Annotated in this window: 43 protein-coding genes, 1 tRNA gene and 1 pseudogene (1 of these 45 running past the window's edge); 25 read left to right on the top strand and 20 right to left on the bottom strand. The window is 71.3% G+C overall.

The genetic code is table 11. From position 1 onward, the window contains the following. A protein-coding gene (locus ACFVIM_RS01835) for a hypothetical protein (protein ID WP_384297293.1) crosses the window boundary here: on the top strand, positions 1-122 show its end. 136 nt of this gene lie to the left of the window's left edge; only the last 122 of its 258 coding nucleotides appear in the window; the start codon falls outside the window, past its left edge; the stop codon is at positions 120-122. On the opposite strand, the gene ACFVIM_RS01830 is transcribed toward ACFVIM_RS01835, so the two are convergent. Genes ACFVIM_RS01830 through ACFVIM_RS01815 form a run of 4 tightly spaced genes read right to left on the bottom strand, consistent with a single transcriptional unit; the run spans position 106 to position 1128 of the window. After that, entirely contained in the window at positions 106-276 is a 171-nt protein-coding gene (locus ACFVIM_RS01830) for a hypothetical protein (protein WP_384297291.1), read from the bottom strand. The genes ACFVIM_RS01835 and ACFVIM_RS01830 overlap by 17 nt on opposite strands. Next, positions 273-503, bottom strand: a complete 231-nt coding sequence (locus ACFVIM_RS01825) for a hypothetical protein (protein ID WP_384297289.1) — start codon at positions 501-503, stop codon at positions 273-275. Before ACFVIM_RS01825 ends, ACFVIM_RS01830 begins: the two co-directional genes overlap by 4 nt. An 11-nt stretch (positions 504-514) precedes the next feature. Next, positions 515-916, bottom strand: coding sequence for a hypothetical protein (locus tag ACFVIM_RS01820; RefSeq protein ID WP_384297287.1), 402 nt, complete (start codon positions 914-916; stop codon positions 515-517). Then, on the bottom strand, positions 913-1128 hold the full coding sequence (locus ACFVIM_RS01815; protein ID WP_384297285.1) for a hypothetical protein: 216 nt from the start codon (positions 1126-1128) through the stop codon (positions 913-915). Before ACFVIM_RS01815 ends, ACFVIM_RS01820 begins: the two co-directional genes overlap by 4 nt. A 135-nt stretch (positions 1129-1263) precedes the next feature. Here ACFVIM_RS01815 and ACFVIM_RS01810 point away from each other — a divergent pair, with 135 nt between their 5' ends. From ACFVIM_RS01810 to ACFVIM_RS01795, 4 genes are all read left to right on the top strand, one after another. Beyond that, positions 1264-2592: a tetratricopeptide repeat protein gene (locus ACFVIM_RS01810; RefSeq protein WP_384297283.1), complete on the top strand. Its 1329-nt coding sequence runs from the start codon at positions 1264-1266 to the stop codon at positions 2590-2592. A gap of 11 nt (positions 2593-2603) precedes the next feature. Then, on the top strand, positions 2604-3614 hold the full coding sequence (locus ACFVIM_RS01805; protein ID WP_384297282.1) for a transcriptional regulator: 1011 nt from the start codon (positions 2604-2606) through the stop codon (positions 3612-3614). Positions 3615-3630: 16 nt separating this feature from the next. Next, entirely contained in the window at positions 3631-4320 is a 690-nt protein-coding gene (locus tag ACFVIM_RS01800; RefSeq protein WP_384297281.1) for an XRE family transcriptional regulator, read from the top strand. Positions 4321-4473: 153 nt separating this feature from the next. Continuing rightward, positions 4474-4914: an NUDIX domain-containing protein gene (locus ACFVIM_RS01795; RefSeq protein ID WP_384297309.1), complete on the top strand. Its 441-nt coding sequence runs from the start codon at positions 4474-4476 to the stop codon at positions 4912-4914. 47 nt (positions 4915-4961) lie between these two features. Here the strand turns inward: ACFVIM_RS01795 and cutA are convergent, their stop codons facing one another. The 3 genes and pseudogenes from cutA to ACFVIM_RS01780 form a co-directional block, all read right to left on the bottom strand. Then, entirely contained in the window at positions 4962-5294 is a 333-nt protein-coding gene (cutA, locus tag ACFVIM_RS01790) for a divalent-cation tolerance protein CutA (protein WP_384297279.1), read from the bottom strand. Between the two features lie 190 nt (positions 5295-5484). Further along, positions 5485-5969, bottom strand: a pseudogene (locus ACFVIM_RS01785) (hypothetical protein). 116 nt (positions 5970-6085) lie between these two features. After that, positions 6086-6934, bottom strand: a complete 849-nt coding sequence (locus tag ACFVIM_RS01780; protein WP_384297278.1) for a helix-turn-helix domain-containing protein — start codon at positions 6932-6934, stop codon at positions 6086-6088. A gap of 392 nt (positions 6935-7326) precedes the next feature. Between ACFVIM_RS01780 and ACFVIM_RS01775 the strand changes: the two genes are divergently transcribed. The 14 genes from ACFVIM_RS01775 (at position 7327) to ACFVIM_RS01710 (ending at position 28180) form a co-directional block, all read left to right on the top strand. Beyond that, on the top strand, positions 7327-9111 hold the full coding sequence (locus ACFVIM_RS01775; protein ID WP_384297276.1) for a D-glucuronyl C5-epimerase family protein: 1785 nt from the start codon (positions 7327-7329) through the stop codon (positions 9109-9111). A 279-nt stretch (positions 9112-9390) separates the two neighbouring features. Continuing rightward, positions 9391-10560 carry an ROK family transcriptional regulator gene (locus ACFVIM_RS01770; protein ID WP_384297307.1) on the top strand — a complete coding sequence of 390 codons (1170 nt, stop codon included), beginning with the start codon at positions 9391-9393 and terminating at the stop codon, positions 10558-10560. Between the two features lie 363 nt (positions 10561-10923). Further along, entirely contained in the window at positions 10924-12267 is a 1344-nt protein-coding gene (locus tag ACFVIM_RS01765) for an ABC transporter substrate-binding protein (protein ID WP_384297275.1), read from the top strand. A gap of 10 nt (positions 12268-12277) precedes the next feature. Then, entirely contained in the window at positions 12278-13219 is a 942-nt protein-coding gene (locus ACFVIM_RS01760) for a carbohydrate ABC transporter permease (RefSeq protein WP_384297274.1), read from the top strand. A gap of 4 nt (positions 13220-13223) precedes the next feature. Further along, positions 13224-14123: a carbohydrate ABC transporter permease gene (locus ACFVIM_RS01755; protein WP_384297273.1), complete on the top strand. Its 900-nt coding sequence runs from the start codon at positions 13224-13226 to the stop codon at positions 14121-14123. Between the two features lie 5 nt (positions 14124-14128). Beyond that, complete coding sequence (locus ACFVIM_RS01750; protein WP_384297272.1) at positions 14129-15394, top strand: 6-phospho-beta-glucosidase; 1266 nt, start codon at positions 14129-14131, stop codon at positions 15392-15394. Beyond that, positions 15385-16395 carry an N-acetylglucosamine kinase gene (locus tag ACFVIM_RS01745; protein ID WP_384297271.1) on the top strand — a complete coding sequence of 337 codons (1011 nt, stop codon included), beginning with the start codon at positions 15385-15387 and terminating at the stop codon, positions 16393-16395. The genes ACFVIM_RS01750 and ACFVIM_RS01745 overlap by 10 nt, the downstream gene beginning before the upstream one ends. Positions 16396-16666: 271 nt before the next feature. Further along, on the top strand, positions 16667-18172 hold the full coding sequence (locus ACFVIM_RS01740; RefSeq protein ID WP_384297269.1) for a hypothetical protein: 1506 nt from the start codon (positions 16667-16669) through the stop codon (positions 18170-18172). A 136-nt stretch (positions 18173-18308) separates the two neighbouring features. Then, positions 18309-19379 (top strand): glutamate ABC transporter substrate-binding protein, encoded by a 1071-nt coding sequence (locus tag ACFVIM_RS01735; protein ID WP_384297268.1) that lies wholly within the window; start codon positions 18309-18311, stop codon positions 19377-19379. 87 nt (positions 19380-19466) lie between these two features. Next, a complete protein-coding gene (locus tag ACFVIM_RS01730) occupies positions 19467-20798 on the top strand; it encodes a hypothetical protein (RefSeq protein ID WP_384297267.1) in 1332 nt (443 codons plus the stop codon). 2 nt (positions 20799-20800) lie between these two features. Beyond that, the gene (locus ACFVIM_RS01725; protein ID WP_384297265.1) at positions 20801-23431 is read left to right on the top strand and encodes a tetratricopeptide repeat protein; all 2631 of its coding nucleotides are present in this window, start codon (positions 20801-20803) and stop codon (positions 23429-23431) included. Between the two features lie 3 nt (positions 23432-23434). After that, a complete protein-coding gene (locus ACFVIM_RS01720; RefSeq protein ID WP_384297263.1) occupies positions 23435-24931 on the top strand; it encodes a protein phosphatase 2C domain-containing protein in 1497 nt (498 codons plus the stop codon). Positions 24932-25406: 475 nt separating this feature from the next. Continuing rightward, positions 25407-26777, top strand: a complete 1371-nt coding sequence (locus ACFVIM_RS01715; RefSeq protein WP_384297261.1) for a VWA domain-containing protein — start codon at positions 25407-25409, stop codon at positions 26775-26777. Between the two features lie 68 nt (positions 26778-26845). Further along, entirely contained in the window at positions 26846-28180 is a 1335-nt protein-coding gene (locus tag ACFVIM_RS01710) for an FHA domain-containing protein (protein WP_384297259.1), read from the top strand. Between the two features lie 89 nt (positions 28181-28269). On the opposite strand, the gene ACFVIM_RS01705 is transcribed toward ACFVIM_RS01710, so the two are convergent. Further along, positions 28270-29268 (bottom strand): methyltransferase domain-containing protein, encoded by a 999-nt coding sequence (locus ACFVIM_RS01705; RefSeq protein WP_384297257.1) that lies wholly within the window; start codon positions 29266-29268, stop codon positions 28270-28272. A 219-nt stretch (positions 29269-29487) separates the two neighbouring features. On the opposite strand from ACFVIM_RS01705, the gene ACFVIM_RS01700 reads away from it, so the two are divergent. Further along, the gene (locus ACFVIM_RS01700) at positions 29488-29892 is read left to right on the top strand and encodes a globin (protein WP_384297256.1); all 405 of its coding nucleotides are present in this window, start codon (positions 29488-29490) and stop codon (positions 29890-29892) included. Here the strand turns inward: ACFVIM_RS01700 and ACFVIM_RS01695 are convergent. From ACFVIM_RS01695 to ACFVIM_RS01650, 10 genes are all read right to left on the bottom strand, one after another. Beyond that, positions 29889-31037, bottom strand: a complete 1149-nt coding sequence (locus ACFVIM_RS01695; protein WP_384297254.1) for an aromatic ring-hydroxylating dioxygenase subunit alpha — start codon at positions 31035-31037, stop codon at positions 29889-29891. The genes ACFVIM_RS01700 and ACFVIM_RS01695 overlap by 4 nt on opposite strands. After that, positions 31034-32227 (bottom strand): N-methyl-L-tryptophan oxidase, encoded by a 1194-nt coding sequence (gene solA / locus ACFVIM_RS01690; RefSeq protein ID WP_384297253.1) that lies wholly within the window; start codon positions 32225-32227, stop codon positions 31034-31036. The genes ACFVIM_RS01695 and solA overlap by 4 nt, the downstream gene beginning before the upstream one ends. 54 nt (positions 32228-32281) lie before the next feature. Then, the gene (locus ACFVIM_RS01685; protein WP_384297251.1) at positions 32282-34726 is read right to left on the bottom strand and encodes an FAD-dependent oxidoreductase; all 2445 of its coding nucleotides are present in this window, start codon (positions 34724-34726) and stop codon (positions 32282-32284) included. 244 nt (positions 34727-34970) lie between these two features. Then, on the bottom strand, positions 34971-35651 hold the full coding sequence (locus ACFVIM_RS01680; RefSeq protein ID WP_384297250.1) for a hypothetical protein: 681 nt from the start codon (positions 35649-35651) through the stop codon (positions 34971-34973). Continuing rightward, positions 35648-36109, bottom strand: coding sequence for an acyl-CoA thioesterase (locus ACFVIM_RS01675; protein WP_384297248.1), 462 nt, complete (start codon positions 36107-36109; stop codon positions 35648-35650). Before ACFVIM_RS01675 ends, ACFVIM_RS01680 begins: the two co-directional genes overlap by 4 nt. 19 nt (positions 36110-36128) lie before the next feature. Then, on the bottom strand, positions 36129-37793 hold the full coding sequence (gene ettA, locus ACFVIM_RS01670; RefSeq protein WP_384297246.1) for an energy-dependent translational throttle protein EttA: 1665 nt from the start codon (positions 37791-37793) through the stop codon (positions 36129-36131). Positions 37794-38425: 632 nt separating this feature from the next. Next, positions 38426-39925: a TQXA domain-containing protein gene (locus ACFVIM_RS01665; RefSeq protein WP_384297245.1), complete on the bottom strand. Its 1500-nt coding sequence runs from the start codon at positions 39923-39925 to the stop codon at positions 38426-38428. A gap of 479 nt (positions 39926-40404) precedes the next feature. Beyond that, positions 40405-41208, bottom strand: a complete 804-nt coding sequence (locus ACFVIM_RS01660) for a single-stranded DNA-binding protein (RefSeq protein WP_384297244.1) — start codon at positions 41206-41208, stop codon at positions 40405-40407. 323 nt (positions 41209-41531) lie between these two features. Next, positions 41532-43313, bottom strand: a complete 1782-nt coding sequence (locus tag ACFVIM_RS01655; RefSeq protein ID WP_384297306.1) for a GTPase — start codon at positions 43311-43313, stop codon at positions 41532-41534. 521 nt (positions 43314-43834) lie between these two features. Next, positions 43835-45418, bottom strand: coding sequence for a dynamin family protein (locus ACFVIM_RS01650; RefSeq protein ID WP_384297243.1), 1584 nt, complete (start codon positions 45416-45418; stop codon positions 43835-43837). 308 nt (positions 45419-45726) lie between these two features. Between ACFVIM_RS01650 and ACFVIM_RS01645 the strand changes: the two genes are divergently transcribed. The 5 genes from ACFVIM_RS01645 (at position 45727) to ACFVIM_RS01625 (ending at position 50253) form a co-directional block, all read left to right on the top strand. After that, positions 45727-45799, top strand: a tRNA-Arg gene (locus tag ACFVIM_RS01645). Positions 45800-46577: 778 nt separating this feature from the next. Continuing rightward, complete coding sequence (locus ACFVIM_RS01640; protein WP_384297241.1) at positions 46578-47513, top strand: ABC transporter ATP-binding protein; 936 nt, start codon at positions 46578-46580, stop codon at positions 47511-47513. After that, on the top strand, positions 47513-48277 hold the full coding sequence (locus ACFVIM_RS01635) for an ABC transporter permease (RefSeq protein ID WP_384297239.1): 765 nt from the start codon (positions 47513-47515) through the stop codon (positions 48275-48277). Before ACFVIM_RS01640 ends, ACFVIM_RS01635 begins: the two co-directional genes overlap by 1 nt. A 99-nt stretch (positions 48278-48376) precedes the next feature. Beyond that, positions 48377-49636, top strand: a complete 1260-nt coding sequence (locus ACFVIM_RS01630) for a sensor histidine kinase (RefSeq protein WP_384297237.1) — start codon at positions 48377-48379, stop codon at positions 49634-49636. After that, on the top strand, positions 49633-50253 hold the full coding sequence (locus ACFVIM_RS01625; protein ID WP_384297235.1) for a response regulator: 621 nt from the start codon (positions 49633-49635) through the stop codon (positions 50251-50253). Before ACFVIM_RS01630 ends, ACFVIM_RS01625 begins: the two co-directional genes overlap by 4 nt. A 241-nt stretch (positions 50254-50494) precedes the next feature. Here the strand turns inward: ACFVIM_RS01625 and ACFVIM_RS01620 are convergent, their stop codons facing one another. Continuing rightward, on the bottom strand, positions 50495-56599 hold the full coding sequence (locus tag ACFVIM_RS01620; protein ID WP_384297304.1) for a DNRLRE domain-containing protein: 6105 nt from the start codon (positions 56597-56599) through the stop codon (positions 50495-50497). A gap of 487 nt (positions 56600-57086) precedes the next feature. Next, complete coding sequence (locus ACFVIM_RS01615; RefSeq protein WP_384297233.1) at positions 57087-57512, bottom strand: helix-turn-helix domain-containing protein; 426 nt, start codon at positions 57510-57512, stop codon at positions 57087-57089. Positions 57513-57671: the final 159 nt, after the last annotated feature.

Below are 57671 nucleotides of genomic sequence, written 5' to 3'. Positions count from 1 at the left end.
CCGAGCACCCCCAGGAGCAGGACCGACGGCTCGCCACGGTCGCCGACGACTTCGTCCGCTACTACGTCTCCGAGCCGCCCGTCCTCGTGGTCACGGCCGTCAACATCACGCACCTGGGCTGACCTGGTACCGGGTGTCCTGGGCCTGAGGGTCGGGGTGTTGGGCTTGGTGGCGGGTGCGCAGGACGCGGCAGTCGGTGGCGCGGGAGTGGTCGTGGGCGCGTTCGGCTTCGCGTTCGGCGGTGGTGAGGTCGTCGCAGGTCGGGCAGTCGCTCATCGTGTGTGCTCCTGGCGGAGGGCGAGGTGGGCGGCGCGGGCGGCCCGGGGGCCCCGGATCTCGATGCCCCAGCCGACGAGGACGGCGCGGAACCACTTGGATTCCACGCTGTAGTCGGCGGCGATACGGGTGAGGGAGACGCCCTGGGCGTAGCGGGTGGTGATCTGTTCCTGGTTGCGCAGGACGCGGTCGCGGCGGCGGCGGGATTCCTCGCTGATACGGGGCATGGGCGGGCCTTTCACGGGGGTGGGGGTGGTTCGAGGTAGGGGCGGGTGCGGGCGGGGGTGAGTTCGGGGCTGACCTCGAACCGGTAGTGGTTCAGCCCGTCGGGGAAGATGAGGGAGACGCAGCGGCCGTCGATCAGGCGTGCCCAGGCGGCCTGGCGGTGGGCCGGGTCCTGACACCAGGCCCGCAGCAGTGACGGCCCGTCGACCTCGGGGCCGATGACGAGGGTCATGCCGGTGTCCGGGGCGGGGTCGAGCCGGTCGGCGAGCCGCCCGACCTGACCCACCAGCCACCGCAGCGCGGTCTCCGCCGACTCGGTGCGCAGCATCGCGACGACACAGGTGACGTTCCGCCCGGAGCCGTAGACGGGCCCGATGCCCCGGACACAGCAGAAGTACCGGATCACGCGGGTCACGGGGTGCCGTCCCCGGACGCCTCCTGGAGGAGGCGCTCCAGCTCGGCATCGATGCGGCGCTGCTGGGCCTCCGCCGCGAGTAACCAGGACCAGTCATCGAACGCCTCGGCGTCCAGCCGCAGCCGGGCCAGTTCCAGCCCGAGACCGATCCGGGACTCGGCGGCCCCGAGGGCCAGCATCAGCCACCACCACAGGCGGATCGCCAAGGCCACCGCCGTCTCCTCTCACCCGGTATCGCACCTCATTCGCGCTCGCTCTAGGCAACGGGTTGGTCACGCACAGCGGTACCGTGGTGGGGCGCCTCGGGGATAAGAGACATAAGGCACGACACGAGGAGTTGACCGCCCATGGGGACCCGAGAACCGAACGAAAACCTGGCGGCCCTGTTCGAGGAGACAGGCTGGACCGAGCGCCAGCTCGCACAAGCCGTGAACCGCCTCGGAACCGAACGAGGCACTCCCACCAGGTACCAGCAGCCCTCCGTCAGCCAGTGGCTCGGAGGCGGCATCCCCAAGAAGTCCGCTCGGGGACTCATTGTCGAAGCCTTCGCCCGAAAGTTAGGGCGTCCCCTGACCCATGAACAACTCGGCTTTCCCGCGCCACCCGAAAAGTCCGACAGCTACTCGCTGACAGAGAGCCTCATCGATCTGGGGAGTCGGGACATGGAACGCCGCTACTTCATTGGGTCAGCCCTCTTCAGCGTTGCCTTGAAGATCCCCGAGTGGCGGGAGATCTCTGAAAGAGCCGAGGCAGTTCAGTCGGGGCAGGCACAAGAGATGGGCATGCGGGATGTCGAACTGGTCACCAAGATAACTGACCATCTTTGGATGACCTTCGAACAGTTCGGCGGCCACCACACCCGACCCATGGCCGCACAGTTCCTGGTCCACACGGTAGTTCCGTATTTACGCACCCACGCACTCGAAGCCCCACGGAAAGCGATGCTCTCCGCCGCCTCTTTCCTCTGCTACCTCACAGGGTGGATGGCTGAAGATGAGGGGCGGCATGGCCTCGCCCAGCGCTACTACACAAAGAGTTTGGAACTCGCCAGGGAAAGCGGTGATCGCCTAGCTTACTGCCGCACGATCCGGGGCCTTTCAGTTCAAGCGGCCGACCTCGGTCATGGTCCAGATGCCAAACGCTTCGCTGACGCTGCTGCCACTGCCGCGCCAGACGCGGGACCACGTAACCGCGCCTTCTTCGCCGCACAGCAGGGTTACGCATCCGCAGTAGCTGGCGAAAGTCGCGCAGCCTTGGCAAGCATCCGAGAAGCGGAAAAGTTTCTCGATATCTCCGACAGCGGGCCAGGGACTTTGGGTGGCTTCAACCCATCCATCCTGGCGTACGCGACCTCGAACGTCCGCTACCACTCTGGCGACATCAAAGGAAGCATGGACTCACTGCATCTCCACTTTCGACTGAGAGGCACAGGTGATACACCACGATCTGCGGCACGCTTCGGCTCCCTTCTTGCCGAGCGACAACTGGAACTCGGCCACCTGGAAGAAGCCTGCGGCACCTGGAGCAAGGTCCTCGACGCCTACCCCAACATCTACTCGGGGCGGGTTGACCAGCATGTCGCGAACATCGAATCCCTACTCCGCCCGTACCTCGCCAACAGCACCGCACGCGACACCTTCGAAAGGTCACGCTTAGCTTCACGCGCACGGCAGTAAGGAGGCAGCAGATGGAGCGTCGCCACTTCATCGAGTCGGCGGCCTTGAGTGTCGCCCCAGTCTTTCCCGACTGGCAGAGCACCATGGGCCGAATGGACGCAGCGAACTCCGGCGAGGCCCGCCGCCTCGGCATGCCGGACGTTGATCTTGTGGTCAGGATGTCCGATCGACTGTCAGCCACCTATGACGATCTCGGCGGCCGTCACACCCGCCCCCTCGCGGCAACTTTCCTGGTGAACGTCGTGGCACCGTATCTCCGCATGGACGGACCGCCCCAGGTCCGCAAGGCGATGCTGTCAGCGGCTGCGTTCCTCTGCTATCTCACCGGCTGGATGGCGGTGGACGAGACCCAGCACGGCCTTGCCCAGAAGTGGTATCTCAAGGCCCTTCAACTCTCCGGGGCGGGTGGCGATCATCTGACGTACTGCCGCGTGCTGCGCGGAATGTCGGTGCAAGCGGCCGACCTGGGCCACGGCCCCGACGCCATGCGCTTCGCCGAAACCGCCGCGTCAGCCGCCCCGGACGGCGAGCCGGACAACCGCGCCTTCTTCGCGGCACAACGGGGCTACGCGTCCGCAGTAGGAGGCGAGCGCCGCGCCGCCTTGGCCAGGGTTCGCGACACGGAGAAGTTCCTCGACATCGCCGACAGCCGCACCGGAACGCTGGGCGGCTTCAACGCATCCACCCTGGCCTATATGACCTCCAACGTCCGCTATCACTCAGGGGACATCAAGGGCAGCGTCCATTCGCTCCAACAACACTTCCACCTGAGAGACGAAACGGATTCACGTCAATCCGGAGTGCGCTTCAGCTCCCTTCTGGCCGAGCGCCAACTGGAAATCGGCCACCTGGAAGAAGCATGCACCACCTGGATCAAGGTCTTGGAGGAGTACCCCGCCACTCATTCAGGACGCATTGACCAACACGTCGCGAACATCGGCCCCCTTCTCCGCCCCTACCTCGCCAACAGCACCGCACGCGACACCTTCGACAGAGCACGGCTAGCCGCGCGAGCGAAGTAGAAGCGGCAAGCTCTGGGTGAAGCAAGTGGAGCGGTGGCTGGGCGATGCTGGCCTGACACCGCACGCACAGAACCGACTAGGCGTTTGCCGTGAGCTGGGAGTAAGCGAAGAGATGTTGTGGCCCAAAGTCGTGCAGAACCGCGTGAAGACGGGTGCCGACCGGGAAATCATGCACAGCTATCCATATCGATCCGCATGCCCCTCCACCGTCTGGAGGGAGCTCATCGAGGGAGCAGGGAAGGAGATCTTTCTCGCTGGCTACACCAACTACTTCTTCTGGACGCAGGTGCCGCATTTCGCGGACACCGTTCAACGCAAGGTCGCAGCGGGATGCCGTGTGCGCTTCCTGGTAGGAGACCCGGACAGCGAGGTGACCCGGCAGCGGGAAGCCATTGAGGATGTCGCGCTGTCGGTCTCTTCCCGGATCCGCATGACGCTCGACTGCCTTGACCGCCTCGGCGCACGGGAGGGTGTGGAGACGCGATTCTCGGCGCCTATGGATGCCATGAGCCACGTCAGCCTCTCGGTGTTCCGCTTCGACGGCGATGCGCTGGTCACACCACATCTGGCAACGGCCGTTGGCCACGACTCGCCGCTTCTTCATCTGCGCCGTCACGGCGACGACGGTATGTTCGACCGCTTCATAGGACATGGTGAGGAATTGTGGGAACGGGCAAGTCCCAGAGCCGTCTATATCCGGAAGTGACCGACCACACCGCCCACACCATCTCGACCACGTGCGATGTCAGCAGTGCATCGCATGCTCTGGAAGAGAGAGGGAGTCCCTGTCCACCCGCACGGCCTATACCGGGCGTTTGGAGTCCATACAGTGAGCGAGGCGAAGACGGCCCACCCTCTGATGGCGGCCGGTGCCCTCTTCTTCGACGAAGCTGATCGCGTCCTCCTCATCGAACCTTCTTACAAGGACTATCGCGATGTTCCGGGCGGATACGTCGAAGAGGGAGAATCACCTCTCCAGGCATGTGTGCGCGAGGTCCAGGAGGAGTTGGGCATCGCACCCCGCATCGGTTGCCTGCTCGTCGTGGACTGGGCACCGAATCCGGGCGAGGGAGACAAGGTTCTCTACCTCTTCAACGGCGGCCGCCTCAGCACGGACAGTCGCCAGCGGATCACCCTGCAAGCCAACGAAGTCCGTGGCTACGACTTCCACCCGGCCGAACGGCTGCCGGAACTCACCATCCCCCGCCTCGTGCGCCGCATCACCGCTGGTATCCAGGCCCGCGCGAACGGCGTGACCGCCTATCTGGAGCACGGAAACTCGCCGGAAACGGTGGGTTGACCAGGGCATAGGGCACCGCACGCGACACATTCGACGAGCCTGACCCGCTACTGGCCGAGGCCTGGATCAGTGGTCGCCGCCACCCATCGAAGGTACGCGTCCGACCCGAACATGATCGGCAGGGCGCAGATCTCCGGGTTCCCCCATGGATGACGCTCCCGAAGGTGCGACTCCACTTCGGCATACCGGTCAGCCCGGGTCTTCAAGAGGAGTTGCCACTCCTCACCCGTCCCGAACTCCCCCTCATGCCAGAAGGCTGAAACCACCGGCCCGACGATCTGCGCTCCCGCCGCCAGGCGCCCCATCACCACGGACCGAGCCAGTTCCACTGCTTGCTCGCGGGTCTCCGTCGCCGTTGACACCTGAAGAAAGTCAGTCATGCGCCGAGCCTAGTCATCGGTGCCCACCTCAGCCGCTACCGCGCCAACAGCACCACACGCGACACCTTCGACCGAGCGCGGCTCACCTCACGGGCAGCGTCACTGGCAAGCCCGGGGGTGCAGCCACCCCCGCCCCGACCATCTGCACGACGCACAGGTGTAAGTGGTCGTAGGCGGGGCCTGTGCACAGTCACCTCGCCGGGCACGGGGCATCCGGTGACGCACGGTTAGGGGAGCACGTCACCAGGGCCACAGACAGGAACGAGGGGCGCTCCAGATAGAAGCCGTGCGACACATCCCCGCCCCAGCCGAGTTGTTCGGCGGCGGAGTTGACCAGGCTCGCCAGCCACGTACTGTCACGGTCCGCCCTGGACGCGAACCGGGGCGCGTACTCGGTGAGCTGTTCCCCCAGCCATGCCGCCGCCTCCTGCGGCTCCTGCCAGGTGCCACGGACGAGACGCCCGGGTTTCATCAGCCAGAGGGCCGTTTCCATCGGGGGGAGATCTCGCCCGCGCGGAACTCCGCGACGGCTTCCTTGTGCCTCTGGTGGAGCCTGTGGCCCTCTGCGTCGTCGTCCCCTGTCGGCGGGGAGGGTGGAGCGCCAGGAGGCCGTCTGTGGCACTCCTTGTCGAACCGCTTCTTCTCACCCGTCCAGAGGTAGCCGTGGTAGTGCAACTGGCGTTCCGTTCCGCGCGGGGCCATTCGCCAACCCTGCGGTGCCTTCGGCCTGTGGCTCTTCGGTTCGATCGGCATGAACACATCCTCGGCCTATCGCCGAGGGACCTCTAGCGTTATTCGCGTTGTCGGGTAAAGATCCCGGACCAGTTGCTGAGGAGGGCCCGGCAATCATCTCCGAACACAGCTATTTCTTCACACCTGTCGAATTGTTCTCGGATTTCCGCGATGTCGCGATAGTCGCGCAGCAAGACTCCACCCGTGGGCGTTTCTACGGTGACGAGCCGACGATCGTAAATCGTGAACACACTGAGTGGGTTTACCCCTACCGGACCGGCCAGTCCATTCGGGATGATTCCGATACGCACTGTGGGGATACGGGAAAGTGATACCAGGTGGTCTAGCTGCATGGACATGCCGCCTGGAGAGACGATAGGCCACTTCACGGCCTGTTCCGTGAGAAGGAACGTGAACCGCTTAGCCGAATCCTTGAGGACTCGTTGCCGCTCCAGCTTCTTAGCGATGGTCTTGCTCATGTCTCCCGCATTGCGGGAGAGGCTAGCCCGCACGTACTCGGGCGTGGCCAAAAGACCTGTAATCATGGTGGGCAGGAAGAACCGGAACTCGGTGGTGACCACCTCAAGCCGCGATAGCTCGTTCTGCTTCTTATCGAGCCCCCGCCGCTGCGAGGACCAGTCGTCTTGCCACTCGGTGTTGGCCGTCCGGGCAAGCGACAAAATGTCCCTTGCTAGCGCTCTATCGACGTGAAGGGCTTCAAGGATGAGTTCTACGTCAACAATGTCAGGTGTGAGCTTGCGGCTTTCAATGTTGCTGATTTTGGTTTGGGACATATTGCAGCGCCTGGCGAGCGCAGCCTGACTGATACCGGCCCGCCGCCGCTCCGCGCGGAGTGCTTCGGCCAGGTCAGATCTGGGCTGACCTGGCCTTTCAGGCTCAAGCGTCAAGTGTCTTCACGCACTCCTCGAAAGGTAAGGCCCCTCGTTCCGGCCCCGCGCGGGCCGGTCGAGACGACGCTACGAGCCTGGGCAGTTGGACGTCTACGCGGGAACGACAATATTCGCGTTGTCGAATAAATCGCTACGGGTCGAAGGAGGCCGAGCCTCCCGTCGGCGCCGAGTCGGCACGCGGCACCGCGATCCGCGCCCCGCAGCCCCCAGGGCCCGTCTCCCTCCGTACGGACGCCCGCCCGCACGGAATCCACCCCCGCGCATCAGCCAGACCCCGGCCAGAACCATTCCCGCTCCCCCGGCGTCAAGATCCACACAGGTGCGCGTGGATCACCCACGTAGGATCACCTCACTTCTCCGATCTTCGCGACCCGTGGGGGGACATCCGCATGCCCGAAAACACCACCAGCCACATAGGCCGCAGACGTTTTATGGCGGTCACCGGGGGTGTGGCCGCCGCCACCGTCGCCGGGGGGACCTTCGCAGGGGCGGCGCAGGCGGCTCCCGCGACGCTGGCGAGCGCGCCCGCCGACCTCGCGGAGATCGTGCCGGGCATGCCGCGTTCGCTCGCGCTGAGCCTGCCCGCGACTCCGGCCGGGATCGATCCCTATCCGCTGCCGGAGCTGCCGACGCAGCTGGAGGGCGGGATCGTCAGTGAGCCGTCCATCCCCCGGTCGGCGATGCCGTACACCCGGGGGCCGGTGGATGAGGCCAAGGCGCTGGCGGCGGTCCCCAATGAGCTGCCGTTCTCGTTCAAGACCAGCGGGTACACGCTCCAGACGGACATCCCGGAGCCGATGCGGCCCTGGCGGGACCGTCCCACCCGGTGGACGAACGTGACGCCGAACACCAACCAGACCTATCTGGACCGCGACGGGGTGATCCAGTTCCGGATGACCAAGACCGCGCCGGGCTATGACCACCCCGTCGCGCAGGCCCAGTTCGGTCTCGGCTGTCTGGCCAGCTACCGCGTCGAGACGATCGCCTCCCGCAAGAAGCTCTTCCTCACCCGGGCCAAGGCGCAGGCCAAGCGGCTGATCGACCGGCGGATGGAGCTGCGGGGGGCCTGGTTCTTCCCGTATCCCTTCGACTACAAGCACACCAAGCACAGCGGGATCGACTACAAGGCCCCCTGGTTCTCGGGCATGGCCCAGGGCGAGGTGCTCAGCCTCTTCGTCCAGCTGGCGCAGTGCGACGGGGTCACCAGCGCGGAGCGCAAGCGTTATCTGGCGGCGGCGCACGGCGCCTTCGCCTCGCTGCTGCTGGATGACTCCCGCAAGCCGTGGGCCGTGAACAAGGACAAGAACGGCTACCTCTGGATCCAGGAGTACCCGGGCGCCAAGGCCGGGACCGGCGATTACACCTTCAACGGGATGATCTTCGCCATGTTCGGCCTCTGGGACTACTACGAGGCCACCGGGAACGAGCTGGCGGCGAAGCTCTACGACGGCTCGGTCACCACCATGCGGGACCACTTCTCCCGGCTGCGCAACACCCGCTGGCTCTCGTACTACTGCCACACCCACCGCATCCCGGGCAGCACCGCCTACCACCAGCACCACATCAACCAGTGGCGCCAGATGCACTGGCACACGGGCAGTGCCCAGCTCGCCCACCAGCATGACCAGCTGGTGGACGACTACCCGATCTATCCCCTGCGCAAGGGCTCGGTGGCGGCCATCGCGGCGGGCAGCCACACCCTCTACCAGCTGGACACCAAGGACAAGAACTACAACTACGACTGGGATCCGGCCAAGCAGGACAAGCAGCTCGCCACCAAGAAGGTCACCTTCCGCAACGCCACCCAGGCCCCGGTGAGCACCCGCCGCCGGATCCAGGGCCGGGGGATCTACTACCGCATCGACGCGGGTGCCTACGCGGGCTGGTGGATCGGCGAGTCGTACCCGAAGGTCTTCCTGCGCGGTGAGCATGTCACCGCCGTCTACCGGCCGCAGCGCACCGCCTCCTTCCCCGCGAACGAGGACATCACGTGCGTGAAGTACGGGCCCGACGGCACCACCGGCGCCACCAAGACGGTGAGCTTCCCGAAGCCGTCCAACGCGCCCTTCGACCGGCGGGCGATCGTCAACGGACGTCCGATGATCCGGATCACGGCGGGCGGGCTCAACGGCTACTGGGCCCCGACCCCCCAGGTCCGTACCGACGGCCGCTGACCCGCTCCCCCTCACCCGGCCGACCGGCCGCACCACCCGCCACCTGGCCATCACGGCGCCCCCGAAGCAGGCGAATTACCGCTTCGGGGGCGCCGAGCCATTGACGCCCGCCCAAGATCGGCCTACGTTCAGAACGAACCGGTGTTAGGAAACTTTCCTAACAGTCAAGCTCCAGGACATCAGGCAGGCGATCCGAAGGGCAGGTGCCCCACCGTGGCCGGAACCGATCCGGACGCCACACCCGCCACCACCCCGGGCACGCCCCGTGTCCTGCGCGCCATGAACGACCGCGCCGCGCTGGATCTGCTGCTGGCGCACGGGCCGCTCTCGCGCACCAAGATAGGCGTGCTGACCGGCCTCTCCAAGCCCACGGCGTCTCAGCTGCTGGGACGGCTGGAAGCCGCCGGTCTCGTCGTCGCCACCGGCACCACCGAGGGCCGCCCCGGACCCAACGCCCAGCTCTACGCGGTGAACGGGCGCGCCGGACACGCCGCCGCCCTCGACATCAATCCCCAGCGGGCCCTCGCCGCCGTCGCCGATCTGAACGGCGTCATCGTCGGCGAGTTCTCCGTGCCCACCCGCGTGGGCGAGCACCGGTCCGCGCTCAGCGCCGTACGCCAGGTCACCGACGCCCTCACCGGCGCCGCCACGGCCGCCGGGCTGACCCTCGCCGACATCCGGCGGCTGGTCATCGGCACCCCCGGCGCCTTCGACCCCTCCACCGGCAAGCTGCGCTACGCCTCCCATCTGCCGGGCTGGCACTCCCCCGCGCTCCTGGACCAGCTGGGCGAGGCGCTGCCGATGCCGGTCGAGTACGAGAACGACGTCAACCTCGTCGCGGTCGCCGAACAGCGGGTCGGGGTCGCCCGGGGCCACAAGGACTTCGTCCTCCTGTGGAACGAGGAGGGGCTGGGCGCCGCCCTCGTCATCGGCGGCTCACTGCACCGGGGCTTCACCGGGGGCGCCGGGGAGGTCGGTTTTCTGCCGGTGCCCGGCACGCCCCTGATGCGGCAGGTCACCAAGGCCAACGGCGGCGGCTTCCAGGAACTGGCCGGGGCCCAGGTGCTGCCGCGCCTCGCCCGCAGCCTCGGAGTGCGGGACATCGGCCAGGGCCACTACACCGAGGTCGCCGCCCGGCTGGTGGCGCGGGCCGCCGAGGCCCCCTCCGGCCCCGACCAGCAGCTGCTCGAGGTCTACGCGACCGGGCTCGCCATCGGACTCGCCTCCCTGATCGCCGTGCTCGATCCCGAGCTGGTGGTCCTCTCCGGGGAGGCGATCGTCGCGGGCGGCGAACCGCTGCGCGCCCGGGTGCAGGCCGAGCTGACGGAGCTGGCCGCGCCCCGGCCCCGGCTGGTGCTGGGGTCGGTCCGGGACCGCCCGGTGCTGCGCGGGGCGCTGGAGAGCGCCCTCGCCGCGACGCGCGAGGAGGTCTTCGACACCAGCCGCTGAGCGGCCCCTTCCGGGAACCGTGCGCACCACCCGCCGCGCCGGACCCCATCCGCTCCCCAGGACCGTACGACCGTACGCGTCCGCACGACCGAAGTCCGCACGACCGTATCTGTCCGTATGACCGGCGTCCGTACGACCGAGGTCCGTACGGACGCCCGCGCCCGGCGCGGCGGAGAACCCGCCGCACCGACCGTACGGACCGTACGTATCGCGCCACCCGTCCCACCGGCCGGTCGCCGCACGCTCGCCCGGCCGGTCCCGCACCACCGTACGACCGCACCGCCGTTCCATCCCGCACCAGACAAGGCACAGCGCACACCAGACACGCACCACACACACCGCCAGCGACTGGGAGACACCGCCATGTCCATACGCGCACGCAAGTCAGCCACCGCCTTCGCCGCCACGGCGGCGCTCTCCCTCCTGCTGGGCGCCTGTACGGGGTCCAGTGACGGCGGCGCGACGGACGATCCCAAGGCGGAGACCACCCTCACCTTCTGGCACGGCTGGTCCGCGCCGAGCGAGGTCAAGGCGATCCAGAGCAACATCGCCCGGTTCATGGCCAAGCACCCCAACATCAAGGTCAAGATCGTCAGCAATATGACCGACGACAAGATCAACCAGGCGCTGCGGGCGGGCGGTTCGCAGGCGCCGGACGTGGTGTCGTCGTTCACCACCAACAGCGTGGGCAAGTTCTGCAACTCCGGGGCACTGGTCGACCTGAACCCGTTCCTGAAGAAGGCGAACATCGACCCGAAGAAGGTCTTCAACAAGCCGGTGCTCGACTACACCGCCTTCGACGGGAACCAGTGCTCACTGCCGCTGCTCGGCGACGCCTACGGCCTCTACTACAACAAGGACGCCTTCGCGGCGGCCGGGATCACCGCTCCGCCCAAGACCTGGAGCGAGCTGAAGCAGGTCGCGCTGAAGCTCACCAAGCCCAAGGGTGACAGCTTCACCCAGCTGGGCTTCATGCCGAACTACCACGGCTACGAGACCACCATCTCGCACTACGTACCGCAGTGGTCGCCGACGTACTTCGACGGCGAGGGCAAGTCCACCGTCGCCACGGACCCCGCCTTCGCCAAGATGATCACGACGCAGAAGGACCTGGTCGACTCCCTCGGCGGCCACGCCAAGCTCTCCCGCTACCGCAACACCTTCGGTGACGAGTGGGGCGCCAAGCACCCCTTCCACACCGGCCAGGTGGCGATGCAGCTCGATGGCGAGTGGCGGCTGGGGATGGCCAAGGACGCGGGGGTGGACTTCGAGATCGGCACCGCGCCGCTGCCCGTGCCCGACGACCAGATCGCCGACTACGGCAAGGGCTATCTCTCCGGCACGATCGTCGGTATCGCCGCCACCAGCAAGAAGCAGAACGCCGCGTGGGAGCTGATCAAGTACATGACCACGGACACCGAGGCCGTGGTCGCCTTCTCCAACGACATCCGCAATGTGCCCTCCACCATCGAGGCGCTGAAGTCGCCCGACCTCAAGCACGACCCGGCGTTCAAGACCTTCCTGGAGATCGCCCAGCACCCCAAGTCCAACTCCAGCCCCGCCATGATCGACGGCGGCACCTACCACATCACCCTCCAGGACGTCGGCCACCGCTACGAGTCGGGCAAGCTCACCGATCTCAAGGCCGGTCTGGAGAAGGCCGCCCAGCAGATCGACACCGACATCGCCAAGCTGAAGAAGCAGTGAGCGGCGTCCGATGACCACCTACACCCTGAGAGCCAAACGGCGGCGGGCGGCGCTGCGCACGCTGGCCTTCCTGTCGCCGTGGCTCATCGGATTCAGCGTCTTCTTCGCCTATCCGCTGCTGTCGACCGTCTACTTCTCCTTCACCCAGTACGACGGTTTCCGGCCACCGGTCTTCAACGGCGTGGACAACTGGGTCTATATCTTCAGCGACTACCCCTGGTTCTGGCCCGCGCTGCGCAACACGCTCTGGCTGGTCGTGGTGATGGTCAGCCTCCGGGTCCTCTTCGGGCTCGGGATCGGGCTGCTGATCACCAAGATCAAGACGGGTACGGGGGTCTTCCGCACCCTCTTCTACCTGCCCTATCTCGCCCCGCCGGTGGCCGCGACGCTCGCCTTCGTCTTTCTGCTCAACCCGGGGACCGGGCCCGCCAACACCGTGCTGGAGGCCCTCGGGCTGCCCGCCCCGGCCTGGTTCACCGACCCCCAGTGGTCCAAGCCCGCGCTCACCCTGCTGGCCCTGTGGGGTGTGGGCGATCTGATGGTGATCTTCATGGCGGCGCTGCTGGACGTGCCCAAGGAGCAGTACGAGGCCGCCGAACTCGATGGCGCCTCCGCCTGGCAGCGGTTCCGCTTCGTCACCCTGCCGAATATCTCGCCCATCGTGCTCTTCGCGGTGGTCACCGGGGTGATCGCGACCATGCAGTACTACACCCAGCCCATGGTGGCCGGAAAGGTCGCCTCGGGAGTGATGGGCGGCAGCGGGCAGATGTTCGAGCCCGGCTTCCCCGAGAAGTCCACCCTGACCCTGCCGCAGATCATCTTCAACGCCGGTTTCCAGCGCTTCGACTACGGCGCGGCGGCCGTGGTGTCACTGGTGCTGTTCGCGCTCGCCATGGCCTTCACCGCCATCCTGATGCGGCGGCGCGGCGGACTGATCCGGATGGAGGACTGATCCGATGGCCCAGGTACTGGAGCGCAAGCCCGCGCCCGCCAAGACCCCGCCGCCGACCCCGGCGGCCCGCGCCGCCCGCCGCCGCGCGGTCCTCCACTGGATCGGGGTGCACTCGCTCGGCATCGCCGCCGCCCTCTTCTTCGTCCTCCCGTTCGTCTTCGTGGTGCTCACCTCGCTGATGAGCAACCAGCAGACCCTCACCCGCGATCTGATCCCCCACACCTGGGAGTGGAGCAACTACCGGGAGGTCTTCGACACCCCCGGCTTCCTCACCTGGTGGAAGAACACCCTGATCTACGCGGGCCTGGGGACCGTCCTGGTCGTCGTCTCCTCGGTGCCCGTCGCCTACGCGCTGGCCAAGTTCCGCTTTAAGGGGCAGCGGCTGGCGATGATGCTGGTCATCTCGATGATGATGCTGCCGCCGCAGGTCATCATCATCCCGATGTATCTGTTCTGGGCGAAGCAGTGGGACCTCACCGGCTCCCTCTGGCCGCTGATCATCCCCATGGCCTTCGGGGACGCGTTCGCGATCTTCCTGCTGCGGCAGTTCCTGCTCACCATTCCCCAGGAGTACCTGGACTCCGCCCGCGTGGACGGCTGCGGCGAACTCCGCACCCTGCTCACCGTGGTGGTGCCGATGGCCAAACCGGGCATCGCGGCGGTCGCGCTGTTCCAGTTCTTCTACGCCTGGAACGACTACTTCGGACCCCAGATCTACACGTCGGAGAACCCGGCGGCGTGGACCCTCAGCTACGGCCTGGAGTCCTTCAAGGGCGCGCACCACACCGACTGGAACCTGACCATGGCCGCGACCGTCCTGGTCATGGCCCCTGTGATCATCGTCTTCTTCTTCGCCCAGAAGGCGTTCGTCGAAGGCGTGACACTGACCGGAGTGAAAGGCTGAGAGAGATGAAACTGGCAGTGGTGGGTGGGGGATCCACCTACACCCCAGAACTGATCGACGGGTTCGCCCGGCTGAGGGAGACCCTCCCGATCAGCGAGCTGGTGCTCATCGACCCCGCGCGGGAGCGGCTGGAGCTGATCGGCGGGCTGGCCCGGCGGATCTTCGCCCGGCAGGGCCACGGCGGGACCATCACCACCACAGCGGAGCTCGACGCGGGTGTCGCCGACGCCGACGCGGTGCTCCTCCAGCTCCGCGTCGGCGGCCAGGCCGCCCGGCTCCAGGACGAGACCTGGCCGCTGGAGTGCGGCTGCGTCGGCCAGGAGACCACCGGGGCGGGCGGGCTCGCCAAGGCGCTGCGGACCGTGCCGGTCGTCCTCGATATCGCCGAACGCGTACGGCGCGCCAACCCCGACGCCTGGATCATCGACTTCACCAACCCGGTCGGCATCGTCACCCGGGCCCTGCTGGAGGCCGGACACAAGGCCGTCGGCCTGTGCAATGTCGCCATCGGCTTCCAGCGCCGCTTCGCCGCCCTGCTGGAGACCGACCCGTCCCAGATCCATCTCGACCACGTCGGACTGAACCATCTGACCTGGGAGACCGGCGTACGGATCGGAGGACCCGACGGCGCGGACGTCCTCCCCAAGCTGCTGGCCGAACACGGCGAGGCCATCGCCGGCTCGCTGAGCCTGCCGCGCGCCCTCCTCGACCGGCTCGGCGTCGTCCCCTCCTACTATCTGCGCTACTTCTACGCCCATGACGAGGTCGTGCGCGAACTGGCGACCAAGCCGTCCCGGGCCGCCGAGGTCGCGGCCATGGAGAAGCAGCTCCTGGAGCTGTACGGGGACCCGGCGCTCGACACCAAGCCGGAGCTGCTCGCCAAGCGGGGCGGCGCCTACTACTCGGAGGCGGCGGTGGACCTGGCCGCCTCACTGCTCGGCGGGGGCGGCTCACCCCACCAGGTGGTGAACACCCGCAACAACGGCACCCTGCCGTTCCTGCCCGACGACGCCGTCATCGAGGTCCAGGCGCGGGTGGACGCGACCGGCACCACCCCGCTGCCGGTGCCCCCGCTCGACCCGCTCTTCACCGGGCTGATCGCCCATGTGACGGCCTATGAACACCTCGCCCTCGACGCGGCGCTGCGCGGCGGGCGCGACCGGGTCCACAAGGCCCTGCTCGCCCATCCGCTGATCGGCCAGAACGACCGGGCCGAGGCCCTGACGGACAAGCTGGTCGCGCACAACCGGGAGCACCTGGCGTGGGCGTGACCGCTTCCGTACTCGCCATCGACGCGGGCAACAGCAAGACCGACGTCGCCGTCGTCGGCGAGGACGGATCCGTCCTCGCCTCGGCGCGCGGCCGGGGGTTCCACCCGCCGAAGGTGGGCATCGAGCCCGCGATCGACGCGTTCGCGTCGGCGGTGGGGGCGGCGCTGGCCGAGGCCGGGGCGAGCGGTGTGACGGGGGAGACGGGGGAGAACGGTCCCGCGGTCGCCCATGTCTCCGCCTGCCTGGCCAACGCCGACCTGCCGGTGGAGGAGGAGGAACTCACCGCGGCCCTCCAGGCCCGGGGCTGGGGCGCGACCACCGAGGTACGCAACGACACCTTCGCGCTGCTGCGGGCCGGGGTCGGCGAACCCCGGGGCGTGGCCGTCGTCTGCGGCGCCGGGATCAACTGCGTCGGCATGCTCCCCGACGGGCGCACCGCCCGCTTCCCCGCCATCGGCAAGATCGCCGGGGACTGGGGCGGCGGCATGGGGATGGCCGAGGAATCCCTCTGGACCGCCGCCCGCGCCGAGGATGGACGCGGTGCGCCCACCGCCCTCGCCACCACCCTGCCCGGCCACTTCGGCCTCGGCACGATGTACGAACTCATCGAGGCGCTGCACCGGGGCCATATCCCCTACACCCGGGTGCACGAGGTGACCCCGGTGCTCTTCGCCACCAGCGCCGAGGGGGATCCGCTCGCCCGCGACCTGGTGCGGCGGCTCGCCGAGGAGGTCGTGGTCATGGCGACCGTCGCGCTGGAACGGCTCGGCCTGCTGGACGAGGAGGTCCCGGTGGTCCTCGGCGGCAGCGTGCTGGCCGCGCGCCACCCGGAACTGGAGGACCAGATCGTCGCGCTCCTGGGCGCGCGGGCGCCCAAGGCGTACACCACGGTCGTGACGGCGCCGCCGGTGCTGGGGGCGGGGCTGCTGGGTCTGGACCGGGTCGGGGCGGGGGCGGGGGCGCGGGAGCGGCTGCACCGGCACTACGCGTCCCGTCCCTGAGCCCTCTCCCCCCTGACGACGAGCCGGGTCCCCCGCACAGGGGTCGGGGGACCCGGCCGCCCCCCGCCCCCTCGCGGGCCCGGGGCCGGCCCGCGGCGGAGGAACCGGGTGCGGTGGGGGAGCGTGTTCAGGGGGAGGGGCGGGGGCGGCACCACAAGATCCAGTCAAGACAGCTGTCTTCGCCGGCCATCACGGCCATACTGCTGACCCAGGGGCACGCCCCACCGCCGCCCGCACCGCGGCGCGCCGTCAGCGAGCGAGGGGGAGGCACGTGACACGAGCACCGCATGTGCGCACCACGCCGACCGGGCGGCCCGCGCCGCCCGGCGCTCCGGGCGAGCGGGCCGCGCCGAACACCCCGTACGCCCCGGTCGGCACCGGCGACCCGAACCGGCCGTCCGGCGGGGGCCCGCACGGCGGCGGCGCCTCCGCCGACCCCTCCCGCACCTTCCGTCTCTCCCCTCGCGGCCCTCTCGCCGAGTTCTCCGAGCGCCTCCGTACCGCCGCCACCACGGAGCCCGGCCGCCTTCAGATCATCGGTGCCGTACTGGCCGCGCTCGTGGTCGCGTTCGGCGGGGTGGCGGCGTACGAGGTCAGCGACCGTTCCTCCGCGGCCGAGGCCGTGATCTCCCGCAGCCAGCCGCTGAGCGCGGACGCCGCCGCGATCTACCGGCTGCTCGCGGACGCGGACACGGCGGCCTCCAGCGGCTTCCTCGCCGGGGCGTTCACCGAGTCCGATCCGATGAGCAAGCGCTACCGGGCGGATCTGGCCCGCGCCTCCGAGCTGCTGACGAAGGCCGCCACGAACACCGCCGAGGGCAGTGAGTCCTTCCGTCAGATCGCGGTGATCAACGCCCAGTTGCCGGAGTACGTGGCCAATGTGAAGGCGGCCCGCGCCCACAACCGGCTGGGGCTGCCGCTCGGCGGCGCCTATCTGCGGTACGCGAACGAGCGGATGACCACGGTCATGCTGCCCGCCGCGCAGCGCCTCTACGAGGAGGAGACCGCCCGGCTCGACCGGGACGACCGGGAGGCCCGGTTCTGGCCGGTGGTGTCGGTGGTGGTCGGGCTGGCCGCCCTGGCCGCCCTGGTGTGGGCACAGCGCCGCAGCTATCTGCGGACGCACCGGATCGTCAACCACGGCCTGCTCGCCGCGACGGCCGCCGCCGTGGTGGTGCTGCTGTGGCTGGTCGTGGCCCACTCGGTGGCCCGTACGGGGCTCAGTGAGGCCCGCTCCGACGGCCAGCGCTCGCTGAAGGTCCTCAACGACGCCCGGATCAGCGCGCTGAAGGCACGTGCCAACGAGAACCTGGTACTGGTGGCCCGGGGCGCGGTGCTCACCGAGGACGGCAGGAGCGACCGCTACGAGACGGAGTTCCAGGCGGGCGTCCTCTCCCTGCGGAAGGCGCTGAGCAAGGCCACGGCCTACGCCGACGACACGCCGGGCAGCGCTCCGCTGACGGTCGCGGCCCGTGCGATGGACCTCTGGATCGTCCGCCACTCGCTGGCCAGCGTCATGGACAAGGACGGCGACTACGAGGGCGCCCTGGCGAAGGTCATCGGCGGCACGAGACACGAGCCCACCGAGGAGGCGTTCGAACGCGTGGACAAGGCCCTGGGGGAGGCCCTCGCGCATGAGCAGAAGGAGTTCACCCGGGCCGCCGAGGACGCGCGGGGCACCCTGACCGGGCTGGCGACCGGAGCCGCCGCGCTCGGGCTGCTCGGCGCGGTGGGGGCCGTCTCCGGGATCAACCGCAGGCTGTCGGAGTACCGATGACACGCGGGGGACGATCCCGGGCCGCCGGAGTCACGGCGCCGCGAGTGGCACGACCGCGTGAAGCCGGAGTCTTGAGGACCCGAGAGGCACGGCCACGGACAGCCGACGTCACGACGACGCGAGGGGAGACGGCGCGATGACCGACGACGACCGGACCCGTGCCCTGGACACCCGGCACCCCGCGACCAGCGCGATCAGCGCGCCCCGCCCACGCGGCCCACGCGGCTGGGGCGGGGTGATCGCCATGGCCGCCGTCTGCGGCCTCACCGCCGCCAGCACCGTCCTGCCGCTCTCCCGGGGCGCGGCCACCGACACGTTCGGGGCCGGCAGCGCCCCCGCCTCCCGGGCCGAGGCGCCGCCGGAGCCACGGGCCTGCACGGCGCCGGAGACCTCGCTGCGCCCCTCCCCCGCCGACGGGCCGACCATCAAGGAGATCAAGGCCCGCACCAAGCTGATCGTCGGCGTCGACCAGAACAGCTACCGCTGGGGCTACCGCGACCCCTCCACCCGTGAGCTGAAGGGCTTCGACATCGATCTCGCCCGCGCCATCGCGGAGGACATCCTCGGCAGCCGGGACGACGTCATCTTCCGGGCCATCCCCACCAACCAGCGCATCCCCGCCCTCAACAGCGGCACGGTCGACATCGTCGTCCGGACCATGACGATCAACTGCGACCGGATCAAGCTGGTCGACTTCTCGACCGCGTACTTCCAGTCGGGCCAGCAGGTGCTGGCCCCCAAGTCGGCGAGGATCACCGGGTACGACCCCTCGCTGAAGGGCAAGCGGGTCTGCTCGGCGGAGGGCTCGACGGCCTATGACGCCCTGGAGCGCAACTCGTTCGGCGCGGTCTTCCGGGACACCCACGACGACACCCCCCGGGACGAGGACATCCTCACCGTGCCCAACCAGCTCGACTGTCTGGTGCGGCTCCAGAACGGCCTGGTGGACGCCGTCGTCACCGACAGCGCCCTCGCGGCGGGCCAGGCCGCCCAGGACCCCTCGGTCGAGCTGAAGGGCGAGCGGCCGTTCACCACCGAGTTCTACGGGGTGGCGGTCAAACAGGGCAAGGACGACCTGGTGCGGCGGATCAACCATGTGCTGGAGCGGTACCGGGCGGGTCCGTGGCTCGCCGCCTACCGCACCTGGCTGAAGGCCGACATGCCCGGGATATCCGGCCCGCCCAAGCCCAAGTACCACAAGGGCTGACGGTCACGAGAGACCCGGCGGAAGAGAACGTCACAGAACACGAGAGAGCGCAAGGGAACACGGGAGAACGGAAGAGAGAGGTGATCGATGGGCGTCGCGGGACCGTTCCCCGGCTCCGGCGGTAGGGCACCGGGTCCGGCGATGGACCGGGACGAGGTCGACCGGGCGCTGGCACGGCTGGGCGCCGAGCACGAGGCGATCGAGTCGTCCCTGCTCGCCCTCCAGGACCACGCCGGACGCAGACTCCTGGAGGGTGCCGAGCTGACCGGGGTCACCCGGGACCGCTGGGCCTCGACCGAGCAGGCGATCTCGCTGCTCTGGGCCTACTTCGACGCGTACACGGGCGCGCTGCGGGAGATCCGCGAGCTGCGTTCGCGCCGCCGCTGGTCGAGCCGGGAGGATCTGGTGGAGCTCACCGACCGGCTGCGGGGCCCCAGCGTGACCGTCGCCAACGGCGCCCCCCAGCTGATGTCACCGGCCACCGGCCCCGCCCGGCTCTCCGAGCGCTTCACCCTGGAGGCGCTGGTCGAGCGGATGAACGGGCTGTACGCGGCCTCGCTGGACATGGTGGTGACGGCGGACGCGGTCTGGTCGGCGCTGCCCGCGCGGATAGACCTGCTCTCGGCCGAGCTCCAGCGCACCCGTCAGCTCGCCCACTCGGTGGGGGTCAGGCCCGGTGAGCACCCGGCCGGGGACGAACTGGCCTCGATCACCGCGGAACTGCTGACGCTCCGGGCGCAGGTGGTCTCCGACCCGCTGGCGTTCTGGCGTCCCGCGCCGGGCAGTTCGGCGCCCGGCGGGGGCCGTCCCGACACCGACCGCTATGACCGGGCGGCGCGGGCGCTGGAGGACATCCGGCGGGAGATCGAGGCGGTGCTCCGGGTCCGCCAGGACTCCGAGGAGCGGCTGGTCAAGCTGCGGGACCTGCTCTCCCGCGCCGACCGCACCCTCACCGAGGCCCGGTCCGCGCGGGGCGAGGTGCTGGCGAAGATCGCCGCGACCGAGGTGCCCGCCGTCAGCGGGCCGCCGCTCGCCCTCCAGGAGCGGCTGGCCACGGCCGCCGAGTACCGCAGGCACTCCCAGTGGCACCGCCTCTCACCGCTGCTGGAGGCGCTGGAGCGGGAGGCGGAGGAGGAGTTGCTGCGGGCGCGGGAGTCGCTGACCGCCGTCACGGCGCCGCTCGCGGTCCGCGCCGAACTGCGCGGACGGCTCGACGCGTACAAGGCGAAGGTCGCCCGGCTCGGACTGGCCGGGGACCCGCTGCTGAGCGAGCGGTACGACCTGGCCCGGCGGATGCTGTGGAGCGCGCCCTGCGATCTGCGCGTGGCCGAGCAGGCGGTGCTGCGCTATCAGCACGCGGCGGCGGAGGCCCTGGCCCACCAGGGCGGACCACCCGGACCCACCGACCCCAGGGGGTAGGCGTGAGCGATCGAACCGGCTGCCAGCGGCCCACATGCGAGGGCTCGTACGAGGACATGGGTGACGGCGGGCTGTACTGCGACACCTGCGGTCTGGCCCCCGTCGTCGCGGTGAACGGCACGGGCGGCGGCCCCGGGCCCGGACCGGCCGCGCCGGGCGGCGCGGGGCCCGCGCACGGTTCGTCGCGTCACTCCGGGAACTCGTCAGGGGGCGCGGGCGGCTCGGGCGGCGCGGGCTCGTCAGGAGGCGCGGGCCCGGCGAGTGGATCCGGGGGATCCGGAGGCGGCACCGCCCGTTCCTCCACCTCCCGCCGCTCGGTGTCGGGACGGCTCTCCCGGGCCCGTCCCGGCGCCACCGCCCGTGCCGTGGCGGTCCGCGCCACCGGCTCCACCGGCGGCGGCCCGGCCCGCAAGCGGCTGGGCTCGGGGCTGGTGACGGTTCCCGAGGTGCCGCGCCCCAATCCGCGTGCGGCCGTGATGCGCTCCCCCGAGGTGCCCGAGCGCAAGCGGTTCTGCTCCCGTTCCGACTGCGCGGCCCCGGTGGGCCGGGCCCGGGGGGAGCGCCCGGGGCGTACGGAGGGGTTCTGCACCTCCTGCGGCCATCCGTACTCCTTCGTACCGAAACTGGTGGAAGGCGACATCGTCCGGGGGCAGTACCAGGTCATCGGGTGTCTGGCCCATGGCGGCCTCGGCTGGATCTATCTGGCGGTGGACCGGGCCGTCGCCGACCGCTGGGTGGTGCTGAAGGGCCTGCTCGACACCGGGGACCAGGACGCGATGGCCGCCGCCATCGCCGAGCGGCGCTTCCTCGCCGAGATCGAGCACTCCAACATCGTCCGCATCTACAACTTCGTGGAACACCTCGACCAGCGCACGGGCTCCCTCGACGGCTACATCGTGATGGAGTACGTCGGCGGCAAGTCGCTCAAACAGCTGGCCGGCGAGCGCCGGGGCCCGGACGGCAGGCGGATACCCCTGCCGGTGGAACAGGCGTGCGCGTACGGCATCGAGGCGCTGGAGGCGCTGGGCCATCTGCACAGCAGAAACCTGCTGTACTGCGACTTCAAGGTCGACAACGCGATACAGCAGGAGAACCAGCTCAAGCTCATCGACATGGGCGCGGTCCGGCGGGCCGACGACACCGAGTCCGCCATCTTCGGCACCGTGGGCTACCAGGCCCCCGAGGTGGCCGAGGTCGGGCCGTCGGTCGCCTCCGACCTCTACACGGTGGCGCGCACCCTGGCCGTGCTGACCTTCGACTTCCAGGGCTACACCAATGTGTTCGCCGAGTCGCTGCCCGATCCGGAGCATATCGAGGTGTTCCGTACCTACGAGTCGTTCTACCGGCTGCTGGTCCGGGCGACGGACCCGCATCCGGAGCGCCGGTTCGCCTCGGCCGAGGAGATGTCGGAGCAGCTGACGGGTGTGCTGCGGGAGGTGGTGGCGCTCCAGACGGGACGTCCGCGCCCGTCGCTGTCCTCTCTCTTCTGGCCGGAACTGCGCGTGACGGACACCGAGTTGTTCACGGAACTGAACGGCGAGGTGTCGGCGCTGGGCACCCGCCCCGCGCGCGGCTGGTGGCGGGCGCGCGGCGGCGGGACGACGGCCGTCCCCACGGCGGGCACGGAAAGCGCGGCCCGTCTCACCCCTCATCTGGTGGAACTGGACCCGCCCTCCGTCGCGCTGGCGCTGCCGCTGCCCCGGGTCGACCCGCATGACCCCAACTCCGGCTTCCTGGCGTCCCTGCTGGCCACCGCCCCCTCCGAACTGATCACCGCCCTGGCCACCGGCCCCACGCCCACGATCGAGACCCGGCTGCGCGAACTCCGTGCCCGCCTGGAACTACGGGAGGTCGCGGCGGCCACGCGGGCGCTGGAGACCCTGGAGGAGCGGCACCCCGACGACTGGCGGGTGATCTGGCACCGGGGTCTGGCCTCGCTGGTCCACCGGGACTTCGAGACGGCCGCGCTCTCCTTCGAGGCGGTCTACGACGCCTTCCCCGGCGAACCGGCGCCCAAGCTGGCGCTCGGTGTCTGCGCCGAGGTGCTGGGCCAGCTGGACAACGCGGCCGAGTACTACCGGCTGGTATGGGCGACCGATCCCGGTTTCGTCAGCGCGGCGTTCGGGCTGGCGCGGGTGCGGCTCGCGGCGGGCGACCGTGCCGGGGCCGTGCGGGCGCTGGAGTCGGTGCCGGAGTCGTCGATCCACTTCACGGCGGCGCGGGTGGCCGCGGTCCGGGCGCGGCTGCGGCGGCGCGCGGCGCGCGAGGCCCTGATCACCGATCTGGCCGCCGCCGCGGCCCAGGTGGACGCGTTGGAGGGGGTCGGTCTCGACGCCCAGCGCCGGGAGCTGCTGTCGACCGAGGTGCTCGGCGCCGCGCTGGACTGGGTACTCTCCGGTAGTCCCGGAGACACCTCGATCGTTCCGGACCCGTCGGGCGCGGCACATCCCGGCGCGGCGCCCGCCACGGCGCCCGTTCCGGCCGTGCTGCTCGGCAGCGAACTGGACGAGCGGGGGCTGCGCTTCGGGCTGGAACGCTCCTTCCGGGTACTCGCCCGGCTCGCCCAGCGGGGCGAGGAGCGGATGGACCTGGTGGAGCGCGCCAACCGCTTCCGCCCCCGGACGTGGGTGTGATTGATGTCCTCGCAGACGCACCAGCCTGCCGCCTGGCCGTTGTGCCCGAGCTGCTCCGAGCCGTTGGAGGAGGGGGACCGCTACTGCGGCGCGTGCGGACACGATCTGTCGACCGTGCCCCCACCGCCGGGCGGTGACCGGCCGACCCTCCCCATCGGCCATCCCCTCGGGCCGCCGCCCGGGAACCCGCTGACCGACCGGGCGCCGGAGTACGCCTCCGGCTGGCCGGGTACCGCCCCGGCCGAACCGGCTCCGGTTCCGCAGGCGCCCGGTGCCCCCTTCCCGGGCACCGTGGCCACACCGCACCCGGCCCCGGTCTACGCGCGGGAGACACCTCCGGGCGGGTACGCGGTCCATGACCACCCGCCGGGCCCGTTCCCCCCGTCCGGGCCGCCGGGTGACCCGCGTGGCCTGCCGTACCCGCCGCCCCCGGCCGCCGACTCCGGGACCGGGGCGTACGGCCCCGGGGCCTACGGATCCGGGGACGCCGATGCGCCGCCGCTGCCTCCCCGTACCGACCCCCGCGCCGCGGAACCGGCGTACGCGGGGTACGGGTGGAAGGTGTGCGTGGCGTGCCGCACGGGACGCGTGGACACCGACGGGTACTGCGAGAACTGCGGCCACGCCCAGCCCCGCGAACGGGACCACATGGAACAGGAACTGGGCGCCGTCGCCGCCGTCAGCGACCGCGGGCTGCGCCACCACCGCAACGAGGACGCGTTCGCCGTGTCGAACACCTCCCTGCCCGACGGGTCCCCCGCCGTCATCGCCGTCGTCAGCGACGGGGTCTCCTCGGCGACCCGGCCCGACGAGGCGTCACAGGCCGCCGTCCGGGCCGCCAACGAGGTGCTGCTGGACGCGCTGCCGCGCGGGGTCCACCCCCAGCGGGCGATGCGGGAGGCGATCGTGGCGGCCGGGACAGCGGTGAACGCGCTGGCGGGCCGTGACCCGCTCGACGACTCCCTGGACAGCTCCCCGCGCCAGCTCAACGCGCCCGCCTGCACCATCGTCGGCGCGGTCTCGGCGGGCGGCCTGCTGACGGTCGGCTGGGTCGGTGACAGCCGGGTGTACTGGGTGCCCGAGGACCGGACCGTGGGCGCGGCGCGGCTGACGGAGGACGACTCGTGGGCGGCGCAGATGGTGGCCGCCGGGCTGATGGGCGAGGCCGAGGCGTACGCGGACGAGCGGGCGCACGCCATCACCGGCTGGCTCGGCGCCGACGCGTACGAACTCGACCCGCACACGGCCGTGTTCCAGCCCGACCACCCCGGGGTGGTCGTGGTCTGCACCGACGGGCTGTGGAACTACGCGGAGGGCGCCGAGGAGATGGCGCGGGCCATCCCCGCGGACGCCGCCGACCGTCCCCTGCACTGTGCGCAGGTCCTCGTCGGCCACGCGCTGGACGGCGGTGGCCACGACAACGTAACGGTGGCCGTGGTGCCGTTCGCCGTGGCGCGGCAGGGGGCAGGATCGGCCTACGACGCCCAGCACCGGGTGTGAGTCCGTGGTCCCGCGTCCGTCCGTCGCCCGTGCGGGCCGCCGACCCGCGCGGGCGTCCCGGCCGGGGCGGGCGTACCCGTCGTACAGATCGCGCCGGTGGTCCTGGTCACGCCGACCGGTCCGGTCCCACGGGCCGGTCGCGTTCCCACCCCCGTACAGGCCACGCGGACCACGCAGTCCGTACGGACCGCAACGGTCAGCCCGTCCCTACGCGTCGTACCGGTCGTACGCGTCCTATCGGCCGTACGGGCCCCACCGGCCGGCGCGGCCGTCCGGGCCGTACCGGCCGGGTCCCCCGTCCCCCAGGTCGCGCCGGTCGGTCGGGTCGTACCGATCGGCGGGGCCACCGAGACCACCCAGGTCGAAGAGAGCGACCAGACCGGCGCGATCGGCCCGATCGCCCGGCCGCCCGGTCGCCTGACCTCCCGAGCGGAGCGCCCAGTCCCCGGCGCTGAGCACTCAAGGAGCCGAAGCGATGGCCAATTTCTCCAAGTCCCACGTGCCCCAGTTCTCCGTCGAGGTGTACCAGAACGAGTTCCTGCCGGAGGGCGGCCGTGAGGTGAGCGCCATCGTGACCGTCTCCGCCACCGGCGGCGGCACCACCGGCGGACTGCCGCTGGGCGGCCGCGCGGGCGCGCCCTCGGACCTGCCCCACCCGCCCCCGGGCGCGGGCGCGGCCGTGGTGGTCATGGTCGACTGTTCGGGGTCGATGGAGTACCCGCCGACCAAGATGCGCCACGCCCGGGACGCCACCGCCGCCGCCATCGCGACCCTGCGCGACGGGACCGAGTTCGCCGTGGTGTCCGGGACCCATCTGGCCGGGGAGGTCTATCCCGGCGGCGGGCGGCTCGCCATCGCCGACGAGAGCACCCGGGCCCAGGCGAGAGCCGCGCTGGACCGGCTCTCCGCGGGCGGCGGCACCGCCATCGGGACCTGGCTGCGGCTGGCCGACCGGCTGCTGGCCCGCTCCCAGGGCGCCATCCGCCACGGCATCCTGCTCACCGACGGGCGCAACGAGCACGAGAGCCCGGAGGACCTGCGGTCCACCCTGGCCTCCGTCGAGGGCCTGTTCACCTGTGACGCGCGGGGGGTGGGCACCGACTGGGAGGTCAAGGAGGTCAACGCCATCGCCTCCGCGCTGCTGGGCAGCGCCGACATCGTCGCCGATCCGGCCGGGCTCACCGCGGACTTCACGGCCATGATGGAGAAGGTGATGGGCAAGGGCGTCGCGGACGTGGCCCTGCGGCTGTGGACACCGGTCGGCGTGGAGGTCCAGTTCGTCAAGCAGGTCGCGCCGACCGTCGAGGAGCTGACCCACCGGCGGACGGAGACCGCTCCCCGGGCCGGGGACTATCCGACCGGCTCCTGGGGCGACGAGTCCCGCGACTACCACATCAGCGTCCGGGTGCCCTCGGCGGAGATCGGGCAGGAGATGCTCGCCGCCCGTGCCTCGCTGGTGCTGCCGGGCGACGACGGCGGCGGCTCCTCCGGGGGCCTGGCCCAGGGACTGATCCGCGCGGTGTGGACGGATGACATGGCCGCGTCCACCGCCCTCAATCCCCAGGTCGCCCACTACACCGGGCAGGCCGAACTGGCGGACGCCATTCAACAGGGCCTGAATGCCCGCAAGTCAGGCGATTTCGATGGCGCGACGGCCAAACTCGGGCGCGCCGTCCAGCTCGCGGAAGCCTCCGGAAACGAGGACACGGCGAAACTCCTTTCGAAGGTGGTGGACGTCGTCGACGCGGCGACAGGTACTGTGCGACTGAAAGCGACGGTCGCGGACGCCGATGAGATGACACTCGAAACGCGGTCGACCAAGACCGTTCGCGTGAAGAAGCAGTGAAAATAGCGAGAAGACCAGAGAATGAGACGGCCCTGCGGGCCGACTTGAGGAGAGGGGGAAGCGCCGACATGCCGACCTGCCCGAACGGACACCAGTCGGGTTCCGACGACTGGTGCGAGATCTGTGGTCACCGCATGGCCGGCCCCGGCGCCCCCACGGGGTCCGTACCGCCGCCGCCGCGCTCCGGCTACGGCTACGGCTACCCGGGGCCGGGTGACGCGACCGCCGTCGCCGAGCTCTGCCCGCAGTGCCGGACCCCGCGCGAGCAGCTGGCCCCCTTCTGCGAGGAGTGCCGCTACAACTTCCTGACGCAGACGGCCACGTCGTACACGCCGATCGCGCCCGCGCCCCAGCCGCCGTCCCCCGGACCGCACCGACCGCAGGGGTTCGACCCCCAGCCGCCGGCCGGGCCCCGGGGCGGACACCAGCCGCCGCCGCTCGACCCGTACGAGTACCAGGGCTCGCGGCCCTCCCAGCTCAACCGTCCCGCGGAACCGCTGAGCGAGTCCCCGGTAGCGCCGCTGTTCCCGACCGGTCCGGGCGGGCCGGGCGGTGTCGGCGGCCCCGGGGGTCACGGCGGGCTCGGCGATCCGAACGGCCCCGGCGGTCACGGGGGACTCAGCGGACCGGGCGGGCCCGGCGGACACAGCGGACTCGGTGCGGCCGACCCCATCGGCGGCCCTCCCGGCTTCCCGCAGGGACCGGGACGGCCCGGCGCGCAGCCGCCCTCGTTCCCGCAGGGCCCCTCCGCGCCCGCCGGCCCCCAGGGCGGTGGCACGGACGACTGGACGCTCCCCCCGCCCGCCGGACCGCAGGGCGGACCGGGCACCGGGCAGGCACTGGGCGGCTTCCCGCCGCCCCCGGGCGCGGGTGGTCAGCCGTCGTACGGAGGTGCCGCGGGCGCCGGTCAGCAGCCGGGCCCCGGCCTGACCGACCCGAGGTCCACCCCGGGTCAGCTCCAGTCGGGGCCCTCGTCGTTCCAGCAGCCGCGACAGACCGGCTGGGCGGCGGTGATCGCGCCCGACCGCGAGTACTTCATGGCGATGATGCAGCGCAGCGGCCCCGACGCCTCCGGGCTCAACCTGCCCGCGTACTCCCCCGAACAGCGTCTGGTGCTCACCGGCAACCAGGTCACGATCGGCCGCCGCCGCCAGTCCACGGGCGAGGCGCCGGACATCGACCTCTCGGTGCCGCCGGAGGACCCGGGCGTCTCGCACCAGCACGCCGTGCTGGTGCAGCAGCCGGACGGCTCCTGGTCGGTGGTGGACCAGAACTCCACCAACGGCACCACGATCAACGGCTCCGAGGAGCCCATCCAGCCGTATGTGCCGGTGCCGCTGAACGACGGCGACCGCGTCCACGTCGGCGCGTGGACGACCATCACGGTCCGCCGCAACCCCTGACCGATCGGCTCCGGCGGGCCACGGTCCGCCGGAGTCCCGCCCGGCGCACGGTCATGGCCCGCCGGCCACCGCCACGGCGGGACCGCGCGTCACGGCGACTCCCCGGGGGCAGCGCGGCCGAGCGGCCAGACATAGGGCCCCTCGGGATCGTCCAGCCAGGCCCACTGACGGCGCCCGCGCACCGTGACCCCGAACCGGTCACGGGACGGGCGCCGCTCGCGTTCCCACAGCGAGCGGGCCTCCTGCGGATCGAGCCCGCCCGCGCTCAGTGTCAGCAAGAAGCGGAAGAGATCGTTCTCCAGCAGTCGGCGGGGCAGGTGTCCCCGGCGGCGCGCGGGCGGCGCCCCGCCGCCCCGCAGCGGCACGAAGTAGGCCGAGGTCCGCAGGAAGCGCCCCTCCGCGACCCGCTCCCGGCCCTCGTCCCGTACCCGCAGCCGGATCAGCCCGGTGGAGAGCGGGGCGAGGATCACCGCCCCGGGAGCGCACTGGGACAGCCAGTCATACGGAACCGAGGCGAGCGTGCACGTCACGATGATCCGGTCGAAGGGGGCACGCTCCGGGCAGCCGCGCGCGCCGTCGCCGGTGACCACGGTGGGGCGGTAGCCCGCGGCGGCGAGATGGGCGCGGGCGGAGTCGGTGATCTCGGGGTCGAGGTCGACCGTGGTCACCCGGGCGTCACCGAGCCGGTGGCACAGGAGCGCGGCGTTGTAGCCGGTGCCCGCGCCGATCTCCAGCACGGAGTCGCCGTAGCGGATCTCCAGCTCCTGAAGCATCAGCGCCATGAGGGAGGGCTGGCTGCTGGAGGAGATCAGCTCCCCGTCCCGCACCCGGGTGGCGAGCGGCCCGTCGTCGTAGGCACCGCGCAGCCAGCGTTCACGCCGGACGGGGTCGGGGTCCTCGCACCACAGGCGCTCGTATCCGCCCGTGCCGCTGACGAAGTAGTACGGGACGAACAGATGGCGGGGCACCTCCTCGAACGCCTGCCGCCAGGCGAGATCGCCCAGTCCGCCCTCGGCGACGATCCTGTGGACCATCGCCCCGCGGGCCTCGGTGGCGGGCTCGGCATACCGTTCCGGGAACGTACCCATGCCTCCACTCTCCTGCTCCCCGCGCCCCGGCGCGAGCATCCCCGCTCCCCGCGCCCCCGGACCCGGGTGCCCGCGCGTGTGCCGGGAGACACATGTGGGCCCGGACACACCTCGCGCGTGAGGCGGGGAGCGTACGGAAGGGTCCGAGCATGCGCACCGGCCCGGGGCGGTGGGTCCTAGGCCCCAGGTCCTCGGTCAGGCATCTGAGACGATGGACAGGTGAACGAGATCCCGCGCGGCACACTCCAGGAGCAGACCTTCTACGAGCAGGTCGGCGGCGAGCCCACCTTCCGCCGCCTCGTCCACCGCTTCTACCAGGGTGTGGCCGAGGACCCGCTGCTCCGGCCGATGTACCCGGAGGAGGACCTGGGCCCGGCCGAGGAGCGCTTCGCGCTCTTCCTGATGCAGTACTGGGGCGGCCCCCGCACCTACAGCGAGAACCGGGGCCACCCCCGGCTGCGGATGCGCCACGCGCCGTTCCCGGTGGACCGCGCCGCCCATGACGCCTGGCTGCGCCATATGCGCGACGCGGTCGACGAACTGGGGCTCGCCCCCGAGCTGGAACAGCAGTTGTGGAACTACCTCACCTACGCGGCCGCCTCGATGATCAACGCCGAGGGCTAGGGAGTGTCCGACTCGCTCCCCGGCGGCGCCGCCTCCGCGCCCACCCGCTCCCGCACCCAGCCGTGGAAGGCCCCGATGTGGTGCTCGCTGGGGACCAGCACCCCGCCCGCCCGGTAGGCGCGGGAGCCCATTCCGGGCTGGGTCATCTCGCAGGCGGCGAAGTCCTGGACGTTGACCCGGTGGAAGAGCTCCACCGAGCGTGACAGATCCACTCCGGACTCGATCACCTCCGGGGAGTACAACCAGTCACATTCCACCACCGTACGGTCATGGGCGGTCGGGAACATACGGTGCACGATCACATGGTCGGGCACCAGATTGATGAAGACCTGCGGCCTCACGGTGATCGCGTAATAGCGCCGGTCCTGCTCCGCCGCCAGCTCCGGCAGCCGCCCGAAGCCCGCGCCCCCGTCGACCGTGAAACCCCGCGCCCCCTCGGCGAAGGCGGCGCCGTGGCCGACGGAGGACTGCGCCGCGTAGCCACGGGCGAACTCCGGCAGTACGGCGGTCAGTTCCGGGTGGATGGTCGGGCAGTGGTAGCACTCCATAAAGTTCTCGACGATCAGCTTCCAGTTGGCCCGCACGTCATAGCGGATCCGGCGGCCGACCGCGAGGTCCTCCGCGCGGTACCGGTCGATCGCGGCGGCCTCGCCGAGCCGCTCGGCGGCCGCGCCCGGGACCGACTCCTCGAACGGGGGCGGCTCATCCGCGAGACAGAGCCAGGCGTAGCCGAGCCACTCCCGCAGCGCGACCGGCCGCAGCCCGTACCCGGCCCGGTCGAGGTCCGGCATCCGCGCCAGATGGGGCGCGGCGACCAGCGCCCCGTCCAGGTCGTAACTCCAGGCGTGGTACGGACAGCGCAGGGTGCGCCGGACCTCCCCCGCCTCCTCCGTACAGAGCCGGGCGCCCCGGTGGCGGCAGACATTGAGGAAGGCGCGCAGTCCGCCGTCCCCATGCCGGACGATCAGAATGTTCTCTCTTCCGATCATCACCGTACGGAAAGCACCTGGAGACGCCAGCTCCGAACAGCGGACGGCGCAGAACCAGAGCGATTCGAAGATCGCCTCCTGCTCCCTCGCGAAGAACTCCGGGCTGGTGTAGAGGCGGCCCGGGAGGGTGGGGATCAGACGGGGCGTGGTGGTCATGGGCGGGGCTCCCTCCCGGCGGACGTGGCCGTGGGCTCACTCCCGGCGGCCGCGGCCCTGAGGCGGCGGGGGTCGAAGAACGCGATCGGATGGCGGGTGGTGCCGTCCAGCGCCAGATCGGCGAGGATCTCGCCGACCACGGGCGTGAACTTGAAGCCATGCCCGGAGAACCCACAGGCCACGGTGGCGGCCCCGGGGTGCGCCGGATGGCCGGCGATGATGAAGTGCTCATCGGCGGTGTTGGTGTACATGCAGGTCACGGCGGTGAGATGGGTACCGGGCAGCCGGGGCAGCCGGGCGCGGACATGGTCGGCCAGCGCCCGCACCTCCGCGTCCCGGACCGTACGGTCGATGGTCTCGGGGGTGCACTCACGGCCCGCGCGGAAGAAGGCGGCCTTCACCCCGCCGCCGGGCCCGTCGATGGCGGGGAAGCCATAGGACTGGACGCCGTCGGCGTCCTCCCAGATATGGATGGGATGGCGCTCGGGCAGAAAGGGACCCACCCCTCCGTCCGGCTGGAACCAGTGCGTCACCTGGCGCTCGACCAGGAAGGCGACCCCCAGGTCCGCCAGCAGCTGCGGCGCCCACGCCCCCGGGCAGATCACCAGGTGCCCGGCGGTGTACGCGCCCCGGGCCGTGGTGACCCGTACCCCGTCGGCGGCCGCCTCCCAGCCCATGGCGGGCTCCTGGAAGCGCAGCTCGGCGCCGTGCCGGGCGGCCAGTCGCAGATGGGCGGTGACGGTGTTCTCCGGCCGCAGCAGCCCGGCGCGCGCCTCGTACAGCCCGACCTCGTCATCGGCCGGGGTCATGGTCGGGAAGCGGCGGCGGATCTCCCGCGCGTCGAGCAGCTCGTGCGGCAGGTCCCAGCGCTCGGCGGAGCGCAGCGATCCGGCGACCGTACGGGAGTCGGGCCGCCCCGCCATCAACCCCCCGCAGAGCGTGGCGATCTCCAGCCCGGTCTCCCGCTCCAGCACCTCGTACAGCTCGTAGGCGCGCAGCAGGAGCGGCACATAGGCGGGGTCCTCGAAGTACGACTGCCGGGTGATCCGGGAGCCGCCGTGGCTCGACCCCCGGTCATGCGCGGGCCCGAACCGCTCCAGCCCCAGCACCCGCGCGCCCCGCCGCGCCAGATGCGCCGCCGCGGCACTGCCCATACCGCCCAGACCGAGCACGATGACGTCATGGGGCATGAGCGGGCCTCCGGGGTCGGTGCGGGACGGGAGTACGGACGGGATGGGGCGCGCTCAGCGCCGTATGCGGTCCATGGCCGGGTCGACCAGCGGCTCCACGGCGACGGTCGCGGCCACCTTCTCGCCGAACCACTCCACCTGGACCGGGGTGCCCGGGGCGAGCGGGGGCAGCCAGGCGTAGACGACACAGCGGCCGATCGTGTACCCGTAGGCGGCGCTGGTGACATGGCCCGCGACCGTCCCTCCCACATACACGGGCTCCTTGCCGAGCACGACGGCCGACGGGTCGTCGAGGGTGAGACAGGTCAGGGAACGGGAGACGCTCCCGGGGTCGAGCGCGTCCCGGCCGGTGAACTCCCCCTTCCCCAGGCGGACGGCGAAGCCGAGCCCCGCCTCATAGGGTGAGTCCTCCGTGGTCATGTCCTGCCCCCAGGCGCGGTACCCCTTCTCCAGCCGGAGCGAGGCGAAGGCGCCCCGGCCCGCGGCGATCAGACCGAGCGGCCGGCCGGCCGCCCAGAGGGTGTCCCAGAGCCTCAGCCCCAGGTCGGCCGTGGTGTACAGCTCCCAGCCCAGCTCGCCGACATAACTGAGCCGCAGCGCGGTGACGGGCACCGCGCCGATATGGGCGCGCCGTGCGGTGAAGTAGCGGAAGGAGTGGTGGGAGAAGTCGTCCTGGGTGAGCGGCTGCACCAGATCGCGGGCGAGCGGACCCCACACCCCGATACCGCAGGTGCCGGAGGTGATGTCCACGACCCGGACCGTCCCCGGCGCCCGCCCGAGGAGCCAGTGGACGTCCGACGGCGCGTTGACGCCCAGCTGGAAGCGCTCCTCGCCGAGCCGGGTCACGGTGACATCGGAGCGGATCCCGCCGCCGTGGTCGAGCAGCAGCGCGTACGTCACCGAACCCACCGGCTTGGCCAGCTGGTTGCTGGTCACGCCCTGGAGGAAGGCCAGCGAGCCGGGCCCGCTCACCGCCACCCTGCGCAGGGGTGTCATGTCGTAGAGGGCGACCCGTTCCCGGGTGGCGCGGGCCTCGGCGCCGACGATGGGCGACCAGTGGCGGGCCGCCCAGGCGTCCCGCCGCTCGGCGCCGCCGCCCGTGACCGGACCTCCCGCCAGCAGGCCCGCGTTCGCCTCGTACCACTGCGGACGCTCCCACGCCCCGCCCTCCAGGAAGTGCGCCCCCAGCTCGCACTGGCGGACATGGAACGGGCTGACGCGCAGCGGCCGGGGCCGCCCCGGCGGCTGGAGGGGGTGGATGACGTCATAGACCTCGGTGAAGGCGCGCGCCCCGCGTTCGGCGATATAGCCGGGGGAACGCTGGGCCTCCTCGAACCGGGCGATGTCGCACTCGTGCAGATCGAGGTCGGCCCGGCCGTCGGTCATCCACTGCGCCACGGCCCGGGCGGCCCCGGCCGCATGGGTGACCCAGAGGGCCTCGGCCAGCCAGAAGCCGTCCAGTTCGGGGGCCTCCCCCAGCAGGGGGAAGCCGTCGGGGGTGAAGGAGAAGACACCGTTGAACCCGTCGGCGATCTCCACCTCCGCCAGCGCGGGCAGCAGCCGCACGGCGTCGTCCCAGCTCGCGGCGTAGTCCTCGGCGGTGAAGGCGAGGGAGGAGGGCATGACGGGGGCGTCGTCGTAGGAGGGGAGGGAGCGGGGGTCCACGGGCAGCACCCGGTGGGCGTAGGAGCCGATGCCGATCCGGTCACCGTGCTGCCGGGCGTAGAGGTCACGGTCCTGATGGCGCAGGACCGGCAGCCCGGGGCGCGGCGGCCGGGGCAGCGGGGTGGTGGTGGCGTACTGGTGGGCCAGGGGCAGCAGAGGGACGGTCACCCCGGCCATCGCCCCGATCACGGGACCCCAGAACCCGGCCGCCGAGACGACCCGTTCGGCCGGGAAGACACCCCGGTCGGTGACCACGGCGGTGACCCGGTCCCGGGTGCCGTGGTGGGGCGGTCCGGCGCCGCCCGGGGAGCTGGCGCGCTCCACACCGGTCACGGTGTGCCGGTCCAGGAAACGGGCGCCCCGCGCGAGGGCGCGCTCCCGCTGGCGGCGGGCGGCCTCCACGGCGTGCGCGATGCCGTCGTCCGGGGTGTGGAGCCCGCCGAGCACACGGTCGCGGTCGAGCGGCGGCCAGAGTTCGGCGCAGCGGCCGGGGCCGACGACCTCGGCGCGGATGCCCCAGGAGGCCGCGAGTCCCGCCTTGCGGCGCAGATCGGCCAGCCGTTCCGGGGTGGTGGCCACCTCCAGCCCGCCGACGGCGTCGAACGCGCCGAGCGCGGTGAGGGTCTCGACGGTACGGATGGCCAGCCGGCTCATCGTCCGGGACGGGTTGGTCCGGAAGACCAGCCCCGGCGCGTGCGAGGTGGACCCGCCCGGCATCGGCGATTCGCCCTGCTCCAGAACGGTGACATCGCTCCATCCCCGCGCGGTGAGTTCGGCGGCGAGCGAGCATCCGACGATGCCCGCGCCGATGATGACCACGGATGTCCTGGGCATGCCTCAACCCCCAGCGGTCGCGCTGTACACGATGGGTCGCGCGATGAGAGACAGACACATAGTGGGAACGGCCCCGGCCCACCGTCAAGGGCACGACGGGGCAGCGGTACGCAGCGGGAGGCGCCGGTTCCAGAGGCCGCGCGCGGACGCGGGAGGGACGCGGCCGCAGGGCCGTCGGCGGGTAGGGCACCCGCTCCCGGACGGCGGCCTGGGCTGGGCGAGCGGCGCCCTGGGGCATGGCGGGTCAGTGCGCTGTCACGGGGGTGACGCTGAGCCCGCCGAGGCCGTTCGTCCGCAGGGCCACGGACCCGAAGGGCGTCCTCAGCCGGAGCCAGGATCCCGCGCCCAGCAGCGCCAGCGGTACGCCGGGCCGCAGAAATCCGAGCGAGTGCGCCGCGTGCGCGGCGCGCAGCGGCAGCGCCGTACCGGCGAGGTCACGCGACCAGATCTCGCGCCCGATCCGGTCCCGTTCGGCGCGGGTGCGCCGCTCCGGCGACAGGGCCGCGTCCCGGTCGCGGAACTCGGCGACCGCCGCGGCCACCACCCCGCGCACCACGTCCACCGGGGGCAGCCCGGGCAGCTCCCGCCAGCCACCGCGCGGGGGCAGCACCCCCGCCCACGGCGGACCGGTGACCGGCTCGGGGACGGTGAAACCCGTCCCCGTCACACACTCGAGCAGCTCGCCCGCCGAGACCGTGACGTCCAGGTCGACGGGGTCGCCGAGCCGCGCCGTACGGATCGCGATGACCTCGAAGGAGGGCGGACGGCCGAAGACGGCGAGATGGGGACCCGGGCCCTCGGGGCCGCCCGCCTGGAGGCGGACGGCAGCGGCCCGGTCGTAGTGGATCAGCCGCGCGAGGAAGGCGGAGAGATCCTCCGCCTCCCTCGCGTCGGCGAGGTGCAGGCTCCGCACGGGGACGCTCATGCGACGAGGGCGTCCTCTTCCGCGCCCGTCCGCCGGGGCTCGGCCCCCTCCAGATACTCCTGGAGGTAGTGCCGCTCCTCCGCGGTGATCCGGCGCGGGCGGCCCGCCTCCAGGTCATACGGCACCACGACGGTGGAGGCCCGGACATAGACCCGCTGGGGGTCGTCCGCCTCCTTGATCTCGTACGCGATGGTGAGCGACGCGGCGCCGATCTTGGTGACCCAGGACTCGATGATCACCGGTTCATGCCGGTGGACCAGGGGGAGCTTGTAGTCGATCTCATGCCGGGCCACCACCGACCCGCCCGAGAACGACGGCGAGCCGTCCCGGGGCCTGAGCCGGAACATGAAGTCGATCCGCGCCTCCTCCAGATACCGCAGGAAGACGACGTTGTTGACATGCCCGAAGGCGTCCATGTCCGACCAGCGGAGGGGACAGTGATAGAGGTGCCGGGCCATCGCGTGCGTCTCGCTCCCCTCAGCCCCGGGTGAGCTTCTTGTACGTGGCGCGGTGCGGACGGGCCGCGTCCGGGCCGAGACGCTCGATCTTGTTCTTCTCGTAGGACTCGAAGTTGCCCTCGAACCAGAACCACTTCGAGTCGCCCTCGTACGCCAGGATGTGCGTGGCGACCCGGTCCAGGAACCAGCGGTCGTGGGAGACGACCACCGCGGCACCGGGGAACTCCAGCAGCGCGTTCTCCAGCGAGGAGAGGGTCTCGACGTCGAGGTCGTTGGTGGGCTCGTCGAGGAGCAGGAGGTTTCCGCCCTGCTTCAGCGTGAGCGCCAGGTTCAGCCGGTTGCGCTCACCGCCGGAGAGCACGCCCGCGGGCTTCTGCTGGTCCGGGCCCTTGAAACCGAAGGCGGAGACATAGGCGCGGGACGGCATCTCGACCTGGCCGACGTTGATGTAGTCCAGCTCGTCGGAGACCACGGCCCACAGCGACTTCTTCGGGTCGATGTTGGCGCGGGACTGGTCGACATAGGAGATCTTGACGGTCTCGCCGACCTTGATGGAGCCGGAGTCCGGCTGCTCCAGGCCCTGGATCATCTTGAACAGCGTGGTCTTGCCCGCGCCGTTGGGTCCGATGACACCGACGATGCCGTTACGCGGCAGGGTGAAGCTGAGGTCGTCGATGAGCAGCTTGTCGCCGAAGCCCTTGGAGAGGTTCTCGACCTCGACGACGATGCTGCCCAGCCGGGGGCCCGGCGGGATCTGGATCTCCTCGAAGTCCAGCTTCCGCATCTTGTCGGCCTCGGCGGCCATCTCCTCATAGCGCTGGAGACGGGCCTTGGACTTGGCCTGACGGCCCTTGGCGTTGGAGCGGACCCACTCCAGCTCCTCCTTGAGCCGCTTGGCGCGCTTGGCGTCCTTCTGGCCCTCGACCTTGAGACGGGTCTGCTTGGTCTCCAGGTAGGTGGAGTAGTTGCCCTCGTAACCGATGGCGCGGCCACGGTCGAGTTCGAGGATCCAGCCCGCGACGTTGTCCAGGAAGTACCGGTCGTGGGTGATCGCGACGACGGTGCCCGCGTACTTGGCGAGGTGGGCCTCCAGCCACTGGACCGACTCGGCGTCCAGGTGGTTGGTGGGCTCGTCCAGCAGCAGCAGGTCGGGGGCCTCGAGCAGCAGCTTGCAGAGCGCGACACGGCGCTTCTCGCCACCGGAGAGGTTGGTGACCTCCCAGTCGCCGGGCGGGCAGCCCAGCGCGTCCATGGCCTGCTCCAGCTGGGCGTCGAGGTCCCAGGCGTTGGCGTGGTCCAGCTCCTCCTGGAGCTTGCCCATCTCGTCGAGCAGCTCGTCGGAGTAGTCGGTCGCCATCTGCTCGGCGATCTGGTTGAAGCGGTCGAGCTTGCCCTTGATCTCCGCCACACCGTCCTGGACGTTCTCCAGCACGGTCTTGGACTCGTCCAGCGGGGGCTCCTGGAGCAGGATGCCCACGGTGTAGCCGGGCGACAGGAAGGCGTCACCGTTGGAGGGCTGCTCCAGACCGGCCATGATCTTCAGGACGGTGGACTTACCGGCGCCGTTCGGGCCGACCACACCGATCTTCGCGCCGGGCAGGAAGCTCAGCGTCACGTCATCGAGGATGACCTTGTCGCCGTGCGCCTTGCGCGTCTTGCGCATCGTGTAGATGTACTCAGCCAAGAGAAACCGTCCGGCAAGAAAGTGGGTGGGCAGAGATACACCCCATCTTGCCGTACGTCCATCCCCCGATGGAAACCGGTAAGCCCGCGCCACCCCGCTGTCTCCGCCCGGCGGCCCCACCTGCCCCCTGCCAAGACCCCGGCCCCACCGGGCCTCCCCGGGCCCTCCCCGTCCTCGCGTCGGACGCCCCCGGGCCTGGTGGGGCGGTCGACGGATGCCGGGAATGGGCGGCCCGGACGGACCGGGGCGGTCCGGGGCGGCCCCAGGGCGGAGCCGGGACGCGGAAGGGGAACGGTCGGACGGGGGCGGTCGGACGGGAACGGTCGGACGCGGCGGGGGTGCCCCGGACGGATCCTGGGGGAGTGCCCCAGCACCGGATGCGGCGGGCACACGGCGCACCTTTCCCGTCACAGCACGAGTTTCCCGTCACGGCACGAGCCGCGGCCGTCCGCGTCAGGCTGACCAGGCCACCACCTCGCCTCGCCTCACCTCGCCCCACCCTCGCCCCACGGCCAGCTGCCTTAGCCGCCCCAGCCGCCCCAGCCGCCCCAGCCACCAGCGGACGAAGGCCACTACGGCGGGAAGGCCATGAGGTCCCGAGACCCGGGTGGATCACGGCCCGATGGGCGGGATCACCGCGGGGAAGGCTTCCGGTCCCGCAGAAGGAGGACCGCCCCACCGCCGATCACCACGAGGGTGACCGCTATCCCGGCGATCATGGGCGTGGCGCGGGAGCCACCGGTCGCGGCCAGATCGGTCTCCAGGCCGACCGGGGGCCGACCGGCCGACCCGGGTATCGGCGTGGCACCGCCCGTCTGGGTACCCACGGCCGATGCCGGGGCGGCCGGGCCGGTGATCTGGCAGTCCAGCACCCCAGGGAAGGTCCGGTTCAGCCCTCCGGCACCGGAGACGGTGAGGCTGTACGTCTGATCCTCGGCGACCGGCACGGTGACCGTGGTGGACCGTCCCGCCGCCACCGTGTGCTCCGCGCCCGCCAGCTCGAAGGTGACGGGGGCCTGTCCCCGGTTCTCGGCCCGGATCTCGACGGCGCGCCGGACACAGTTCTCCCGTGCCGACAGCGCCGGGAGCGCCCCGCCCTCCGCCCAGGTCACGCTGGCGGTCGCGGAGACCGTGGCCTCGCTGGAGACCGCGAGTATCTGGGTCTGGCTGGTGCTGTCGGCGGCGGCGAAGGCCCGGCCCACCGGGACGGGTGTGGTCGCGTGCGCGGTGACCTCCGCCATGCCGTCGGGAGTCCCGGCGGGCACGGCGAGATGGACCCGGCCGCCGTCGGCCGCGGTGTCCAGGGCCTTGCCGTCGGCGTCGGTGACGCTCATCCCGCCAGCGGTGGTGGCGTCGACGGGTGGGGCGAGGGTGACCACGTCGGCGTCCGTCCGTATGGTCACCGGACCGATCCGGCCCCCAGCCCGCCCCGCGACCGCGCCCGGCTCCAGGGCGAGGGAGGCCTGCGGCTCGGGGAGGTTCACGGCCTCACGCTCCAGCCAGTCGGCGAGCTTCTCGGCCGCCGGGTCGAGCGCGTCGACGTCGGCGTTGTCCGAGTAGCGCCAGATGGCGACCTGGGTGCCCGCGGCGGCGGTGCGCTGGGTCAGCGGGCCGCTGCCCGCCCGCTTCGCCAGCGCCACCAGATCATCGACCTGGGGGTAGGAGTTCTGCAGGATCCAGCGGATCCGGCCCGCGTTCGGGTTGGTCGCCAGGGAGGTCTCCCGCCAGCCCGTCTCCTGGTAGCGGGCCTGATCCTGGGCGGGGTTGTGCATATCGACCCCGTAGGTCTTCAGACGGCCGCCACCATCCACGGTCATCTCGAAGAGCCCAGCCGATATCCCTTGGCTCTTGCCGCCCGCCCGCACGACCGCGCGGTCGAACGCGGCCATCCCGCCGAGCGTGGCCACGGCGCCACCCTGATGCCGCCCTGCCTCACCGCCGCCGCCCAGAGCGGCGGCACCGGTGGCACCGGCGAGAGAACCGCCCAGCGTGAGCCCCGACACCAGCGCCGCGGCCACGCCCCGCCGCACGGCCGAGAGCGATCGGAGCGCGGAGAGCGCAGAAGCCACAGGAGACACAGAGAACGCAGAAAACGCAGAGAACGCAGCAAACACGGACAACGCAGAGGTCATGGAGGTCGCTGGAGGCTCGGACGGCACCACGGACACCGCGGACCTCGCAGGCACCGCAGACCTCGCGGAGTCGGCGCGTTCGGCGGAGGAGGAGGGTCCAGGGAAACCAGAGAAGGAAGTGAACATTGAGAACACGGAGAACTTCACAACACAAATGTCCTCTCCGGACGAGCACGGTTCGTCGATCCCTCAGGGCCACGAGCGAGCTCCGCGTGTCGCGCGTGGCGCGTGGGGAAACTGCCTCGCCAGCAGCCTCAAGTGCCCCATGGGTATGGGGAATCCTATGGACGCCGCGCCGCGCGCTGCCCCGTCAAGCCGCCGGTTAAGCATTCCGAATCGGAATCGTTATCAGCTCAGGTGCGACCCGCACCCCTGACGCACTTCCGAATCGACAAATCTCTACAAGTGGGAGGCGGAGAGGGGGCGGTGAGCGGCGCGGAGTCCTGGCCGTGAGGCCGATGACGCGGGAACTCCCCTGTTCAGAAGGCCGGTTCGGGAACCGCTTCCGCGCCCCGCCCACCGCGTGGACCGGAGGGCTCCGCCGCCCGGCTGGATGCGCTGGCCTGACGCCGCCCTCTGCTCATACCTCCTTCCTTGCTCGCGCCTCCTCCCCTGCGCGCGCTCCCTTCCTCACCCGCACTCCCCCGGCCCCGGCCGCCACGCGGATCAGCCGGGGCCACCGGATCCGACCGGTCCAGCGGGGCTGACGGAGCCGACGGGGCCGGCGCTTCGGCCCGCGCGAGGGCAGGGAACGGACCCAGATGCGGATGCGGCCAGGCGGGCTCGGGACCGGCCGCCACGGGGTCGGGGCCCTCGAGGTCAGGGCCGCCGACGGCCGGGCCCGGCGCGTCCGGCGGAGGCGGTCCGTATCCCCAGGCCGGAGCGGGCGGGGCGGCCGCCAGGCTGGGCACCGGCCTGACCCCGCGACGGAAGGATCCCGTCCCACGGGTCAGGTCATGCCCCACCGCCACCGCCTCGATGTCCACATACGTACGGCGCTGACCGTCCCCGCCGTGCTCCCCCTGCTGTTCCCTGACCCGCAGCTTCCCGTGAACCACCAGCGGGTCCCCCATCACCACCGACGCCATCACATTCACCGCGAGGGCGCGCCAGGCCACCACCGTGTAGAAACTGGTGGGCCCATTGGCCCAGCCCTCCTGCTGGCGGTCCCAGCGCCGGGGTGTCGTGGCGATACGGAAACGCACCATCCCGCCCGAACCCGTCTCGCGGTACTCCACATCCGTGGCGACATTGCCCACCACGGTCACCATCGTCTCGGTCATGACGACCACCTCCCCCTCGGCCACACGGCCGGTCGGTCACGGGCCGATCCCCGCCGACCCGTTCCCCATGCTGCCCCCGTCCGCCAGCCCCCGCTGAGCCCTGTGGACACCGCCTGGCCTGGGGAAAATGCCGTCACCCTGGCGAGTGAAAACCCACCCCGCGACCACCGTCCGCCCCGCACCCTCCCGCCCTGTGCTCTCCCTCCTCACCCGCCCGGGTCTCTCAGCTCCGCCCTGGACGGTCACGCCTCGACGGTCACACCCCGGTGGCCTGCCACGCCCCTCCCCCTGGCCTCCGCCGCCGCCGGGGGCGGCACCGCCCCTCACCTCCGGCCCCCACCTCGCTCCCGACCCCCCACCACCTGCCCGGGCCCCGCCCCGGCCCGCATGCCCGCCCCTGCCCCCACCCCCGCCACCGTCGCGTACTGCTCCCTCACCTCGCGGTAGCGCATCAGCTCACCCGCGATCGGATCGAGCACCCTCGCCCGGCCGCACCCGGCGGCGGCCGCCTGAAGCCTGCGGCGGGCGTCCTGCCCATACCGCCGGGCGGGCCCCCGTACCGCTCCCGCGCACGCCCACTCGACCAGGGGACCGCCGACGACACCGGCGGCCATCAGCAGCGCGGGCACCACCAGCCCGGGGGGCAGGACACCGGCGATCTGGCCGACCAGCCAGAGCCCGCCATAGATCTGGAGCAGGGTCATCGACACCTGGGCCAGCACGGCGGCGGGCCACCACGCGGGCCGCAGTGGACGCTGGGCGGTGGTGGCGGCCTCGTGGGCGGCCAGTTCGTCCAACGCCTCGGGCAGCCCCTCCGCACCACGCACAGCGGCCTCGCGCACCGCCTGCGCGAAGGGCGCCGGAAGCCCGGAGGCCGCCTCGTCGGCGACCGTCCGCACAGCCTGTTCGACCCGCTGGCGGGCCGTCGGTTCCTCCTCCACGGGAGTGACGGGCGCGGGCAGGGCGCTTCCCGGGGTGCGTTTGCGCTCGTACCAGCGCCACAGCCGCAGCCAGGGCGTGCCGCAGGCGCGGCCCGCGTGCCGTCGCCACTCGCGCTCGGCGGCCTCGCCGACCGCCGTGGCGCCGACGGCCTCGGCGAGCCGGGCCGCGAACTCGTCACGCACCTGTTCGTCCAGACCAGTGCGGCCGCCGGCGACACAGCACGCGCGCAGTCCCTCAGCGGCGGCGTCCAGGTCGGCGGCGAGTCGGCGCGCGGGCGCGGCGCGCTCCTGGACGAACGCCCCCAGCAGTTCGCGGAGTTCGTCCACACCCTCACCACGGAGCGCGGAGAGCGCGAGGACCGTGGCGCCCGGTTCGCCGTGCTCCCCCAGCGCCATGCCGTCCTCGTCCAGCAGCCGCCGCAGATCGTCCAGGACCTGGTCGGCGGCGTCGCCGGGCAGCCGGTCGACCTGGTTGAGGACGACGAAGGTGACCTCCGCGTGACCGGCGAGGGGGCGCAGATAGCGCTCATGGAGGGGCGCGTCGGCGTACTTCTCCGGATCCACCACCCAGATGACCGCGTCGACCAGGGCCAGCACCCGGTCGACCTGCTCCCGATGGCGGACCATGGCCGAGTCGTGGTCGGGCAGATCGACCAGGACGAGCCCGGACAGTTCCTCCGCGCCACCCGCGAGCGGTCTGCGCCGCAGCCGGGGCGGGATCGCCAGCCGGTCCAGCAGCCCGGCCGCGCCCTCGGACCAGCTACAGGCGATCGGCGCCGACGTGGTGGGTCTGCGCAGCCCGGTCTCGGAGAGCGGTACCTGCGCGAGCGCGTTGAAGAGCGTGGACTTGCCGCTGCCGGTGGCCCCCGCGATGGCGACCACGGTGTGGTGCGCGGAGAGCCGCTGCCGTGCGGCGGCCTCGTCGAGCACCCGTCCGGCCTCGGCGAGCGCCCCGCCCTCCAGCCGGGTACGGGAGAGTCCGAGCAGCTCGCGCAGGGCCTCCAGGCGTACCCGGAGCGATCCCCCGTACGTACCTCCGATGGGAACGTGTTCGTCGTCTCCGCCGAGGAGATCGTCCCCACGCGCGTCCCTGGTGGCGGACGGCGAGGCCCGGCGGGCGATCAGGCCGTCGTCCCAGCGCTGCGTCTCGGTGGCGCCAGGCAGGTGTACGGGCGGTGTGACGTCGGCACCGGCGCTCGGCGCGTCTCCTTGGTCGCCGGTGGAGTCCTCCTCGTGTGTCTCCCTCGGGTACGCGCCTCCTGGAAGAGCCGTGCTCCCTGCCTCCGTACGAGAGGGCCGGGGCTCCTCCGTACGCGACGTCTGTTCCCCGTCGCTGCGGAACGGCGGCTCCGCATCCCTACGGAACGGCTGCTCCCGGTCCGTACCAGGGTGGCGCCCGGTCTCCGTACCGGCTCGGTGACCCGCCTCCGTACGGCCTCCCTCGCCGCCGCACCCACGGGCCGCGTCACGAGCCGTCCCCGCGGCTCCCCCATCGCCCCGCCCACGGCGCTCCTCGCCGCCTCCCCCACCGACCCCCTGTTCATCCGCTCCGCGCCGCACCGCGCGCGCGGCGTCGTGCCGCCCTGGGGCGGAACCGTCGCGTACGAGGCGGTCGGCGGGTGGGCCCGCCGTCTCCTCACGCTCACCGGCCCGGTCTGTGTCGTCCGTGATGGCGGCCACCGCCGTCACCTCACCTTCTGGAGTACGGACAGCGCGGCGATCAGTTCGGCCTGGGGCTCGGGGGAGACATCGAGCGCGTCCAGGGGGGCGAGACGGCGGTCGCGCTCGGTATGCAGGACCGTGTCGATGTAGGCGGCCATCAGCGCGCCTCCCCCGTCGCGCAGCCGGAGCGCGCCCTGGACCCCGACACTCTCCGCGAGTTGCTCCCCCGCGCCCCTGGCACGACGCCCGCCGAGCAGGGAGGTGGCGACGAGCGCGGCGACGGTCTCCGCGTCGGGCGCGGCGGCGATCTCCAGGGCGCCCACCTCTTCCTCGGCGAGTTCCTCCAGCTCCCGCCGCCAGCGCCGGATCACCAGAGCGATGCGTTCCGGGGCCTCCTGGTCCACGCGCTCCTGAGCGACGACGGCGCTGGCGCCGGGTTCGCGCCGCCAGGCGTCACGTACCCGTTCGTCGGCGGCGGCGACGGCGCACTGGACGAGCGCGGCGAGACTGCCGACCAGGGAGTCGAGCAGTTCCCCCGCCGAGCTGTCCCGGGGGAATCCACGCCACCGGGTCCGAGCGTCCCCGGCGAGCACCGCACCGGCCTTGAGCTGCCGGTTCACCCGCTCCCGCTCCTGGTCGTACGCCTCCTCGACCACCCCGACCAGCCGTACGGCGGCGGCGTGCTGACCCGCGACGGCGGCCGCCAGCTCCGGCATCCGGCTGCCGAGCGACCCGATGACACCACTGGCCGTGCGTCCGATGGCCTGCTGGCGTGCCGCGGGATCCTGCGCCCGGTGCGCCAGCCAGGCGTACAGCGGCGCGATGGCGGTGGTCGGCAGCAGCCCGGAGCCACCGCCCGCGGACTCGGGCAGCTCGGGGATCGTGAACCGGGGCACCTCGCCGAGCCCCGCCTTGGTCAGCAGCGCCGCGTACTGCCGTGAGACATCGGTGATCACCTGGTGCGGCACCCGGTCGAGCACCGTGACGAGCATCGCGTCGTACTCCTTCGCGGTGCGCAGCAGATGCCAGGGCACCGCGTCGGCGTACCGGGAGGCGGTGGTGACCATCACCCAGATATCGGCGGCGCAGATCAACTCGGCGGCGAGCAGGCGGTTCCCGACGGCGAGCGAGTCGATATCGGGAGCGTCGAGGAGCGCGATCCCCCGGGGCAGCGAGGACGCCTGCTCCATCCGCAGATACCGCCCCACCCCGCCCTCCTCGCCGTCGTCATCGCGCTGCGGCAGCCAGACCCGGGTGAGCCTCGGCAGCACCCGGTCCCCGGCGAACCAGTGGTGATCATCCGGATGGCATACGAGCACGGGGGTGCGCGTGGTGGGCCTGAGTACCCCCGCCTCACTGACCCGCCGCCCGACCAGCGAGTTGACGAGCGTCGACTTCCCCGCCCCGGTGGAGCCGCCGACGACGGCGAGCAGAGGCGCGTCGGGCTCTCTCAGCCGGGGCACCAGATAGTCATCGAGCTGGGCGAGCAGTTCGACCCGCGTCTGCCGGGCGCGGGGCGCGCCGGGCAGTGAGAGGGGCAGACGCACGGCGGCGACACGGTCGCGCAGGGCGGTAAGTGCGTCGATGAGCTGAGGCCGTGCATCCAAGGTCACCACATGCGAAGAATGCCTAATTTTGGAGTCTTTTTGAAGCGTATGGCGCTGTCTGCGCGCCGGTCGGACACTTGGTACAGAGGGGAGGAGTGGGGCGCAGGCATAACGAGTGCACAACACCCGGCGCCACAGCGGGGAAAAGCGGTGCAGGAATCGCACTCGCCTGCGATTATCGGTTCGCTTCACCGAACCTCCACATCGTGCCACGCAGGTGAAGCAACCGGGTCGAGGTGATCGGAGCCCTATCCTTGACCCCGGCCAGTCGCGGACCCCGGGCTCCGGAAGCCGCGGCCACGCGTCCGGCCCCCGTAGCTCAGTGGATAGAGCAGGTGCCTTCTAAGCACTTGGCCGCAGGTTCGAGTCCTGCCGGGGGCGCACCCGTCACCCTCCCTTCGGGGAGGGTGTTTTTGCTGGTCAGAGCGAGGACGGCGGCGAGGGTCCAGCGCCGGACCTGCCGTGGGTGACCACGGTCGCGGTCCGGCACCGTCCAGGCGTCACCGGGTCTCCGCGGGTGGTCGCGGTGAATCCGCGGCGAAGTTCCGGGCGGTGTTACTCCAGCTCCGGGAGATCCCCCTGAGCCTCCCTGCGCCTGGTGAGATCCGGGAGCTGACCACCGACGCATCCGGCGTACGTCGACAGCGGCACCGCCACGCCGTTGCCCGCCCAGCAGGGACCTGGAGCGGGCGGAATCCCGTCGTTGAGCCACTTGGTCAACCGGCTGTGGCGGACGTCCTCCACACGCCTCCCCATCGCGGACTCGCACTCCTGTTCCGTCCATTCCTCCGCGCGGGCGGTCCGCCACGCGCCGACGGACAACGGACGACGGACCGGACACGGAAGACGGACCGGACAACGAACCGGATAACGGACAACGGACGACAGACCGGGCGAGGACGACGGACCGGGCGAGGATCCCCCCGTTCTCCCCAGGACATCCGGCTCACCAGGGTTGAGCCCCTCCGCCAGCGGGTCGGTTCCGCCTCCGTGCCCCCGGTCGCCAGCGTGCCGCGGCCACGAATGGCACGACAGCCACCGGGGCTTCGGACGCTCCGCGAGGTGCTGGGCCTCCACCGAACGGTGGAGGCGTAAATCCACCCACGCGCAGACCCTACGGTCGATGTGGCGAGGTGCGGTCCACCCGTAACTTCGTGGTATGACCGCATTGGAAGTGCGCCATCTGCACAAGCGTTACGGGCGGCACGTTGCCGTCGACGACGTCTCCTTCACCGTTGCGGAGGGGGAGATCTTCGGCATCATCGGGCCCAACGGCGCCGGCAAGACGACAACCGTCGAGAGCATCGCCGGCCTGCGGACACCCGACTCGGGCTCGGTCTCCGTGCTGGGATTCGATCCGGTCAAGGATCGGGCGGAGGTGCGTGAGCGGCTCGGCGTGCAGCCGCAGGAGAGCGGTTTCCCGGACGCGATCAAGGTTGCCGAAGCCCTGGAGCTCTACAGCTCCTTCTACCGGAACCCCGCCGACTGGCGCGAGCTCATCGAGCTCCTTGGTCTCACCGACACGTGGAACACGCGGTACAAGGCTCTCTCAGGCGGGCAGAAGCAGCGGCTCTCGATCGCGCTCGCGTTGGTCGGCGGTCCGAGGATCGCGATTCTCGACGAGCTCACGACAGGACTGGACCCACAGGCGAGGCGCGACACCTGGTGCCTCATGGAGCGGGTGCGTGACAGGGGCGTCACGATCCTCCTGGTCACGCATTTCATGGATGAGGCGGAGCGCCTCAGCGACCGGATCGCCGTCATCGACGGCGGCCGGGTTGCCGCGGTGGATACGCCCGCGGGGCTGATCGCGCGGTCGAGCGCGGTGCGGCAGGTCCGGTTCCGTGTGAGTCAACCGCTGGACAGGAGTGTCCTGACCGGGCTTCCCGACGTGTCCCGGGTCGAGATCGCCGAGGGCCGCTGGCTGGTCACGGGCAGGGGACAGCTTCTGAGCAGCGTCGCGGGGGCTCTCGCCAGGGCGCGGGTCGTGGCGGAGGATCTCCGCGTCGACCAGCTCAACCTCGACGACGCGTTCGTGGCTTTGACAGGACGCGCCCCGGAGTCCCCGGAACCCTCCGAGGGGAGGGGTGACTGATGCGGGCCCTCCGGACGATGGTCAAGGTCGAGACGCGACTCTTCCTTCGGGACTCCGCCACCGTCGTCTTCGGTGTGCTGTTCCCGGCGGGACTCCTGCTCGGGCTGGGTTCCATTCCAGCGCTCCGGCAGTCGTCGCCGGAAACCGGCGGGCTCCGGTCCATCGACGTCTGGGCGCCGACCGCCCTGGTGTTCGGGATGGTGATGATCGCCGTGCAGCATGTCCCGGCGGTGATCGCGACGTACCGTGAGCGCGGTGTCCTGCGCAGACTGTCGACCACTCCGGCGCATCCACGGAGTGTCCTGCTCGCGCAGATGATGGTCGCGTTTGCCTCCGTGGTCGTCTCCGCGGCGCTCATGGTCTTCGTCGCGTGGGCGGTGCTGGATATCGCGCCGCCCGAGCGGCCCCTGGAGTTCGTCGTCGCCTTCGTCGTCGGCTACGCGGCGCTGCTCGGGCTCGGCATGATCTCCGCGGCCACGGCCCGCACGAGCAGTGCCGCGAACCAGATCGGCACCCTCCTGTTCGTCGCGCTGATGTTCTTCGGCGGAGCCTTCCTGCCCCGCGTCCTCATGCCCGACGTGCTGCGCGAGACCGGTGAGTTCATACCGCCCGGACTACAGGCCCTCACCTCGGCGTGGTCCGCCGAAGCGGGCGAGGTCACCGCCACCGCCGGTGGGCAGCCCTTCTGGCCGCAGATCGCCATAATGGCGGCTATCGCAGTGACCGCGAGTGTGATCGCTGCCAAGCTCTTCCGCTGGGAGTAGATGTCGATGACGCGGGATGCCGGGGCCGGTGAACGCCCGAGTTCCGGGACGTATGCATCGGCCATCGCGGAAGAGGCGGAGATCGCGCATCGCTCCCGGTTGGCCTGGAAAGAGGAGCAGCTACGGGTCTGGGACTTCCTGCAGTTGCTCACACCGTGGCTGCTGCTGACGATCTCGGCGGCGATCTACTTCTCATGGGTGCTTCCGGCCTCCGGTGAACGTTTCCGGCCCGATGGGGTGTCCGTTCTCGGGCTGGTCGCGGTCTCGGTGCTGTGGGTGCTGTTCGGTCACACGCTGCCCATCAGAAAGAGGACGCTCCGGCCCGGGCCGGCGGGCATCTTCTTCGTCGGACTGCTCGCACTGTGCGTCACCCTCATGACGTACTCCCACATCTTCCTCGTCTTCACCATCGCGGGCTTCTTCCACGCGTACTTGCTCAGGCCATGGCCGTTGGGGGTGCTCGGAGTCCTGGCCACCTCCGTGGCCCTCAACGGCTCGGCGATGCGCGTATGGGCTCACCCGGCCCCGGACCTGCTCGCGGAGTTCCTCCTGATCGTCACCGTGCAGACCGCGGCGATCGGAGTGGGCATCGTGCTGACGGCGCGCAGCGAACCGGAGGAGCGCAAACGGGAGGAACTCGTCGAGCGACTGGAGGCGGCACTGCACGAGAACGCCGGGCTCCATGCGCAACTGGTCGCCCAGGCACGTGAGTCCGGGGCACAGGACGAGCGGCAGCGCCTGGCCAGCGAGATCCACGACACGCTGGCCCAGGGTCTCGCCGGGATCATCACCCAGCTCCAGGCGGCGGAGCGTTCCGCGAGTGTGCGTACGCGGGGCGAGACGGAGGAGCACGTCGCGCGGGCACTTCGGCTCGCGCGCAGCAGTCTGACCGAGGCCAGGCGGTCCGTGCGGGCCCTCGCGCCCCGGGAGCTCGGGCGAGCGCACCTCCCTGACGCGCTGCGCACCTTGACCGAGGGGTGGTCCAAGGACCAGGGGATCAGCGCGCGGATGGAGGTCACCGGCACCCGGGAGCCGCTGAGCCCGGCGATCGAGGTGTCGCTCTTCCGGGTCGCGCAGGAGTCGCTGACCAATGTGGCGAAGCACGCGGGGGCATCGCGCGTCGGTGTCACGCTGTCGTACACGGGCACCGAGGTGCTGTTGGACGTGCGGGATGACGGGCGCGGGTTCGCGACAGGGGTCGGCACCGGCTTCGGTCTGACCAGCATGCGCCAGCGCATCAGAGGGGTCGGTGGTCATGTGGAGGTGCAGAGCGCGCCGGGTGAAGGCACCGCCGTGAGTGCGCGCGTTCCGGCGATCACCCCCGGGGACACGGGAGCGAAGGGGGAGAGCGGCCGATGATTCGACTCGTCATCGTCGACGACCATCCGATCGTGCGGGGCGGTCTTCGTGACACCTTCGCGGACGCCGAGGACATCGTCGTGGTCGGCGAGGCCGGGGACGGCGCCGAGGGCATCGAGCGTGCGCGGCAGCGGGCGGCGGATGTGGTGCTCATGGACCTTCGGATGCCCGGGATGGACGGCGTCGCCGCGACCGCCGCCCTGCGCGAGTGGGCCCCGAGTGCCCGCGTGCTGATCCTGACCACCTTCGACAGCGAGAGCGACGTACTGCCGGCGATCGAGGCGGGTGCGATCGGATATCTCCTGAAGGATGCCCTGCCCGACGAACTGATGCGGGCCGTCCGCGCGGCCGCGCGTGGGGAGTCGGTGCTCGCGCCGTCGGTGACGCGGCACCTCATGGGGCGGGTTCGAAGGCCCGGCGCCGGCACACTGACCGATCGAGAGAAGGAGGTACTGCAACTGGTCGCGAACGGCAATTCGAATCGAGAGGCCGCCGCGGCGCTGTTCATCGGCGAAGCGAGCATCAAGACCCATCTGCAACACATCTACGGCAAACTCGGCGTTCGTGACCGAGCCGCGGCGGTGGCCGAGGGCTACCGCCGTCGCCTGCTCATATGACGCCCCGTCACCGCCACGCGACAGGACCCTCGCGAGCGGCGTCGACGCCGTTATGGCGCGGCGCGGCCCCAACCCGTCGATACGGTCGAGCCTTACCGGCGGAAGCTTTACGAGCGCGAGCCTTACCGGCACGGGCCCGACGCGCGGGCAGCGCCCGCGGCGAACCACGGGCGCTGCGAGCTGAGGGCACGGCGAACCACGGGCGCTGCCCGTTGAGCGCGGCACCTGGTTCGGATCCGGGTCAGCAGCGTCTGCCGAAGTAGTAGACGCTGGCCGAGTACCAGACCGGGAGGATCTTGGCGCGTATACCGACGGTGAGGCACTGCTTCTTGGAAGCCGCCCTGTTCGCCGCCATCTGGACGAGTCCCGAGTAGGCCGCGCCGATCCAGCCGATGACCTTCCCCGGCACTCCGAGGTGCCCCACACCGGCCCAGAAGGGCCCATAGAAGAAGTGGGCGTTCCGGCCGATCTTGGCTGTGTAGCTCCGGTTGAAGCGGAACTCAAGAGTGGCTTGCAGGTAGGGAACACCCCATTTCCGCTTCTTGGACACCTTCACATAGAGGCTTCCCCAGTGGTAGCGCTTCGTCTTGGACCACATGCCGTCGAGGTCGACCCGGTTGACCGGGTCCGCGTGGGCGTACTCGTAGGCGTTGAGGTTGCCGCCGTGGACCGGGTCGGGACTGAGGAAGCGCCCGGTGGCGGGGTTGTAGAGGCGGACGCCCATGAGGGTGAGGCCGGTGGGGGTCTCCGTGGAGCGCTGCTGGCCGCCGAGCCAGTTGTAGCGGGTGGCGGGCTGGCCGGTGCGCGGGTTGCCGTACTCGTCGTTGTCCAGGACGACGGGGGCGTCGGCCGGGGTCAGCGGGAGCTGGAGGGCCACATCGCCGTGGATGTTGGTGAGCTGGAGCATGGTGTCGCCGGTGGCCGTGGTGACGGCGGCGAGGTCGCCGGAGGCGGAGGAGACGTTGCGGGAGACCGTTCCGTCCGTGGTGTCCTCGGTGATCCAGCGGGGGCTGTCGTTGTCACCGCTGTAGTGGTTGACCTTGGCGCCTGTCGGGGTCCAGGTCCCTGCGGTGTTCTCCTCCGTGGTCCAGGAGCGGAGCCGGTGGGTGGCGTCGAGCTGCCAGGTCTGGCGGCGGTCGCCCGCGGTCTGCCGGTGGACGAGGTCGTTGGCGTAGTAGCCGACGGTGCTTCCGGGCAGGTCGGTGGTGCGGCCGAAGGCGTCGTAGCCGTAGCCGCTGTCGACGAGGCGGTCGGCGCTGTCGTAGGTGTGGGTGGTGGTGGTTCCTCCGGTCGTGGGGCAGGCCGCTCCGGCGGTGCCGGTGGCCGTGTTCAGGCTGGTGCGGTTGGTGCGTGCGCCGAAGCTGTAGGTGCGGGTGGTGCAGGTGTCCCCGACGGTGTCGGCCACCTTGGTGAGCCGCCCGATGGCGTCGTACGCGTAGTCCTGGCTCGACCAGCCCGCGTGCTCCGCGACCTGGTGGTGGACGGACTCGCTCACGGTGTCGGAGAGCACGACCTCGCCGTCGCTGTCGCGGGTGTAGATCCGGGACCGGGGCGAGCCGGTGCTGTCCTCCTTGACGGTGAGGGTGTAGCCGCCGGGGAGCTGTTCGGTGGCGACGGAGCCGTCGGCGTCGTACGTGACGTTGAAGGTGCCCGCGACGGAGTCGGTCACGGAGGTGACCAGTCCGCGGGGGTCGGTGGTGGTGTTGTAGGCGTAGGTGACCGTGGACGGGACCGAGTCCCCGGTCCGGACCGGCCGGTCCAGCAGGTCGTACTGGGTGGTCGTGACACCGCCGTCCGCGTCCGTATAGGAGATCGGGCGGCCGAGCTTGTCGTACGCCCGGGTGATGGTGCCGCCCGTGGTGGAGACCGAGCGGGTGACCAGACCGGTCAGCGTGTCGTACTCGGTGGTGGCGGACGGCACGGCCTGGCCCGTACCGCCGCTGAGGGTCGATCCGGTCGCGCGGCCCGCGCCGTCGTAGGCGACGGTGGTGGTCCGGGTGGTGGTGTTCGCGGTCTCGGTGACCCGGGTGGGGTTGCCCCACCAGTCGTACTCGGACGTGGTGGTGGGCAGCTGGTCCGGGTTGGCGCCGCCGCCGGTGATGGCGCCGCCGGGGCCGGTGGAGCAGAGCTGGTCGGCCCATTCGGGCCGTCCCGCGCAGCTACCGGTACCGGTGGCGGACCAGTACGCCGTGACGCGGGTCGCGGCGTCGCTCCCGGAGGCGCCCGGGAGCCGCTGCTTGGTGATCCGGCCCCGCGTGTCGTACTCGCTGGTCTCGGTGATCGCGAGTCCGCCCGGGTCCTTGACGGTGGTGAGCGGTACGCCCTTGGCCCAGTCGTAGGTCGTCTGGACCACCCGGGTGTCGCTCATGGTGTCGGAGCCCAGCACCTGGGCTCCGGTGGAGACCTTGGTGACCTGGTTCGCGACCTTCGCCGAGCCGTCGGTGGGCCGTCCGGCGTCGTACTCGTTCACGGTCCAGGACCGGGCGGGTGTGGTTCCGTCCGCTCCGGCGGAGGTGACTCGCCGCAGCGGACCCAGTTCCTCCAGCTCGCGGGTGCCCTTGGCGTCGTAGATCCGGCGGGTGGAGAGGAGTTCCGCGCGGTCCTTGGCGGAGAGGCCGATGACACCGAGTTCGGTCAGGGCGGCCTGGGTGGTGGCGGTCGCGCCGAGGGCGAGCGCGCGGTTCCCGGCGCTCAGTTCACGGACGGTGTTCCCATGGTGGTCGTACTCGATGGCACCGATGTGTCCGCCCGGCTCGGCCGCGTTCACCTCGCGCCCGGAGGCGTCGGTGTAGGTGAGGGACGCGCGGGCGTAGTCGCCCGCGGCGAGGGAGCCGCCGGAGTGCGCGGCGGGGACGGAGTCCGCCGGGAAGACCGCGGTGGCGTCGGTCGGCGCGTCGCTCTGGCCCCATGCCTGGACGTCCGCGCCGCCCATCTGGTGCGGGGCGGCGGTGCCGGTGAGCGGTACGTCGTAGACGATGCTGGTGGACGCCGTTCCGGACGGTACGTCGGCGGTGCCCGGCTGGAGCCCGGAGCGGCTGGCCTTCAGCAGCATGCCGGGACCCGCGGTGGCGGCGTTGCCCGCCTGTCCGTAGGTGAGGGACCACGGGAGCAGACCGGGCGGGGTGTAGGTGGTGATCCGTCCGGCCGCGTCGTAGCCGTACTCCGTGGTCAGGGCGGGGCTGATCTGCGGGTTGTCTGTCTCCCGCAGTCGGCCGGAGGTGTCGTACCGGTACTTCCGCACCACCTTGGAGGTCGCCGTGGACGCCCCCGGGTCGGTGGACCAGCCGCGGATCTCCTTCACCTGGCCTGTGACGTCACCGAGGGCGGAGGCGGTCGCGGTGGTCGCGGTGGCGTAGACGAACTCCAGCGCGCGGCAGCCCCGGGTGGACGGTGTCGTGGCGCAGGTGGCGGCGGGGACCGCCGAGGTCGGGGCGATGAGCAGCGTGGGGCGGGAGCGGGTCGCGCCGCCCGTGGCCACGGTCTCCGAGACCACGGTGGTGGTCTGGCCGAGTCCGTCCAGGGTCGTGGTGGCCACCTGCCAGGTCGTGGCGGCGGGGGCGGGCTTGGTGAAGACGGTGACGGTGCCCCCGGTGTCCTTCAGGGTGAGGGAGCCGGTCAGGGAGCCGGTGAGGGTGAAGTCGTCGGCGCCGGGCTCCGCCTTCCAGCCGCCGCCGGTCGTGGCGGTGAATCCGAGTTCGCCGCCTTCGGCGTCGACGACGGCCACGCTGCTGGCCGAGGTCTGCTTCAGATAGCCCCAGTCGGATCCCGTGGTGTCGGTGACGGTCCCGGAGGTCCACTGCGGTCCGAAGATCGCCGCCTGCCCCACCTGTTGTTCTCCGGCGTTCGGCCGGCGGGACGAGGCGGTACGGGAGACGGAGAGGCCGAAGAGGGACACGTCGTTCGCGGTCAGGTTGTAGTCGCCGGTGAGCAGGTTGACGGAGCCGGGGCCGGCCTCCTCGGTGGGCGCGGTGCCCGCGTCGCGGTCGACGGTGATCTCGTTGGCCGGGGAGGCGGCGGTGGAGGTGCCGTCGGTGAAGGAGGCGCGGACCTCGATGGGGCCGTCCGTGGCGAGGGTGTCGGTGAGGTTCCAGTTCAGCCGCTCGGCCTTGCCTCCGGTCACGGGGACCGGCCAGGCGGCGACGGCGCCGCCGCCGGACGCCGTGCGGACATCGGCGAGGGGAACGTTCTTCCAGGTGTCGGTCTCGCCACGGCGGTACTGGTAGGTGGCGCCCGTGTAGCTGGTGAGGCCCTCGGCGGCGAGCGCGGCCCGGCGGGCCGGACGGTCACCCTGCGCGGGGGTGGGGAGCGCGGCGCCGGAGCCCGCGTAGAAGGTGTACGTGGTCTCGTTGGAGGCGTTGCCCGCGAGGTCACGGGTACGGGTGGTGAGGGTGCGCTTGCCCGCGGGGAAGGTCAGGGTCCGGGTGTTCGGGCTGCTGAGGGTGCGGATCTCGGTCCATGTGGTCGCGGCGTCGAGCTTGTACTCCATCGCCAGCACGTCCGTGCCCGGCGGGGTGAAGGTGAAGGAACCGGAGAAGCGGCCGTCGGCGCCGGGTGTCCCGGACCAGACACCGGCCGGGAAGTCGGTCGAGGTGACGGACGTGGTGCCGGGCTTGGCCGTGTCGACGGCGAAGGTGTACTTCGGGCTCCAGTCCGACCACGCGCTGCCGTCGTGGGCGCGGCCCCAGAACCAGTACGTCCTGCCGTGGGTGAGCAGACCGGGGGGCACGGTGTAGCTGGCGGTGCTGCCCGGGTTCAGGGTCGCCGTGCCGGGGTCGTGCAGCAGGACGTTGGTGTTGGCGACCGCGTCCCAGACCTCCCACTTCACCCGGAGCTTGGTGCCCTCGGCGTCCTTGGCCGCGTAGGTGAGCGTGGGTGTGGTGGACGTGGTCCAGTTCCGCAGGGCCGGGAAGGTGCGCCCGGGGGACGCGGCCATCGGACGGCCCGCCGTCGGAGGGGTGTTGTAGGTCACCGAGATGAACGGCGTGTTGGTGGCGGCGTTACCGGAGTGGAACCGCTTCCAGCCGTCGGGGGTCGTCTCGTCGGTGGCACGGATGCCCAGGTGGTTGGTGCCGTTGCCGTTGGCGGCCCAGGCGGTGGCGAGGCTGGTGATGTTCTGGTTCACCCAGCCGTCGGCGCAGCCGGAGGAGTGTCCCTTGGTGGCGCTCGTCGTGGCCCACAGGTTGTTCCAGCCCGGCTGGTCGCCCCAGCGGCTGGCGGTGGTGGCGCCGGGGGTGTCCCACACTTCCCACTTGTTGGCCGCGCAGGACCAGGAGTGGTGGTTCCACAGGTTGAGCTTGGCGCTCAGGATCTGCTTGCCCGTGATCCGGGCCATGGGGAAGCTCAGGAACGAGCGGGCGATCTGCCCGGACCCGTTGTTGCCGAGTTTCAGTTCGGTCGCGGCCGACTGGTCGGTGGTGGTGCCCTGCTGGACGAAGGTGTCGAAGCTGGTGCCGATGTTGACGGCCGGGTCCACCGTGACCGGGAACTTCGTCGCGGGGTCGGCGATGAACCGCGCGTCCGGTGTCAGGGTCAGATCGATGTCGTCACCGCGCTGGACGACCTTGAGGCCGACATCGGCCCGGCGGGTGTGCTCACCCGATGTGGCGTTCACGGTGGCGTCCCACATCACCGGCGCGGGCAGTTCGCCCACCCGGCGGCCCGACGCCCGGTCCAGGAAGGTGACCGAGCGGTCCTTGTTCGCCCGTGCCCTGATGCCCTTCGCCTTCAGCGTCAGCGTCACCGAGGAGGTGGGACCGACCGCGGAACGGTCCTTCAGCTCCAGGAACTGCTCGAAACCGGTACGGGTCGCCTCGACGATCAGATCGGTGGCGGTCAGCACTCCGGGGTAGCGGGCCTTCGTGCCCGACAGCTTCGGCTCGGGCAGCGCGCCCCGCCAGGAGAGCGTCATGGCGCGGCCGTCACCGGCGTCCAGCCGCACCAGCGGAAGCGGTGCGGGCCGCGCCGCCCGGCCGGTCACCGGGTTACGGGCCCCGGTGCCGGCCACGGCCGTCTTCCCGGCGAGCGTGAGCCCCAGCGGATGGGCCGCCGCGGCGACCCCGTCCCGGGACCGCTTCAGGGTGATGTCGATGTCACGCCAGGTGCCGGTCGCCGCGTCGCGGAACCGGACCGGGCCGGAGGCCGCGTCCGTGGTCACGGTGCCGTCCGGGTTGGCCCAGGTGGTCGTGGCCTCCGTCCGGTCGGAGAGCACCTCCACCCGCTGGTCCGAGAGCCGGGCCGCGAGCAGGCCCGACGCCAGGTCGGCGGCCTCGGTCACGGCGCTGCCCGGCGCGGCGGCGGGCCGGGCGGACGGGCCCTCACGCGCGGAGGTCGCCGCGGCACCCGACATGAAGGCGGTCTCCACGACCAGCAGACCGGTCACCGCGAGGGCGATCCGGGGGAGCGCTCTCCGGCGCGACCATGGGGAAACAGATCTCTCCGGAGGAGGGGTCTGAGCGTCCAACAATCCGACCTCCCTTGTCATGGACCCTTCGCGTGAGGGGTCCCGGGAGATCCATGGGGTGTCTGATCAGCGGCGAAACATCGGCGCTTCCCACGGCCGCATGGGGTATCCGCCCCGTGCCGGAGCGCGTCTTCGCAGGTCGTGGGGGGCTTTCGCGATCGTCGCAACACCCTTGGCGCGGGGCTGTTTTGTTGCACGGATTGTCGCATGCGTGGACGGTCGGCCCTCCTCCGCGCGACGCCCGGACCGGGGCGGGCGCGGGGCGGGTGCGGAACGGCCCGCGGGGTTCGGGGCGCGGGGTTCGCGGCACGGATGACGGCGTGGACGCGGACCGGAGGAGGGCCGAGGGGGACGGCGCTCCCTCCGGAGGCCCTCACTCCGGGATGATCTCGCCGTTCGGAGTGGCCCGGAGGGGGCCCGGGTCGATTCCTCCGGCGACCCGGAAGCCACGGAAGGCTTCGTAGGAGACGGCGTCGAGGGCGTTCGGCCGGGCCGCGAAAGGCCGCGGGGTGGCGCCGGAGACGAGGTGGCCCGGGTCGGGCAGGGGGTGGCCGGCACCGGAGGCCGGGTGGGTGACCGCCGCGTTCCACAACTCCTGGATCGCTTCGAGCAGATCGTCGCGGCGACACGCCTGTACGAGGCGTGCGGTCACCGGCCAGGACGGGCGGCGGGACCCCGCGAGGATGCGGGAGATGTACGAGGAGTCGACCCGGGCCTCGGCGGCGATCTCCCGGTAGGTCTTGCCGGAGCGCCGGGCGAAGTGGGCGAGCGCGTGGGCGAGTTGCTCCTGTGGCGTCATGAGGATCGGTGGTACGGGGTCCGTGTCCTCCTCGGTGGCCCCGAGGACCGGGACGCCGAGGGGGGCCGTGGTGGCCCGCCGGGGGGCCGGGCCACCCGGGGGGGGGGGGGGGGGGCCGGGGGGGGGAGGGGGGGGGGAGGGTGCGGTTTACAAACAGAC

It is taken from the genome of Streptomyces sp. NPDC057638 (assembly GCF_042800315.1).
In the GTDB taxonomy this organism is placed as follows: domain Bacteria; phylum Actinomycetota; class Actinomycetes; order Streptomycetales; family Streptomycetaceae; genus Streptomyces.
Note: the sequence above shows the minus strand (reverse complement) of the source record. Positions and strands in the feature narration are given on the sequence as shown.

What these genes read in the sequence shown, in the direction of transcription:
- ACFVIM_RS01830 (WP_384297291.1), bottom strand. Translation starts at nt 276, where the DNA reads ATGAGCGACTGCCCGACCTGCGACGACCTCACCACCGCCGAACGCGAA.
- ACFVIM_RS01825 (WP_384297289.1), bottom strand. Translation starts at nt 503, where the DNA reads ATGCCCCGTATCAGCGAGGAATCCCGCCGCCGCCGCGACCGCGTCCTG.
- ACFVIM_RS01810 (WP_384297283.1), top strand. Translation starts at nt 1,264, where the DNA reads ATGGGGACCCGAGAACCGAACGAAAACCTGGCGGCCCTGTTCGAGGAG.
- ACFVIM_RS01805 (WP_384297282.1), top strand. Translation starts at nt 2,604, where the DNA reads ATGGAGCGTCGCCACTTCATCGAGTCGGCGGCCTTGAGTGTCGCCCCA.
- ACFVIM_RS01795 (WP_384297309.1), top strand. Translation starts at nt 4,474, where the DNA reads ATGGCGGCCGGTGCCCTCTTCTTCGACGAAGCTGATCGCGTCCTCCTC.
- cutA (WP_384297279.1), bottom strand. Translation starts at nt 5,294, where the DNA reads ATGACTGACTTTCTTCAGGTGTCAACGGCGACGGAGACCCGCGAGCAA.
- ACFVIM_RS01775 (WP_384297276.1), top strand. Translation starts at nt 7,327, where the DNA reads ATGCCCGAAAACACCACCAGCCACATAGGCCGCAGACGTTTTATGGCG.
- ACFVIM_RS01770 (WP_384297307.1), top strand. Translation starts at nt 9,391, where the DNA reads ATGAACGACCGCGCCGCGCTGGATCTGCTGCTGGCGCACGGGCCGCTC.
- ACFVIM_RS01765 (WP_384297275.1), top strand. Translation starts at nt 10,924, where the DNA reads ATGTCCATACGCGCACGCAAGTCAGCCACCGCCTTCGCCGCCACGGCG.
- ACFVIM_RS01760 (WP_384297274.1), top strand. Translation starts at nt 12,278, where the DNA reads ATGACCACCTACACCCTGAGAGCCAAACGGCGGCGGGCGGCGCTGCGC.
- ACFVIM_RS01755 (WP_384297273.1), top strand. Translation starts at nt 13,224, where the DNA reads ATGGCCCAGGTACTGGAGCGCAAGCCCGCGCCCGCCAAGACCCCGCCG.
- ACFVIM_RS01750 (WP_384297272.1), top strand. Translation starts at nt 14,129, where the DNA reads ATGAAACTGGCAGTGGTGGGTGGGGGATCCACCTACACCCCAGAACTG.
- ACFVIM_RS01735 (WP_384297268.1), top strand. Translation starts at nt 18,309, where the DNA reads ATGACCGACGACGACCGGACCCGTGCCCTGGACACCCGGCACCCCGCG.
- ACFVIM_RS01730 (WP_384297267.1), top strand. Translation starts at nt 19,467, where the DNA reads ATGGGCGTCGCGGGACCGTTCCCCGGCTCCGGCGGTAGGGCACCGGGT.
- ACFVIM_RS01720 (WP_384297263.1), top strand. Translation starts at nt 23,435, where the DNA reads ATGTCCTCGCAGACGCACCAGCCTGCCGCCTGGCCGTTGTGCCCGAGC.
- ACFVIM_RS01715 (WP_384297261.1), top strand. Translation starts at nt 25,407, where the DNA reads ATGGCCAATTTCTCCAAGTCCCACGTGCCCCAGTTCTCCGTCGAGGTG.
- ACFVIM_RS01710 (WP_384297259.1), top strand. Translation starts at nt 26,846, where the DNA reads ATGCCGACCTGCCCGAACGGACACCAGTCGGGTTCCGACGACTGGTGC.
- ACFVIM_RS01705 (WP_384297257.1), bottom strand. Translation starts at nt 29,268, where the DNA reads ATGGGTACGTTCCCGGAACGGTATGCCGAGCCCGCCACCGAGGCCCGC.
- ACFVIM_RS01695 (WP_384297254.1), bottom strand. Translation starts at nt 31,037, where the DNA reads ATGACCACCACGCCCCGTCTGATCCCCACCCTCCCGGGCCGCCTCTAC.
- solA (WP_384297253.1), bottom strand. Translation starts at nt 32,227, where the DNA reads ATGCCCCATGACGTCATCGTGCTCGGTCTGGGCGGTATGGGCAGTGCC.
- ACFVIM_RS01685 (WP_384297251.1), bottom strand. Translation starts at nt 34,726, where the DNA reads ATGCCCAGGACATCCGTGGTCATCATCGGCGCGGGCATCGTCGGATGC.
- ACFVIM_RS01680 (WP_384297250.1), bottom strand. Translation starts at nt 35,651, where the DNA reads ATGAGCGTCCCCGTGCGGAGCCTGCACCTCGCCGACGCGAGGGAGGCG.
- ACFVIM_RS01675 (WP_384297248.1), bottom strand. Translation starts at nt 36,109, where the DNA reads ATGGCCCGGCACCTCTATCACTGTCCCCTCCGCTGGTCGGACATGGAC.
- ACFVIM_RS01665 (WP_384297245.1), bottom strand. Translation starts at nt 39,925, where the DNA reads ATGACCTCTGCGTTGTCCGTGTTTGCTGCGTTCTCTGCGTTTTCTGCG.
- ACFVIM_RS01660 (WP_384297244.1), bottom strand. Translation starts at nt 41,208, where the DNA reads ATGACCGAGACGATGGTGACCGTGGTGGGCAATGTCGCCACGGATGTG.
- ACFVIM_RS01640 (WP_384297241.1), top strand. Translation starts at nt 46,578, where the DNA reads ATGACCGCATTGGAAGTGCGCCATCTGCACAAGCGTTACGGGCGGCAC.
- ACFVIM_RS01635 (WP_384297239.1), top strand. Translation starts at nt 47,513, where the DNA reads ATGCGGGCCCTCCGGACGATGGTCAAGGTCGAGACGCGACTCTTCCTT.
- ACFVIM_RS01625 (WP_384297235.1), top strand. Translation starts at nt 49,633, where the DNA reads ATGATTCGACTCGTCATCGTCGACGACCATCCGATCGTGCGGGGCGGT.
- ACFVIM_RS01620 (WP_384297304.1), bottom strand. Translation starts at nt 56,599, where the DNA reads ATGTCGGGTGCCGCGGCGACCTCCGCGCGTGAGGGCCCGTCCGCCCGG.
- ACFVIM_RS01615 (WP_384297233.1), bottom strand. Translation starts at nt 57,512, where the DNA reads ATGACGCCACAGGAGCAACTCGCCCACGCGCTCGCCCACTTCGCCCGG.